The 56,166-nt window shown below is 72.3% G+C and carries 49 protein-coding genes (2 of these 49 running past the window's edge); 17 read left to right on the forward strand and 32 right to left on the reverse strand.

All coding sequences use genetic code 11. The features are described 5' to 3' along the window. Positions 1-174 carry the 5' portion of a DUF5941 domain-containing protein gene (locus ACFWYM_RS05445; RefSeq protein ID WP_384830825.1) on the reverse strand. 1,632 nt of this gene lie to the left of the window's left edge, so the window shows 174 of its 1,806 coding nt (coding positions 1-174); it begins with the start codon at positions 172-174; its stop codon lies off the left edge, out of view. Positions 175-443: 269 nt separating this feature from the next. Here ACFWYM_RS05445 and galE point away from each other — a divergent pair, with 269 nt between their 5' ends. Together galE and ACFWYM_RS05455 are read left to right on the forward strand one after the other, a co-directional pair. Then, positions 444-1,430 (forward strand): UDP-glucose 4-epimerase GalE, encoded by a 987-nt coding sequence (gene galE / locus ACFWYM_RS05450; RefSeq protein ID WP_384830308.1) that lies wholly within the window; start codon positions 444-446, stop codon positions 1,428-1,430. Positions 1,431-1,598: 168 nt separating this feature from the next. Continuing rightward, on the forward strand, positions 1,599-2,540 hold the full coding sequence (locus ACFWYM_RS05455) for a cation diffusion facilitator family transporter (RefSeq protein WP_384830310.1): 942 nt from the start codon (positions 1,599-1,601) through the stop codon (positions 2,538-2,540). Positions 2,541-2,584: 44 nt separating this feature from the next. Here the strand turns inward: ACFWYM_RS05455 and ACFWYM_RS05460 are convergent, their stop codons facing one another. Next, positions 2,585-2,719 carry a hypothetical protein gene (locus tag ACFWYM_RS05460; protein ID WP_384830313.1) on the reverse strand — a complete coding sequence of 45 codons (135 nt, stop codon included), beginning with the start codon at positions 2,717-2,719 and terminating at the stop codon, positions 2,585-2,587. Between the two features lie 295 nt (positions 2,720-3,014). On the opposite strand from ACFWYM_RS05460, the gene ACFWYM_RS05465 reads away from it, so the two are divergent. Both ACFWYM_RS05465 and idi read left to right on the forward strand, forming a co-directional pair. Next, positions 3,015-4,280 carry a GNAT family N-acetyltransferase gene (locus ACFWYM_RS05465; protein ID WP_384830315.1) on the forward strand — a complete coding sequence of 422 codons (1,266 nt, stop codon included), beginning with the start codon at positions 3,015-3,017 and terminating at the stop codon, positions 4,278-4,280. Positions 4,281-4,401: 121 nt separating this feature from the next. Continuing rightward, positions 4,402-4,995 carry an isopentenyl-diphosphate Delta-isomerase gene (gene idi, locus ACFWYM_RS05470; protein ID WP_384830318.1) on the forward strand — a complete coding sequence of 198 codons (594 nt, stop codon included), beginning with the start codon at positions 4,402-4,404 and terminating at the stop codon, positions 4,993-4,995. 42 nt (positions 4,996-5,037) lie between these two features. On the opposite strand, the gene ACFWYM_RS05475 is transcribed toward idi, so the two are convergent. Continuing rightward, on the reverse strand, positions 5,038-5,514 hold the full coding sequence (locus tag ACFWYM_RS05475; RefSeq protein WP_384830828.1) for an ATP-binding protein: 477 nt from the start codon (positions 5,512-5,514) through the stop codon (positions 5,038-5,040). A gap of 129 nt (positions 5,515-5,643) precedes the next feature. Continuing rightward, a complete protein-coding gene (locus ACFWYM_RS05480) occupies positions 5,644-6,399 on the reverse strand; it encodes an HdeD family acid-resistance protein (RefSeq protein ID WP_384830320.1) in 756 nt (251 codons plus the stop codon). An 85-nt stretch (positions 6,400-6,484) separates the two neighbouring features. On the opposite strand from ACFWYM_RS05480, the gene ACFWYM_RS05485 reads away from it, so the two are divergent. Next, positions 6,485-7,243: an enoyl-CoA hydratase/isomerase family protein gene (locus ACFWYM_RS05485; protein WP_384830323.1), complete on the forward strand. Its 759-nt coding sequence runs from the start codon at positions 6,485-6,487 to the stop codon at positions 7,241-7,243. 9 nt (positions 7,244-7,252) lie between these two features. Here the strand turns inward: ACFWYM_RS05485 and ACFWYM_RS05490 are convergent, their stop codons facing one another. Continuing rightward, positions 7,253-7,900 carry a DJ-1/PfpI family protein gene (locus ACFWYM_RS05490; RefSeq protein WP_384830326.1) on the reverse strand — a complete coding sequence of 216 codons (648 nt, stop codon included), beginning with the start codon at positions 7,898-7,900 and terminating at the stop codon, positions 7,253-7,255. Between the two features lie 75 nt (positions 7,901-7,975). After that, positions 7,976-9,019, reverse strand: a complete 1,044-nt coding sequence (locus ACFWYM_RS05495; RefSeq protein WP_384830329.1) for a GlxA family transcriptional regulator — start codon at positions 9,017-9,019, stop codon at positions 7,976-7,978. Positions 9,020-9,604: 585 nt separating this feature from the next. Between ACFWYM_RS05495 and ACFWYM_RS05500 the strand changes: the two genes are divergently transcribed. From ACFWYM_RS05500 to ACFWYM_RS05510, 3 genes are all read left to right on the forward strand, one after another. Then, the gene (locus tag ACFWYM_RS05500) at positions 9,605-10,507 is read left to right on the forward strand and encodes a hypothetical protein (protein ID WP_384830332.1); all 903 of its coding nucleotides are present in this window, start codon (positions 9,605-9,607) and stop codon (positions 10,505-10,507) included. A 115-nt stretch (positions 10,508-10,622) separates the two neighbouring features. Beyond that, a complete protein-coding gene (locus ACFWYM_RS05505; protein WP_384830334.1) occupies positions 10,623-10,766 on the forward strand; it encodes an LPFR motif small protein in 144 nt (47 codons plus the stop codon). 66 nt (positions 10,767-10,832) lie between these two features. After that, a complete protein-coding gene (locus ACFWYM_RS05510; RefSeq protein WP_384830337.1) occupies positions 10,833-13,277 on the forward strand; it encodes a Tex family protein in 2,445 nt (814 codons plus the stop codon). Positions 13,278-13,357: 80 nt separating this feature from the next. On the opposite strand, the gene ACFWYM_RS05515 is transcribed toward ACFWYM_RS05510, so the two are convergent. The 6 genes from ACFWYM_RS05515 to ACFWYM_RS05540 all read right to left on the reverse strand — a co-directional run bounded on the left by ACFWYM_RS05515 (position 13,358) and on the right by ACFWYM_RS05540 (position 21,092). Next, the gene (locus ACFWYM_RS05515; protein WP_384830341.1) at positions 13,358-14,686 is read right to left on the reverse strand and encodes a glycosyltransferase family 2 protein; all 1,329 of its coding nucleotides are present in this window, start codon (positions 14,684-14,686) and stop codon (positions 13,358-13,360) included. 334 nt (positions 14,687-15,020) lie between these two features. After that, positions 15,021-16,160, reverse strand: a complete 1,140-nt coding sequence (gene wecB, locus ACFWYM_RS05520) for a non-hydrolyzing UDP-N-acetylglucosamine 2-epimerase (protein WP_384830344.1) — start codon at positions 16,158-16,160, stop codon at positions 15,021-15,023. Between the two features lie 229 nt (positions 16,161-16,389). After that, on the reverse strand, positions 16,390-17,082 hold the full coding sequence (locus tag ACFWYM_RS05525; RefSeq protein ID WP_384830347.1) for a response regulator transcription factor: 693 nt from the start codon (positions 17,080-17,082) through the stop codon (positions 16,390-16,392). Next, the gene (locus ACFWYM_RS05530) at positions 17,079-18,272 is read right to left on the reverse strand and encodes an ATP-binding protein (RefSeq protein ID WP_384830350.1); all 1,194 of its coding nucleotides are present in this window, start codon (positions 18,270-18,272) and stop codon (positions 17,079-17,081) included. The genes ACFWYM_RS05525 and ACFWYM_RS05530 overlap by 4 nt, the downstream gene beginning before the upstream one ends. Before the next feature lie 94 nt (positions 18,273-18,366). Next, positions 18,367-20,013, reverse strand: a complete 1,647-nt coding sequence (locus ACFWYM_RS05535) for an ABC-F family ATP-binding cassette domain-containing protein (RefSeq protein WP_384830353.1) — start codon at positions 20,011-20,013, stop codon at positions 18,367-18,369. A 56-nt stretch (positions 20,014-20,069) separates the two neighbouring features. After that, entirely contained in the window at positions 20,070-21,092 is a 1,023-nt protein-coding gene (locus ACFWYM_RS05540; protein ID WP_384830356.1) for an oxidoreductase, read from the reverse strand. 66 nt (positions 21,093-21,158) lie between these two features. On the opposite strand from ACFWYM_RS05540, the gene ACFWYM_RS05545 reads away from it, so the two are divergent. Then, the gene (locus ACFWYM_RS05545) at positions 21,159-22,112 is read left to right on the forward strand and encodes an NAD(P)/FAD-dependent oxidoreductase (RefSeq protein ID WP_384830359.1); all 954 of its coding nucleotides are present in this window, start codon (positions 21,159-21,161) and stop codon (positions 22,110-22,112) included. A 12-nt stretch (positions 22,113-22,124) separates the two neighbouring features. On the opposite strand, the gene ACFWYM_RS05550 is transcribed toward ACFWYM_RS05545, so the two are convergent. The 3 genes from ACFWYM_RS05550 to ACFWYM_RS05560 form a co-directional block, all read right to left on the reverse strand. Next, a complete protein-coding gene (locus ACFWYM_RS05550; RefSeq protein ID WP_384830362.1) occupies positions 22,125-23,852 on the reverse strand; it encodes a BCCT family transporter in 1,728 nt (575 codons plus the stop codon). Between the two features lie 94 nt (positions 23,853-23,946). Then, positions 23,947-25,278, reverse strand: coding sequence for a M14 family metallocarboxypeptidase (locus tag ACFWYM_RS05555; protein ID WP_384830365.1), 1,332 nt, complete (start codon positions 25,276-25,278; stop codon positions 23,947-23,949). Next, positions 25,275-27,263 carry a Xaa-Pro dipeptidyl-peptidase gene (locus ACFWYM_RS05560; protein ID WP_384830367.1) on the reverse strand — a complete coding sequence of 663 codons (1,989 nt, stop codon included), beginning with the start codon at positions 27,261-27,263 and terminating at the stop codon, positions 25,275-25,277. The genes ACFWYM_RS05555 and ACFWYM_RS05560 overlap by 4 nt, the downstream gene beginning before the upstream one ends. Positions 27,264-27,472: 209 nt before the next feature. Between ACFWYM_RS05560 and ACFWYM_RS05565 the strand changes: the two genes are divergently transcribed. Beyond that, positions 27,473-28,981, forward strand: a complete 1,509-nt coding sequence (locus ACFWYM_RS05565; protein ID WP_384830370.1) for a M1 family metallopeptidase — start codon at positions 27,473-27,475, stop codon at positions 28,979-28,981. 214 nt (positions 28,982-29,195) lie between these two features. Then, positions 29,196-31,460: an ATP-binding protein gene (locus tag ACFWYM_RS05570; protein ID WP_384830373.1), complete on the forward strand. Its 2,265-nt coding sequence runs from the start codon at positions 29,196-29,198 to the stop codon at positions 31,458-31,460. Between the two features lie 46 nt (positions 31,461-31,506). On the opposite strand, the gene ACFWYM_RS05575 is transcribed toward ACFWYM_RS05570, so the two are convergent. The 3 genes from ACFWYM_RS05575 to ACFWYM_RS05585 all read right to left on the reverse strand — a co-directional run bounded on the left by ACFWYM_RS05575 (position 31,507) and on the right by ACFWYM_RS05585 (position 34,365). After that, the gene (locus tag ACFWYM_RS05575) at positions 31,507-32,655 is read right to left on the reverse strand and encodes a PP2C family protein-serine/threonine phosphatase (RefSeq protein WP_384830375.1); all 1,149 of its coding nucleotides are present in this window, start codon (positions 32,653-32,655) and stop codon (positions 31,507-31,509) included. Positions 32,656-32,949: 294 nt separating this feature from the next. Continuing rightward, the gene (locus ACFWYM_RS05580) at positions 32,950-33,828 is read right to left on the reverse strand and encodes an oxygenase MpaB family protein (RefSeq protein ID WP_384830379.1); all 879 of its coding nucleotides are present in this window, start codon (positions 33,826-33,828) and stop codon (positions 32,950-32,952) included. 153 nt (positions 33,829-33,981) lie between these two features. Beyond that, on the reverse strand, positions 33,982-34,365 hold the full coding sequence (locus tag ACFWYM_RS05585; RefSeq protein ID WP_384830382.1) for a hypothetical protein: 384 nt from the start codon (positions 34,363-34,365) through the stop codon (positions 33,982-33,984). A gap of 380 nt (positions 34,366-34,745) precedes the next feature. Here ACFWYM_RS05585 and ACFWYM_RS05590 point away from each other — a divergent pair, with 380 nt between their 5' ends. Further along, positions 34,746-36,125: an MFS transporter gene (locus tag ACFWYM_RS05590; RefSeq protein ID WP_384830385.1), complete on the forward strand. Its 1,380-nt coding sequence runs from the start codon at positions 34,746-34,748 to the stop codon at positions 36,123-36,125. A 287-nt stretch (positions 36,126-36,412) separates the two neighbouring features. Here ACFWYM_RS05590 and ACFWYM_RS05595 read toward each other — a convergent pair whose 3' ends face one another. The 3 genes from ACFWYM_RS05595 to ACFWYM_RS05605 all read right to left on the reverse strand — a co-directional run bounded on the left by ACFWYM_RS05595 (position 36,413) and on the right by ACFWYM_RS05605 (position 40,415). Continuing rightward, positions 36,413-36,892, reverse strand: a complete 480-nt coding sequence (locus ACFWYM_RS05595; protein WP_384830387.1) for a macro domain-containing protein — start codon at positions 36,890-36,892, stop codon at positions 36,413-36,415. Positions 36,893-36,959: 67 nt separating this feature from the next. Continuing rightward, a complete protein-coding gene (locus ACFWYM_RS05600; RefSeq protein WP_384830390.1) occupies positions 36,960-38,420 on the reverse strand; it encodes an amino acid permease in 1,461 nt (486 codons plus the stop codon). 183 nt (positions 38,421-38,603) lie between these two features. After that, complete coding sequence (locus tag ACFWYM_RS05605; RefSeq protein WP_384830393.1) at positions 38,604-40,415, reverse strand: AMP-dependent synthetase/ligase; 1,812 nt, start codon at positions 40,413-40,415, stop codon at positions 38,604-38,606. Between the two features lie 139 nt (positions 40,416-40,554). Here ACFWYM_RS05605 and ACFWYM_RS05610 point away from each other — a divergent pair, with 139 nt between their 5' ends. Further along, entirely contained in the window at positions 40,555-41,283 is a 729-nt protein-coding gene (locus ACFWYM_RS05610; RefSeq protein WP_384830396.1) for a MerR family transcriptional regulator, read from the forward strand. 63 nt (positions 41,284-41,346) lie between these two features. Continuing rightward, a complete protein-coding gene (locus ACFWYM_RS05615; RefSeq protein WP_384830399.1) occupies positions 41,347-41,811 on the forward strand; it encodes a hypothetical protein in 465 nt (154 codons plus the stop codon). Positions 41,812-41,880: 69 nt separating this feature from the next. On the opposite strand, the gene ACFWYM_RS05620 is transcribed toward ACFWYM_RS05615, so the two are convergent. The 6 genes from ACFWYM_RS05620 to ACFWYM_RS05645 form a co-directional block, all read right to left on the reverse strand. Further along, positions 41,881-42,657: a hypothetical protein gene (locus ACFWYM_RS05620; RefSeq protein ID WP_384830402.1), complete on the reverse strand. Its 777-nt coding sequence runs from the start codon at positions 42,655-42,657 to the stop codon at positions 41,881-41,883. Positions 42,658-42,734: 77 nt separating this feature from the next. Beyond that, entirely contained in the window at positions 42,735-44,921 is a 2,187-nt protein-coding gene (locus ACFWYM_RS05625; RefSeq protein ID WP_384830405.1) for a 3-hydroxyacyl-CoA dehydrogenase NAD-binding domain-containing protein, read from the reverse strand. Positions 44,922-44,960: 39 nt separating this feature from the next. Then, positions 44,961-46,175 (reverse strand): acetyl-CoA C-acetyltransferase, encoded by a 1,215-nt coding sequence (locus ACFWYM_RS05630; RefSeq protein ID WP_384830408.1) that lies wholly within the window; start codon positions 46,173-46,175, stop codon positions 44,961-44,963. 68 nt (positions 46,176-46,243) lie between these two features. Next, positions 46,244-47,386 (reverse strand): acyl-CoA dehydrogenase family protein, encoded by a 1,143-nt coding sequence (locus ACFWYM_RS05635; RefSeq protein WP_384830410.1) that lies wholly within the window; start codon positions 47,384-47,386, stop codon positions 46,244-46,246. A 68-nt stretch (positions 47,387-47,454) separates the two neighbouring features. Beyond that, positions 47,455-48,480: an LLM class F420-dependent oxidoreductase gene (locus ACFWYM_RS05640; protein WP_384830413.1), complete on the reverse strand. Its 1,026-nt coding sequence runs from the start codon at positions 48,478-48,480 to the stop codon at positions 47,455-47,457. Then, positions 48,480-49,694 (reverse strand): CaiB/BaiF CoA transferase family protein, encoded by a 1,215-nt coding sequence (locus ACFWYM_RS05645; RefSeq protein WP_384830416.1) that lies wholly within the window; start codon positions 49,692-49,694, stop codon positions 48,480-48,482. The genes ACFWYM_RS05640 and ACFWYM_RS05645 overlap by 1 nt, the downstream gene beginning before the upstream one ends. A 185-nt stretch (positions 49,695-49,879) precedes the next feature. Between ACFWYM_RS05645 and ACFWYM_RS05650 the strand changes: the two genes are divergently transcribed. Both ACFWYM_RS05650 and ACFWYM_RS05655 read left to right on the forward strand, forming a co-directional pair. Next, positions 49,880-50,329 (forward strand): DUF523 domain-containing protein, encoded by a 450-nt coding sequence (locus ACFWYM_RS05650; RefSeq protein WP_384830419.1) that lies wholly within the window; start codon positions 49,880-49,882, stop codon positions 50,327-50,329. Positions 50,330-50,463: 134 nt separating this feature from the next. Beyond that, complete coding sequence (locus ACFWYM_RS05655; RefSeq protein ID WP_384830422.1) at positions 50,464-51,678, forward strand: saccharopine dehydrogenase family protein; 1,215 nt, start codon at positions 50,464-50,466, stop codon at positions 51,676-51,678. 108 nt (positions 51,679-51,786) lie between these two features. Here the strand turns inward: ACFWYM_RS05655 and ACFWYM_RS05660 are convergent, their stop codons facing one another. Further along, positions 51,787-52,302, reverse strand: coding sequence for a GNAT family N-acetyltransferase (locus ACFWYM_RS05660; RefSeq protein WP_384830425.1), 516 nt, complete (start codon positions 52,300-52,302; stop codon positions 51,787-51,789). Next, positions 52,295-53,002 (reverse strand): endonuclease V, encoded by a 708-nt coding sequence (locus ACFWYM_RS05665; protein WP_384830428.1) that lies wholly within the window; start codon positions 53,000-53,002, stop codon positions 52,295-52,297. The genes ACFWYM_RS05660 and ACFWYM_RS05665 overlap by 8 nt, the downstream gene beginning before the upstream one ends. 65 nt (positions 53,003-53,067) lie before the next feature. Between ACFWYM_RS05665 and ACFWYM_RS05670 the strand changes: the two genes are divergently transcribed. Beyond that, complete coding sequence (locus ACFWYM_RS05670) at positions 53,068-53,517, forward strand: GNAT family N-acetyltransferase (RefSeq protein ID WP_384830431.1); 450 nt, start codon at positions 53,068-53,070, stop codon at positions 53,515-53,517. A gap of 16 nt (positions 53,518-53,533) precedes the next feature. On the opposite strand, the gene ACFWYM_RS05675 is transcribed toward ACFWYM_RS05670, so the two are convergent. The 3 genes in view from ACFWYM_RS05675 to ACFWYM_RS05685 are tightly spaced (at most 17 nt apart) and all read right to left on the reverse strand, a layout consistent with a single transcriptional unit that may run on beyond the window. Next, entirely contained in the window at positions 53,534-54,349 is an 816-nt protein-coding gene (locus ACFWYM_RS05675; RefSeq protein WP_384830435.1) for an ABC transporter permease, read from the reverse strand. A gap of 17 nt (positions 54,350-54,366) precedes the next feature. Then, positions 54,367-55,254, reverse strand: coding sequence for an ABC transporter permease (locus ACFWYM_RS05680; protein ID WP_384830437.1), 888 nt, complete (start codon positions 55,252-55,254; stop codon positions 54,367-54,369). Between the two features lie 3 nt (positions 55,255-55,257). After that, positions 55,258-56,166: the 3' portion of an ABC transporter substrate-binding protein gene (locus tag ACFWYM_RS05685; protein WP_384830440.1), read on the reverse strand. Its footprint extends 303 nt past the window's final position; 909 of the gene's 1,212 nt are visible here — the last part of the coding sequence; its start codon lies off the right edge, out of view; its stop codon occupies positions 55,258-55,260.

The raw sequence follows: 56,166 nt of genomic DNA on the forward strand, positions 1-56,166 counted from the left end.
GCCCACGAAGCGGGTGTCGACGACCGCGACGCGCTCACCGGCCGGGACGGCGGCGAGCTGGGCCTCGGTGTCCGCCGCGTCCGAGGCGCCACGCACGTCGAAGCCGAGGGACCGCAGATCGCCTTCGAGTGACGAGCCAGGGACCGGCTGACCGGTGAGAATGGCGGTCGACAGACGAACTCACTCCTTGGATCACGGCGCGGCTCGCGCCGGGCACGACCGCGTACGGGGGCACCCCTGGCCGGACACGGCCTGGCGGCATGTCGGCAGAGGCTATCGGATGAATGGAAGCGGGCGTTCATCGCCCGTTCACGGCCCGATCAGCGCGGTCTGCGTGTGCCGCGACCGCCGAGATCATCATTGTCGATCGGGGCCCGACCTCACAAACCGCGGGCGGAACCGCCCCATAGAGGCGCCATAGAGGCCCCATAGGGTGGGCTTCCATGACATGGCTGATCACAGGCGGAGCGGGTTATATCGGGGCACATGTGGCGCGGGTGATGGCCGGTGCGGGAGAGAACGTGGTCGTGCTCGACGACATCTCGTCGGGGGTGCCGCAGCGACTGCCCGACGACATCCCCCTCGTACGGGGCTCCTCGCTCGACGGGGAGCTGCTGCGGCGGGTGCTCGCCGAGCACGAGGTGACGGGGGTGGTGCACCTCGCGGCGCGCAAGCAGGTCGGCGAGTCCGTGGCGGAGCCGCTGCGCTACTACCGGGAGAACGTGGGCGGCCTGACCACGCTCCTGGAGGCGGTGGCCGAGGCGGGGGTGCGGCGGTTCGTCTTCTCGTCGTCGGCGGCGGTGTACGGCAATCCGCCGGAGGCCGACCTGGTCACGGAGGTCACGCCGTGCGCGCCCGTCTCCCCGTACGGCGAGACGAAGCTGGCCGGGGAGTGGCTGGTGCGCGCCGCGGGGCGGGCGCACGGCATCTCGACGGTGTGCCTGCGGTACTTCAACGTGGCGGGGGCGGCGAGCCCGGAGCTCGCGGACACCGGGGTCTTCAACGTGATCCCGATGGTCTTCGACCGGCTCACCCGGGGCGAGGCCCCGCGGATCTTCGGCGCCGACCACCCGACGCCGGACGGCACCTGCGTGCGCGACTACATCCACGTCGCCGATCTCGCCGAGGCGCACCTGGCCGCGGCCCGGCGCCTCGCGGAGGACGGCATCGACGGCGACCTGACCGTCAACATCGGCCGGGGTGAGGGCGTTTCTGTACGCGAACTCGTCACCCTCATCGGTGAGGTGACCGGTGACGCCCGTACTCCTCTGGTCGGGCCCGCCCGCGCCGGGGACGCCCCGCGCGCCGTCGCGGACGCCGGCCTGGCCGCCAAGGAGCTCGGCTGGACGGCCCGGCGCGGGGTGCGCGAGATGGTCGAGTCGGCGTGGGACGGGTGGCTGCTGCACCACCCGGAGGCGGCGCGCGGCTGAACGCGCCCCGGGCCTCCTCCGGGTCGCTCCACTCCCCTGACCTGCAGGGTGTTTCCGCAGGTCAGGGGAGATGACAACGGTGTTCAGTGCCGCGTTGCCAGATACCCCCCACCAGTAGTTCACTGATCCCTCGACCGGCACGGAACAGCGATCGGGAGGAGCTTTCCCATGGGGGCTGGGCACGACCACGGGCATACGCACGGAGGGCCGCCGCCCACCGGGACCGCGGCCGCGGCGTACGTGGGGAGACTGCGCGTCGCGCTGTGCATCACGCTCGCCGTGATGGTCGCGCAGATCATCGGCGGCTTCATGGCCGACTCCCTCGCGCTGCTCGCCGACTCGGCCCACATGGCGACGGACGCGCTCGGCCTCGGCATGGCCCTGCTCGCAATCCGGTTCGCGAACCGCCCGGCCACCGGCAACCACACCTTCGGCTACGCCCGCGCCGAGATCCTGGCGGCGCTCGCCAACTGTCTGCTCCTGTTCGGCGTCGGCGGCTATGTCCTGTACGAGGCCGTCCAGCGCTTCTTCCACCCGGCCGAGACGGACGGCGCGCTGGCGATCGGCTTCGCGCTCTTCGGGCTGTTCGCGAACATGGTGTCGCTGTCGCTGCTGATGCGCGGCCAGAAGGAGAGCCTCAATGTGCGGGGCGCCTTCCTCGAGGTCCTCGCGGACACCCTCGGCTCACTGACGGTCCTGGTGTCGGCGACGCTCATCCTCACGACGGGCTGGCAGGCGGCCGACCCGATCGCCTCGCTCGTGATCGGCTTCATGATCGTCCCGCGCACCGTGAAGCTGCTGCGGGAGACGCTCAACGTCCTTCTGGAGGCGGCCCCCAAGGGCGTCGACGTGGCGGAGGTCCGCACCCACATACTCGATCTGCCGGGCGTCGAGGACGTCCACGACCTGCACGCCTGGACGATCACCTCGGGGCTGCCGGTGCTCTCCGCCCACGTGGTGGTGAGCTCGGAGACGCTGAACGCGATCGGCAACGAGAAGATGCTGCACGAACTCCAGGGCTGCCTCGGCGACCACTTCGACGTCGAGCACTGCACGTTCCAGCTCGAGCCGAGCGGCCATGCGGAGCATGAGGCGAAGGTCTGTCACTGACCGGCGGGGCGGCCCGGATGAGCCGGATGAGGGGGCGGTCCGGATCAGTCGGACGGCCACCAGGTCTTGCGGATGTCCGCGCGGACCTCCGGGCGCTCCGCCCGCTCCTGGTCCTTCTCCTCGTCCGCACGTCGCGAGGTGCGCTTGCCCACGGGCTTCTGGGCCTTGAGCTGACGCATGGGAACTCCCTTGGTCCGAGGCCACTGGCTTCACAGGGTGCTCCCGCCGCCCGCCCCGGCGCGGGGGCCCGACAGGAGGCTGACAGGAACCCGGGCCGTCACCCCGCGTGGTACCTTGGCCAGAGATCTTGAGATGTTGAGGAGGTGGGTTGATGACTGTCGCGATATGCGCTGCTCCGTGCAGCGGCGACGCACGCATCCCCACTCTCCGGGCTCGCGGCTGACCCTCTTCCTTTCCTTGCGTACGTTCTCGTACGCCGTCAGGCCGGGCCCCTCGTCTCAAGGGTTTCCCACGTTGACTGAGCACAACGACGACATCACCCACGCCTTCTTCTCCCTGCACCACGGGCTGCCGCGGCAGGGTCCGGGCTCCGACGCCACCACCCGGCGCCTCCTCGGGCTCGCCGGACCGCTGCCGAGCCGGCCGCGCGTGCTGGACCTGGGCTGCGGCCCGGGCCGCTCCGCCCTGCTCCTCGCCGCCGAGGCGGGGGCCGAGGTGACCGCGGTCGATCTGCACGAGCCGTTCCTCGACGAGCTGCGGGCGGCGGCACGGGCCCGCGGGCTCGACGGCTCGATCCACGCGGTCAAGGCGGACATGGCCGAACTCCCCTATCAGGATGGTTCGTTCGACCTGATCTGGGCCGAGAGCTCGGCCTACAGCATCGGCTTCGACACCGCCCTGCGCGCATGGCGGCGGCTGCTCGCGCCCGGCGGCACGCTCGTGCTCACCGAGTGCGAGTGGACCGGCGCGAACCCGTCCCCGGAGGCCCGCGCCTTCTGGGACCGGCATTACCGGCTGCGTACGGGGGACGAGAACCTCCGCGCCGCCACGGCCGCCGGGTACAGCGTGCTCGGCGTCCACCAGCAGCCGGAGTCCGACTGGGACGCGTACTACGGCCCGCTGCGGGCCCGCGCCGAGGCGGCCGACCCCGGTGCCCCCGGCATGGCCGAGGCGCTCGCCGCCACCCGCGAGGAGCTGGCCATGCGGCAGGACCACGGCGGTGAGTACGGCTACCGCGGGTACGTGCTGCGCCCGGCCGAGCCGGGCGGCCGCCGCACCCGGCCCGAGACCGGCGCGGACATCGCCGCCGTGCACGCGGTGAACGCCGCCGCGTTCCCCACCGAGGCCGAGGCCGACCTGGTGGACGCGCTGCGCCGGGACACCGAGGCGTGGCTGCCCGGCCTCTCGTACGTCGCGGAGGCGGCGGACGGCACGGTCGTGGCGCACGCGCTGATCACCCGGTGCCGGGTGGACGGTGCTCCGGCGCTCGCCCTCGCACCCTGTGCCGTGCTCCCGGACCACCAGCGCTCGGGGGCCGGTTCGGCCGTCGTGCGCGCCGCGCTGGCCGCGGCCCGCGCGCGGGGCGAGCAGCTGGTCCTGGTGCTCGGACACCCCGAGTACTACCCGAGGTTCGGCTTCGTGCCCGCCTCCCGGTACGGGATCAGGGCGCCCTTCGACGTACCGGACGAGGCCATGATGGCGCTCGTGTGGGACGGCGCCGACGGTTCCCCGGCCGTGCCGCAGGGCACGATCAGGTATCCGGCGGCATTCGGCGTCTGACGGTGCGCCGCATGTCCCCCGCGTCCCTCTCGGGGCGCGGGGGACATGCGGCCCCGCAGTGCCCGGAGCGCCGGATACGTACGGCAGACTTGAGGCTCGAAGACCGAAGCGAAGGATGGGTATGCCGATCACACCTGCCACCGCGGCGAACAGCTCGTCGAACGGCACCGGAGAAGCGATCTTGCTCGAACTGGTCGACGAGGACGGCAAGACGATCGGCACAGCGGAGAAACTCGCCGCGCACCAGGCACCAGGGCAGTTGCACCGGGCCTTCTCCGTGTTCCTCTTCGACGAGCAGGGGCGGCTGCTGCTCCAGCAGCGGGCCCTCGGCAAGTACCACTCCCCGGGGGTCTGGTCCAACACCTGCTGCGGCCACCCCTACCCGGGAGAGGCCCCGTTCGCCGCGGCCGCCCGCCGGACGTACGAGGAGCTGGGCGTCTCGCCCTCGCTGCTCGCCGAGGCGGGCACGGTGCGCTACAACCACCCGGACCCGGACTCCGGCCTGGTGGAGCAGGAGTTCAACCACCTCTTCGTGGGGATGGTGCAGTCCCAGCTGAAGCCGGATCCGGAGGAGGTCGGGTCGACGGTCTTCGTGACGGCGCGCGAGCTCGCGGAACGGCACGAACAGGACCCGTTCTCCGCGTGGTTCATGACGGTCCTGGACGCGGCGCGGCCCGCCATCAAGGAGCTGACCGGCACTTCGGCGGGCTGGTAGCCGCCACCGGAGACCGTACGGGGGTCGTCAACTCCCGTACGGTCAGAGCCCGTTGGGCTTGAGGGGCAGGGCCGCCCAGATGACCTTGCCCCCGCTCGCGGTGTGCTCGACGTCGCAGGCGCCGCCCGCCTCCCGGGTGACCTCGCGCACAAGGAGGAGTCCGCGGCCGCCCGTCTGTCCGTGGTCGGCCACCAGGGCGGTCGGGCGGTACGGGTGGTTGTCCTCGACGGAGACGCGCACCCACTCGGCGCCGACCGCCACCTCCACGGCGAGCATCGGCGAGAGCAGGGCCGCGTGCCGCACCGCGTTGGTGACGAGCTCCGAGACGATCAGCAGCAGCCCCTGGACGAGCTCGTCCGCCGCGGGCACGCCCTGCCGGGCCAGCAAGTCCCGTACCGCGTGCCGCGCTTGGGGCACCGACGCGTCGACGGCGGGGGCGGTGAACCGCCACACCCCCTCGTACGGCACCTCTCCGCCGGCCCGAGGGAGTGGGCCGGGACCCCTCCCGTCGTTCTCCATCGTCCGGTCGCCGCCCTTGCGCTCGATTGTCACCACACGACGAGTGTTGAGAACGCGCTGGTCCGTACCGGAGAACTGACCAGAAGTCAGCGACTATCGACGGCTTTTGATCGCCGGAGTATGACGGCGTCAGTTGTGCGACTGCTCCTGCCCTTCTTGTTCCGCCTTCACGGTTTCTTCGGTTTGTACGGCCGTGTCCCCCGCGACGAGGCTGACGATGCGGCGCCCGCCGAGGCCGGCCGCGAACAGGCCGAGCCCGTCGAAGAGCAGCGCGAGCGAGAAGAAGCAGCCGATCACGTACTGACTGCTGCTCGGCCACTCGGCGAGCACCAGGACGCCCAGGAGCAGCCCGAAGGCGCCCTGCAGCAGCGTCACGGCGAACTGCGGGCCGCGCACCACGAGGCTGCCGATGAGTCGGAACACGCCGCCGGTCAGGAACAGCAGCGCGGCGAACATGGTCAGCGCCTCGGCCGCCACATGGGGCCGCGCGACGACCACGACGCCCGCCGCGATGTTCAGCGCGGCCACGACCACGCCGAGCCAGAAGAAGTTGGTGCCGCGGGCCTGGACCGCGTGCAGCAGGCCGACGGTGCCGCCGATGAGCAGCAGCCAGCCGAACAGGAGCATCGAGGTCAGGGTCACGATGGCGGTGTAGAACAGGCCGACGATCCCGGCGAGGACCAGGATCGAGCCGAGGAGGGCGAGCCAGCCGAAGCTGCGCTTGAGCTTGGCGCCCTTGGGGCTCGTTCTCGGGTCCGGGTCCGCCTTCCGGTCCGGTCCCGTTCCCACGTCCGAGTTCAGGTCCTTCTTCGGGTCCGTTTTCGGGTCCGATTTCGGGTCCGGTCGGTCGTCGGTTTGCTTGGGGTGCTTGTGCAAGAGGGCCATCAGCGTCTCCGTCCGTCCGCGTGCGCGTCGCAGAGCCGCCCCCTTCTTGATCGTACGTTCGAGACGGGCGGATAGCATCCGGCGCATGGAACCGCAGCTGAGGCATGCCGTCACGGGCGGTGTGGCCACCGTCGTCATCGACCACCCGGCCAAGCGCAACGCGATGACCGCGGACATGTGGCGCTCGCTGCCGCCGCTGCTCGACGGGCTCGCCGCGGACCCCGAGGTGCGGGCGCTCGTGCTGACCGGCGAGGGCGGCACGTTCTGTGCGGGCGCCGACATCTCCTCGCTGCGGGGCTCGGCGGGCGAGGCGCAGGAGCTCGCGGTGCGGGCCGAGGACGCGCTCGCCGCCTTTCCCAAGCCGACGCTGGCCGCGGTGCGGGGGTTCTGTGTGGGCGGGGGCAGTCAGCTGGCGGGGGCGTGCGATCTGCGGTTCGCCGCCGAGGACGCCTCGTTCGGGGTCACTCCGGCGAAGCTCGGGATCGTCTACCCCGCGTCGTCCACGCGCCGCCTCGTGTCCCTCGTCGGGCCCGCGACCGCCAAGTACCTGCTGTTCTCAGGTGAGTTGGTCGGGGCCGAGCGGGCGCTGCGCTCGGGGTTCGTGGACGAGGTGCTGCCGGGGGACCAACTCGACAAGCGGGTGGCGGAGTTCACCCGGATCCTGGTCTCGCGCTCCCAGCTGACGCAGGCGGCGGCGAAGGAGTTCGCCGCGGGGCGTCAGGACCGGGACGCGTACTGGGTGGAGCAGGCGCGGGGCAGCGGCGACACCGCGGAGGGTGTCGCCGCCTTCCTGGAGCGCAGGCAGCCGCGCTTCACCTGGACGGTGCCCGCCTCGTCCGGCTGAGCCGTTGGCCTACTCCTGGCCCTCGTCCTCGCCGAAGCGGCTCTGCTCGCGGAACTTCTCGACGAGGTGCGCGGGCGCCTTCTCGGGAGAGCCGGCGTCGTAGGGCGGCTGCGGGTCGTACTCGGTGAGGAGCTGGACGGTCTGCGCGGTCTCGTCGCCCGCGATCCTGCCGAGCAGGGTCAGGCCCATGTCGATGCCGGAGGAGACTCCCGCCGCCGTCACGTACTTGCCGTCGAACACGACCCGCTCCCCCGTCGACTGCGCCCCGAACTCCTCCAGCACGTCGAGGGCCAGCCAATGGGAGGTGGCGCGACGGCCCTTGAGGAGTCCGGCGGCGGCGAGGAGCAGCGAGCCGGTGCACACCGAGGTCGTCCAGGTGCTGGTGGCGTCGGCGGTGCGCAGCCAGCCCAGGAGCACCTCGTTCTTCATCTGGGGCGTCTGCCCCGGGCCGCCGGGGACGATCACGATGTCGGGGTTCGGCACCTCGTCGAGGGTCTTGTCGGCGACGAGGGCGAGGGTGTCGGTGTCCGCGCGCACGGGGCCCTTCTGTTCCGCGACGAAGACGAGGTCGGCGCCGGGGAGGCGGCCGAGGGTCTCGTACGGGCCGACGGCGTCCAGGGCCGTGAAGTGCGGGAACAGGACGATGGCGATCTGCATGGGGCGGGTTCCTCTCCATGGATGGATGGCTGGCTGGATGGATGGCTGGATGGACGACCGGCCGGCCGGCTGGCTTCAGGCGCTGGTGGGGCCGGACGTGGCGCTGGGCTGGAAGCGGCGGCGGTACTCCGCCGGGGCGGCGCCCAGGGTCTTGAGGAAGGCCCGGCGCATCGCCTCGGGGGTGCCGTAGCCGCAGGCGCGGGAGATCTCCTCGACGCCGTCGTGGCTGTCCTCCAGGAGGCGCCGGGCGTGCTCGACGCGGACGCGCTCGACGTATTTGCCGGGCGTCATGCCGGTCTCGGCCTGGAAGGCGCGGGCGAAGTGGCGGGGCGAGAGCCGGGCGCGGGCGGCGAGGGTCTCCACGGAGAGGTCGTCGCCGGGGTGCTCGGTGATCCACTGCTGGACCTCGCGCAGGGGTTCGCGCCGGGCGGTCTGCGCGGACAGCTGGGCGCTGAACTGCGCCTGGTTTCCCGGGCGTCGGAGGAACACGACGAGGTACCGGGCGACGCTGAGGGCCACGTCCCTGCCGTGGTCCTCCTCGACGAGGGCCAGGGCGAGGTCGATGCCCGCGGTGACGCCCGCGGAGGTGGCGACCTTCCCGTCGCGTACGTAGATGGGGTCCGGTTCGACGGTGACGGCCGGGTGCCGGCGGGCGAGGGTCTCGCAGTGCGCCCAGTGGGTCGTCACCCGCCGCCCGTCCAGGAGCCCCGCCTCGGCGAGCAGGATCGCGCCGGTGCACACCGAGACGATGCGCTGCACGTGCGGGGCGTTGACGCGCAGCCACTCGATCAGGTGCGGATCGGGCTCCCGGCTCCCCGGGCCGCCGGGCACCAGGAGGGTGTGCGGCACGGGGGCGTCGGCGAGCGCGTGGTCCGGGACGAGGGTGAGCCCGCTGGAGGTGCGCAGGGGTGCGCCGTCGAGGGAGGCGGTACGGATGCGGTACGTGGCGTCCGGGTCGTCGAAGTGGGCGGCGGCACCGGCGAACACCTCGACCGGGCCGGTCACGTCGAGGCTCTGCACGTCGTCGAAGAGGAGGACCAGGACGGTGCGGCCGCGTCCTGCTCCGCGCCGACGCGCCCCCGCCCGGTCCCGCCGCCGGTCCTCGCTGCTTCGCTCCATGCCTGCGATTCTTCGCCGGGTCGGGCATGTCTGCAATGACGAGTACCCCTCCTTTCCTGCCATCGCGACCGCCGGGCGCGAGGGCGACCACCCCCAACTCACTCCCCTGGGAACCCAGTTGCTGCGAGCATCGGAGGCATCAGTGACGCACCCCAGCAACGGGGGACACGACCTGATGAGAGTGCTGTTGCCTGCCGATCCATGCGTGGTCGGGCCCTACCGGCCGCTCTCCCGCCTCGGCGCCGGCGGGATGGGCCAGGTGTTCCTCGGCCGCTCCCCCGGCGGCCGGACGGTGGCCGTGAAACTCGTACGGCCGGAGCTCGCGGAGGACGCCCGGTTCCGCAGCCGGTGCGCACGGGAGGCGCCCCCGCCGCCTCCGCCTCCGCCTCCGCCTCCGTAAGAGGCGACGGCAATTACTACGCGAGGTCATGGCCCGCAATCCTCGGGGGGACTGCGCGGAGGACTGGCGGGGCACGCGCTTTGAGAGTGCCTATCTGTGCACCGAGGAACTGTGACATCGGGCCTGTTCCGGCCCGCCTCCCACCGCCCCTTCTCCTCATACCGACTAGTCGGTAACGTGCAGCCATGACCACCTCCACGTCCTCGCCCCAGGCCGAAGCACTGCCCCCGCGCGCGGGGCGGCGCTGTCACAACGTGCTCAACTCCCTGCACGCCACCCACTACTTCTGCCCCGAGGTGGGCGAGGAGCTGGGGGCCCTCGGGGTGAGCGACCCCCGGGCCGTCAACTTCGCCATCCGTGCCGCCGCTCTAGGTGCCGTCGGTCCGGGCACCGTGGCCGCCACGTTCTTCAACTACAAGTACGAGCTCATCGCCCGCCACGTACCCGCGGTGTGGCAGGTCGCGGCGCCGCAGGACGTGCTCGCCGCCCGGCTGCGGGGTGTCGACCGGACGCTGCGCCGGATCCTCGGTGACGAGGTCGTCGCCTCGCCGGAGATGGCGGAGGCCGCCCACCTCGCGCTGCGGGCGACCGAGGCATGCTCGCGGTCCGGGCGCCCCCTGTACGCGGCCCACGCCGACCTGCCCGTACCGGAAGAGCCGCACCTCGCCTACTGGCACGCCGCGACCCTGCTGCGCGAGCACCGGGGCGACGGGCACCTGGTCGCCCTCATGGACGCGGGGCTCGACGGCATCGAGGCGCTGGTGACGCACACCGCGACCGGCAAGGGCATGACTCCGAAGTGGGTGTTCGGCACGCGGGGCTGGGCCCAGGAGGACTGGGACGCCGCCGAGGAGCGGCTCCGCGCGCGTGGAGTGCTGGACGAAGAGGGCGAGTTGACCGAGGCGGGTGTCGCGCTGCGCCAGCGCATCGAGCTGGCCACGGACCGTCTGGACCTGGCCCCGTACGAGCACTTGGGCGCGGCGGGCGTCGAGCGCCTCACCGAGCTCGGGACGGCTTTCGTGGGGGCGGCCCTTCAGGCGGGTGCCTTCCCTGCGGATCTGCTGGGCAAGAAGAGCGCCTCCAAGTAGAGCAACTGCGTGTGACGCCCGTGGTGGGCAGGGCTCCTGCATGGGGTGGCCACCACGCGGTACCCGTCCGTCTCCCGGCCGGGCCCGACCGGCCGGGAGACGGAGGGAGAATCCCGTGTTCCGTGCCATCGCGGACGTACTGCGGCAGATCGGCGGCGCACTCGCCACCGTCGTGACGCTGCCCTTCCGGGCCCTGGCCCGGATCTTCGGCGGAGCCTCCCGCTCCGGTGGGCGCGCGGGGCGGGCTCGCCGGGTCTGATCCCCCGCTGTCGGTGCCACCTGCCACAATTGCCCGGCAACCTCTGTGAGAAGGCGGTACCGGAACGTGTCGACGACAACGTCAAGTCCTGCGTCCATCGAAGGCAGGATCGCCGAGGAACTCGGCGTACGCGAGCGGCAGGTGAAGGCCGCGGTCGACCTGCTCGACGGCGGCTCGACGGTGCCCTTCATCGCGCGCTACCGCAAGGAAGCGACCGAGATGCTCGACGACGCGCAGCTGCGCACGCTCGAGGAGCGGCTGCGCTACCTGCGCGAGCTGGAGGAGCGCCGCACGTCCGTCCTGGACTCCGTGAGGGAGCAGGGCAAGCTCACCGAAGAGCTGGAGGCGCAGATCCGCGCGGCCGAGACGAAGGCGCGGCTCGAGGACATCTACCTGCCGTTCAAGCCGAAGCGGCGCACCAAGGCGCAGATCGCCCGCGAGGCCGGGCTCGAGCCGCTGGCCGACGGGCTGCTGGGCGACCCGTCGGTGGAGCCGCTCGCGGCGGCCGCCGCGTTCGTGGACGCCGACAAGGGCGTCGCCGACCCGCAGGCCGCCCTGGACGGCGCCCGCGCGATCCTCGCGGAGCGGTTCTCCGAGGACGCCGACCTGATCGGTGAGCTGCGCGAGCGCATGTGGGGGCGCGGGCGGCTCGCCGCGAAGGTCCGCGAGGGCAAGGAGGAGGCGGGCGCCAAGTTCGCCGACTACTTCGACTTCGCCGAGCCCTTCACCGAGCTTCCCTCGCACCGCATCCTGGCGATGCTGCGCGGCGAGAAGGAGGACGTCCTCGACCTCGTCATGGAGCCCGAGGACACCGACCCCACCCCTGGGGTTCCGTCCTCGTACGAAGGCACCGTCGCCCACCGCTTCGGAGTCTCCGACCAGGGGCGCCCCGCCGACAAGTGGCTTCAGGAGACGGTCCGTTGGGCCTGGCGCACGCGCATCCTCGTGCACCTGGGCATCGACCTGCGGCTCCGGCTGCGGACGGCCGCGGAGGACGAGGCGGTGCGCGTCTTCGCGTCGAACCTGCGCGACCTGCTGCTCGCCGCCCCCGCGGGCACCCGCGCGACCCTCGGGCTCGACCCCGGTTTCCGTACGGGCGTGAAGGTCGCCGTCGTGGACGCGACCGGCAAGGTCGTGGCGACGGACACGATCCACCCGCACGTCCCGGCCAACAAGTGGGACGCCGCCCTCGCCACCCTGGCCCGGCTCGCCGAGCAGCACCAGGTCGACCTGATCGCGATCGGGAACGGCACGGCGTCGCGCGAGACGGACAAGCTCGCCGGTGAACTCATCAGCAAGCACCCGGAGTTGAAGCTCACCAAGGTGATGGTCTCCGAGGCGGGCGCCTCGGTGTACTCGGCCTCGGCCTTCGCCTCCCAGGAGCTGCCGGACCTGGACGTGTCCATCCGCGGCGCCGTCTCCATCGCGCGCCGTCTCCAGGACCCGCTGGCCGAGCTCGTGAAGATCGACCCGAAGTCCATCGGCGTCGGCCAGTACCAGCACGACCTCAGCGAGGTGAAGCTCTCCCGCTCGCTGGACGCGGTGGTCGAGGACTGTGTGAACGGCGTCGGGGTGGACGTGAACACGGCCTCCGCGCCGCTGCTCGCGCGCGTCTCCGGCATCGGCTCCGGGCTCGCGGAGAACATCGTCGCGCACCGGGACGCGAACGGCCCGTTCACCAACCGCAAGGGCCTCAAGGACGTGGCGCGGCTCGGCCCGAAGGCGTACGAGCAGTGCGCGGGCTTCCTGCGGATCCGCGGCGGCGACGACCCGCTGGACGCCTCCAGCGTGCACCCGGAGGCGTACCCCGTGGTGCGCCGCATGGCGACGACGGCGGGCGGCCAGGTCGGCTCGCTCATCGGGGACACGGCGACGCTGCGCTCCCTGAAGCCCGCCGAGTTCGTGGACGACGTCTTCGGTCTGCCGACCGTGACGGACATCCTCAAGGAGCTGGAGAAGCCGGGGCGCGACCCGCGTCCGGCGTTCAAGACGGCCACCTTCAAGGAGGGCGTCGAGAAGATCGGCGACCTGGCACCGGGGATGGTCCTGGAGGGCGTCGTGACGAACGTCGCGGCCTTCGGGGCGTTCGTGGACGTCGGCGTGCACCAGGACGGCCTCGTGCACGTCTCCGCGATGTCCAAGACCTTCGTCAAGGACCCGCGGGACGTGGTGAAGCCGGGCGACATCGTCAAGGTGAAGGTCCAGGACGTGGACATCCCGCGCAAGCGGATCTCGCTGACGCTGCGCCTGGACGACGACGCGAGCACCTCGGGCGGCGGCGCCAAGCGGGAGCGTGGTGGTGGCCAGGGTGGCCGGCCGCCGCAGCAGCGGGGCGGCGGTTCCGCCGGTGGCGGTGGCGGTCAGGGCAAGGGGCGTGGCAGCGGTGGTGGTTCCGGTGAGCGGCGCGGCGGCGACCGTCGCGGTGGACGCTCCGGGGCCCCCGCCCCGGCGAACAGCGCGATGGCAGACGCGTTGCGCAAGGCGGGCCTCGTGGACCCCAAGAAGCGGTGACCGCACCGTAGTTGGTGGCTGAGGGCTGAAGGCTGAAGGCTGTTGAGGGGGGTACGTGACCGGCGTACCCCCTTCGGCCGTCATGCCTCCAGGGCGGTCGGCCCCTCCGTGACCGCCTCCGCGTTGCGCCGCGTCTTCGCCCAGCCCGTGCGCCCGCGCAGGATGCGGACGAAGGCGCGGGGCGCCACCGCGAACAGGTGGTACGCGTACAGCCACAGGGCGAAGCCCCACAGCAGGCCGGTCAGCCGGGAGGCGTCCGGGGCGTGGTCGCGGCGGTAGAGCGGGCCCCAGGCCACGAACGGGCCGATGCACAGCGCCGCGAGGATCAGCGCGAGCGGCCAGGCGCCGAGCGTGCCGAGGCCGCCGAGCAGCAGCATGGCCACGCACAGGGCGAGCGTGAGCAGGTGCGCGAGGGGCTGACCGAAGGTGTAGAGGGTCTCCAGGACGCCGCGCCCGCTGTAGTGGCGCGAGGAGATGATGCGCGGGGCGTAGCGCACGCACTGCAGGTTGCCCTGGGCCCAGCGGGTGCGCTGGGTGAGGAGGCGGCGGGCGTGCGGCAGGCCCTCCTGGGAGACCCAGGTGTCGGCGACGTGGGTGACGCGGTAGCCCGCGAGGATCATGTGCAGGCCGAGTTCGTAGTCCTCCAGGAGGGCGCCGCGCTGCCAGGGGCGGCGCTCGGCGTCGGCGATCCGGTCGAGTGCGGAGAGCCGGGTGAACTGGCCGTTGCCGCCGAGGCCGACCGAGCCGGTGCGTCCGCGCAGCAGCTGCATGCCCGCGTTCGAGACGGCGAACTCCATGTCCTGGACGCGCACCAGAAGCCGGGCGAAGGCGTTGCGGACCCGGCCGTGGTCGGGCAGCGGACGCGGGTCGTCGACGTTGCGCATGCGGACGCCGATCTGCACGCCGCCGATCTCCGGGTCCCCGAACGCGGCCTGCCCCGAGACGAGTTCGAGGGCGCGCGGGTCGAGCCGTCCGTCCGCGTCGACGACGCAGACCACGACGCGCTCCCGGTCGGCGTCCCCGGGCAGGAACTCGTTGAGCTGCTCGTAGGCGGCGTTCAGGGCCGCGCCCTTGCCGACGCGCGCGTCCGGGCGCACCCGGCGGACCAGGTGGATGCGGCGGTCGTCCTCGGCGAGCTCCGCGACGATCTCGCCGGTGCGGTCGTCGCTGTCGTCGTCGATCACCCAGACATGGGCGGCCGGGAAGCGCTCGCGCAGCTGCCCGACGGTGGCCCACACGACGGCCTCCTCGTCACGGCAGGGCACGAAGAAGTGCCAGTCGAAGGCGGCGGGTTCACCGGCTTCGACGGCCGTGCGGCGCACGTAGGCGTGGCGGGCGCCCGCCCAGTAGAGGAAGAAGCAGGCGAGGAGGGCGAAGGGGAAGAGGAGGATCAGCGGGCTGTCGAGCATGGGGGCCTCGGGGACGGGAGAGAGCGGTCGGGCGGGAGGGTTCGGTATGCGCCTGGGCCGGACGGCGGGGACGGCGGGGCCGCCTCAGTGCGGGACAGGGAGGGGCGATCAGGCGCTTCGGCGGGACGGGCACGGGCCCTGGGACCCTTCGGCGTGCGACGGGAAGGGACGCCTGAGCCGCCCGGGGCGAGCCGTGCCACGGCAGTCGGACGCATCAGCACTCGGACTCATCGGCACTCGGCCCGAAAGGCGCTCGGCCGGAAAGGCGCTCGGCCGGAAAGGCGCTCGGCCGGGAAGGCGCTCGGGCCGCACGGCGCAAACCGGGCGAGAGCCGTCAGGCCGCCTCTGCGTGAGCCGGCTCCGCCGCCCGCTCGGCGACCATGTGCGTGAGCAGCGCCGCGATGCGCGCCGAGGCGAGGCCGTCACCGAAGGGGCTGGGCAGGGACTCCAGGCGGGCGCGCTCGGCGGGGCCCTGGCGCAGGCGGTGGCGGACGGCCTCGCCGAGCTGCGGGCCCGGGGAGACGAGGGTCGCGAACTCGGCCATGGCTTCGGGGCGTTCGGTGGAGTTGCGCACGACGACCAGGGGACGGCCGAGCACCGTGACCTCTTCCTGGACGCCGCCGGAGTCCGACACGAGCAGCGCCGCGTGCCGGGCGAGGGCGAGGAAGTCGCGGTGGCCGAGGGGGCGCGTGATCGTGAGGGGGGCGAGCAGGCCCGCCATGCCGGCGTGCTCGATGCGGGCGCGGGTGCGCGGGTGCAGGGGCAGCACGACCGGCAACGTCCGGGCCAGGGCGGCGAGTTCGGTGAGGATGGCGTGCAGGGCGGCCGGGTCGTCGGTGTTCTCGGGGCGGTGCACGGTGGCCAGGACGTAGCCGTCCTCGACCAGGCCGAGCCGGTCCAGGTGCGCGAACCGCTCGGCGGGCTCCGGGAGTTGGCGGTGCACGGCCTCGACGACGGTGTTGCCGGTCAGCTCGACGCGGGAGAGCGGGACGCCCTCGGTGAGGAGGTTGGCGCGGTTCTCGGGGGTGGCCGCGCACAGGACGTCGGCGAGCCGGTCGATGAGGACGCGGTTGTGCTCCTCGGGCATGGCGCGGTCGTGGCTGCGCAGGCCCGCCTCGACGTGCACGAGCGGGATGCCGTGGGCGTTGGCCGCGAGGGCTCCGGCGAGGGCCGCGTTGGTGTCGCCCTGGACGACGACGGCGCTCGGCGGCACATCGGTGAAGAGCGAGTCGAGCTGCTCCAGGGAGCGGGCCAGCTGCACGGCGCGGGGCTCGCCGCCGACGCCGGTGAGGTAGGTGGGCTCGGGCAGGCCCATCTCGGCGATGAAGCGGCCGGAGAGGTCGTCGTCGTAGTGCTGTCCGGTGTGCACGACGTGGGCGGCGGGGCCGAGGAGGCGGATCAGCTCGGTGAGCTTGATGAGCTCGGGGCGGGTGCCGAGGACGACGGCGATGCTGCGGGGAGGCAGGACGGACACTCACTACTCCTGGGGGCCTTGGGCGGGTATGTCCAGGAGCGTGCCGGGGGTGCGTTGCCGGGTCGGAGGTCCTTCGGTTGCCCGACGGTTGCGGTCGTCCGTCCCGTACGGGATCGGGACCTTCGGCCCTGCGGGGGCGGGGCTTTCGTCCCGGGCGATCCCGGGCGGGGTGGGCCCTGTGTCAGGGGCCTTGGTCCCCTCGGCATCAGGCGCCTTGGTCCCCGCGGTATCAGGCGTCCTGGTCCCCGCGGTAGCGGTAGCCGAGGCCGCGGACCGCCTCGATCGGGTCGGAGGCGAGGCTGCCGGTGGCCTGCTGGAGCTTGCGGCGGACCCGCAGGACGGCGAACTTCACCCGCTCCTTGCCGATGCCCTGCGGGTCGTCCCACACCTGGTCCAGGAGCTGGTCGGTGGTGACGACGCGGCCCCGGTTGCGGACGAGGACCTGGAGCAGCCGGTACTCGATGTCGCTGAGCCGCACCTCTTCGCCGCGCCAGATCGCGGAGCGCCGCTCGGGCACCAGGCGCAGCGACTCGTCCAGGGCGGCGCCCGCCCAGCGGGCCGGTGCGGCGCGGCGCAGCAGGGCCTCGATGCGGGCGAGGAGCTCGTCGTTGCCGAAGGGCTTGGGGAGGTAGTCGTCGGCGCCCGCGCGCAGCCCGCGCACCCGGTCGCTCTCGGCGCCGCGCGCGGTGAGCAGGAGGACCGGCAGGTCGGTCATGTCGCGGGTGCGCTCCAGGACCTGCCAGCCGTCGAGCTCGGGCAGGCCGATGTCGAGGACGAGGAGGTCGGGGGCGTCGGCGAAGAGGCGGCGCAGTCCCTCGCGGCCGTCCGCCGCGTGCGTCACCTCGTAACCGGCGCGGGTGAGGAGGACGCGCAGGGCGAGGGCCACGTCGGGGTCGTCCTCGACGAGCAGGATCCGGGTCATCGGTGCCCCTCGGCGGGCGGCTCCGCGGATGCCTCTGCGACGGGCTCTGCGACGGGCTCTGCGACTGGTTCTGCGGAGGAGGGGCCCGCGATCGGCAGGGTCAGGGTGAAGACCGTGCCGCCGCCGGACGCGTCGGCGACGGTGAGGTCCCCGCCGTGGCGGCGCACGATCTCGCGGCTGAGCATCAGGCCGAGGCCGGTGCCGGGGTAGCCGCCACGCTCGGCGTTGGGGGCCCGCACGAAGCCGGAGAAGATCTCCTCGCGGAAGGTCTCGGGGACGCCGATGCCGGTGTCCGCGACGTCGATGCGCCAATGCTGGCCGGCCACGGCGGCGTCGATCTCGACGCGGCCGCCGGGCGGGGTGTACTTGGCGGCGTTGTCGAGGAGGTTGGCGAAGGCGTGCTGCAGTCGGTGCTCGTCGCCGTACAGGGGCGGGCCCTCGGCGCAGCGCAGCACGACGAAGACATCGGCGGCGGCGGTGGTGGACTCCTGGTCGAGGACGGCGTGGGTGAGCATGCGGGGGATGTCCACCGTGCCGAATTCCAGGGGGAGTTCGGAGATCCGCATGCGGGTGGCGTTCATGAGGGTGGTCATGACCCGCTCCATGCGTTCGGCGTTGCGGCGGATCGCGGCGAGGAAGTCGCGCTGGTCGGTGGTGAGGGGTCCGGAGACCGGGTCGGCGAGGAGGTCGCAGAAGCTGAGGATGGAGGTGAGCGGCGTGCGCAGGCTGTGGGACGCGGAGGCGAGGAACTCGTTGCGCTGGCGTGCCAGCTCCTCCAGGACGGTGTTGTCGCGGCGCAGCGCGTGTTCGCGGCGCCGCTCCTCGGTGATGTCCTCGGCGGTCCACAGCGAGCCGAAGGGCGAGCCGTCCGGCCGATACAGCGGCTCGACGTCGCGCCGGATGACACGGCCGTCGGTCAGCGGGATCTCGGCGGCGCGGTGGATCAGGCGGGCGGCGATGGCGTGGGTGCTGTCGGTGATCCAGTCGGGGCGTTCGGCGAAGGTCTCGACCACGGCGTCGACGACCGGGCCGAGCGGGGCGCCGGGGGCGTGGTCGACGCGCCCTTCGAGGCCGAACATCTCGACGAAGCGACGGTTGACGTTGACCACGACGTCGTCGCCGCCCTGAATGATGGCGGCCCGGGGCAGGGCTTCCAGGACGGCTTGAAGTCGGTCGCGCGCACGCTGCATTCGCCCACGGTACGTCGGGTTTGCCCCGATATCAGCGCGCCCCGGACCGGGAGCTCAGTGCCCGGGCCGAGAGCTCAGCGCCCGGACCGGGAGCTCAGCGCTCCGTCACCTTCCCCGCCGTGACCTCCCAGCGGCGCGTCACACTCACCGCGTCCAGCATCCGCCGGTCGTGCGTGACCAGGAGCAGCGTGCCCGTGTACGCGTCCAGGGCGGACTCCAGCTGTTCGATCGCGGGCAGGTCGAGGTGGTTCGTGGGCTCGTCCAGGACGAGGAGGTTGACGCCCCGGCCCTGGAGCAGGGCGAGGGCCGCCCGGGTGCGCTCGCCGGGCGACAGGGTCACGGCGGAGCGCAGCACGTGGTCCGCCTTCAGGCCGAACTTGGCGAGCAGCGTGCGCACCTCGGCGGGCTCGGTGTCCGGCACCGCCGCGCAGAAGGCGTCGAGCAGCGTCTCCTCGCCGTGGAAGAGGGCGCGCGCCTGGTCGACCTCGCCGACGACGACGCCCGAGCCGAGCGTCGCGTGCCCGGCGTCCAGCGGGACGCGTTCCAGGAGGGCGCCGAGCAGGGTCGACTTCCCGGCGCCGTTCGCCCCGGTGATGGCGACGCGGTCGGCCCAGTCGAGCTGGAGGGTGACCGGGCCCAGGGTGAAGGCGCCGCGCCGGACCTCGGCGTCGCGCAGGGCGGCCACGACGGCGCCGGAGCGGGGCGCCGCCGCGATCTCCATGCGCAGCTCCCACTCCTTGCGGGGCTCCTCGACCACGTCGAGCCGCTCGATCATGCGCTGGGTCTGGCGGGCCTTCGCGGCCTGCTTCTCGCTGGAGTCGCTGCGGAAGTTCCGGCCGACCTTGTCGTTGTCCCCTCCGGAGCCGGCCTTGCGGCGGGCGTTCTTGACGCCCTTGTCCATCCAGGCCCGCTGCATCTGGGCGCGCCCTTCGAGAGCGGCCTTCTTGTCGGCGTACTCCTCGTAGTCGTCGCGGGCGTGCCGCCGGGCGACCTCGCGCTCCTCCAGGTAGGCCGCGTAGCCGCCGCCGTAGAGGTTGATCTGCTGCTGGGCGAGGTCGAGTTCGAGGATCTTGGTGGCGGTGCGGGTGAGGAACTCGCGGTCGTGGCTGACGACGACGGTGCCCGCGCGCAGCCCGCGCACGAAGTCCTCCAGGCGCTCCAGGCCCGCCAGGTCGAGGTCGTTGGTCGGCTCGTCCAGGAGGAAGACGTCGTAGCGGGACAGGAGCAGCGAGGCGAGCGAGGCACGGGCGGCCTGGCCGCCGGAGAGCGCCGTCATGGGCTGGTCCAGGCCGACGCCGAGGCCCAGCGAACCGGCCGTCTCCTCGGCCCGCTCGTCCAGGTCGGCGCCGCCGAGGCCGAGCCAGCGCTCCAGGCTCTCGGCGTACGCGTCGTCGGCGCCGGGCGCCCCGTCGACGAGGCCCTGGGTGGCCTCGTCCATGGCGTGCTGGGCCGCGGCGACGCCGGTGCGGCGCGCCAGGAACTCCCGTACGGTCTCGCCCTCCCTGCGCTCCGGCTCCTGCGGCAGATGCCCCACGGCGGCGCCGGGCGGCGACAGCCGCAGCTCGCCGCTCTCGGGCCGGTCGAGCCCGGCGAGCAGGCGCAGCAGGGTCGACTTGCCCGCTCCGTTGGCGCCCACGAGGCCGATGACGTCGCCGGGCGCGACGACGAGTTCGAGCCCGGAGAAGAGGGTGCGGGGGCCGTGGCCTGCGGCGAGGTTCTTGGCGACGAGGGTGGCGGTCACAGGGGGCGATCCTATGCGAGCCGCCGCCACCGGCCCGACCGGGCGCCCCCGAAGGCTTACGGGGCCACCAGCACGCTCCCCGTCGTCCGCGCCACCACGAACGACCGCCCCTTCACCGCCTTCGGGTCGAACACGATGCGGTGCTCCCCCGGCTCCAGGACGCCGTCGAAGATCTCGTGGACGTGGGTGCGGTAGAGGCGGTCGAGGCGGTACGCGGTGAGGGTGACCCGGCAGGTGGAGGTGATCTCGACGTGGGCGGCGCGGGGGGTCGCGGTCAGGCGGGTGAGGCGGCGCTGCTCCAACGGGCGGCGGTCCAGGGCGTATTCGATCTGGGCGACCAGGAGCGGGATGACCGGCGCGTGCCCGTCGACGTACGCGACGGAGACACCCGCCGCCTCGAAGGCGGCGCGCACCCCCGCGCGCTCGGCGTCCGGCACCGCCCGCCCGAAGGCCACCGCCCCGTATGTGCGCAGCTCCTCCGGCGGCACCCCGGCCGCGTCATGGGTGATCTCGGCGCCGATGCCGATGGTGCGCAGGGCGGCCGCGAGCTTGGCGAGGACGGCGACGCGGGCGCCGATGAGCAGGACGCGGCGGCGGGCGGTGGGCTCCTCCTCGGTCAGGAGCTGGCCGAGGGCGGAACGGTACGCCTCGCCCCGGAAGCGGAACGGCCCTATGCCGTGGTAGCCGTTGAGCTCCAGATCGGCGCGCTCGCCGGTCTGCCAGGCGAAGTCGCGCCACACGAAGTCGTCGCTGCCGTCGGCGGCCCGCTCGATGACCGCCGTGACGGCACCGCAGTCCAGGCCCTCGCACTCGGGGCAGCCGTATATGACGTACCGGCCGTCGGCGAGCGGGGCCTCGGCCTCCAGCAGGAGTCTGCGCACATGGGCGGTGAAGATGGCGGGCGGGATGTCGGAGGCGAGCGGGGAGACCGCGTCGAGGTCGGAGAGCTGGAACAGCAGCGGGCGGCCGTTGACGATGAAGTCGACGAAGTCCCGGTGCACTTGGTACTCACCGTTGGCGAGGACTCCACCGGCGCGCATCGCCGGTGCCAGGCCGAAGGTCGCGTACTCGGCAGACATGCTGTGAGTATCCCCACCTCTGACGTGATGTGAGCACGGCATTCAGGATTCGGCTACGTTCCGGGCATGGACGCGACCGAAGTGATCGTGGTGGGCAGCGGTGTCATCGGCCTGACGACGGCGGTCGTCCTCGCCGAGGCGGGGCGCCGCGTGCGCGTGTGGACGCGGGCGCCCGCCGAGCGCACGACCTCGGCCGTTGCGGGCGCGCTGTGGTGGCCGTACCGCATCGAGCCGGAGGCGCGGGCCGGAGAATGGTCACTTCAATCCCTGTCCGTGTACGCCGAGTTGGCGTCCCGGGACGCCGCGAGCGGCGTACGCATGGTCGAGGGCGTACACGCCGGCACCCGGCTGGACGGGCTCGGCCCGTGGGCGGCGCGGGTGCCCGGGCTGCGCACGGCGACGCCGGAGGAGTGCGCAGGACCGGGGCTGTGGGCGCGGCTGCCGCTGCTCGACATGCCGGTCCATCTCGGCTGGCTGCGGCGGCGGTTGGCGGCGGCGGGCGGGGTGGTCGAGGAGCGCGGGATCGCCCGCCTCGACGAGGCCCTCGCGGCGGCGCCCGTGGTCGTCAACTGTTCGGGGCTGGGCGCCCGGACCCTCGTACCGGACGAGCAAGTGCACCCGGTGCGCGGGCAGTTGGTCGTCGTGGCGAACCCGGGGCTCACGACGTGGTTCACGGCCGCCGATGCCACCTCGGACGCCACGACCTACTTCTTCCCGCACGGGGAGCGGCTGCTGCTCGGCGGGACCGCGGAGGACGGCGACTGGTCGACGGAGCCGGACCCGGCGGTGGCCGACGCGATCGTGAAGCGGTGCGCGGCGGTGCGCCCGGAGATCGCGGGGGCGCGGATCCTGGAGCACCGGGTGGGGCTGCGGCCTGCGCGGCCCGCCGTCCGGCTGGAGCGTGAACAGACGGGCGGGGACGGCGTGTTGGTGCACAACTACGGGCATGGCGGCGGCGGTGTGACCGTCGCGTGGGGATGTGCCCAGGAGGCGGCGCGGCTGGCCGGCGCCGCCTCCTGAAGGCCCGGGCGGTCAGGCCCGTGGACCGGTGGACTTCACCGTCTCCCCTTCGTCCTCCGTGTCGTCCGTGACGGGGCCGATCTGGATCTCGAACTCGCCGTCGTACTGCTCGTGTCCGGCGATCACGGCCTTCTCCACGGCGTCGGTGCCGTGCTCGCCGCGCACGATGAGCGGGTCGCTGCGCAGGTCCCGCATCAGCGCCACGCACATGCCGATCATCACGAGTGTGAAGGGCGCGGCGACGAGGATCGTGAGGTTCTGCAGGCCCTTCAGGGCGTTGTCCTCACCGTCGCCGATGAGCAGCATGATCGCGCCGACGGCGCCGGTCACGACGCCCCAGAAGACGACCACGAGCTTGCCGGGTTCGAGGGCGCCCTTCTGGGACAGAGTGCCCATCACGATGGAGGCCGCGTCGGCGCCCGAGACGAAGAAGATGCCGACGAGGATCATCACGAGCAGGCTGGTCGCCGTCGCGATCGGGTACTCGTGCAGGAGCCCGAAGAGCTGGGCCTCGGGGGTGGAGTCGTTGGCGAGACCGCCGTGCTCCTTGACCTTCATCGCCGTGCCGCCGAAGACCGCGAACCAGATGAGGCTCACCGTGCTCGGCACCAGGATGACGCCGCCCACGAACTGCCGGATGGTGCGCCCCCGGCTGATGCGGGCGATGAACATGCCGACGAAGGGCGTCCAGGAGATCCACCAGGCCCAGTAGAAGACCGTCCAGCTGCCCAGCCAGTCCGAGACGCCCTTGCCGCTGGACGCCTCGGTGCGGCCGATGAGCTGCGGCAGATCGCCCAGGTAGGCGCCGATCGACGTGGGGAACAGGTCGAGGACGATGACGGTCGGTCCCGCGATGAAGACGAAGACCACGAGCAGCAGCGCGAGCACCATGTTGATGTTGGAGAGCCACTGCACGCCCTTCTCCACACCGGAGATGGCGGAGGCCACGAACGCCACGGTGAGGACGGCGATGATGGCGACGAGCAGGCTGGTGGGGACGTCGTCGGCCCAGTTGAGCACCTCGAAGCCGCTGCCGATCTGCAGGGCACCGAGGCCGAGCGAGGCGGCGGAGCCGAAGAGCGTCGCGAAGATCGCGATGATGTCGATGACCCTGCCCCAGGCGCCGTGGGCGTGCTTCTCGCCGATGAGCGGCTCGAAGACGGCGCTGATGGTCTGGCGGCGGCCGCGCCGGAACGTGCTGTAGGCGATGGCGAGGCCCACGACCGCGTAGATCGCCCAGGGGTGGAGCGTCCAGTGGAAGAGGGTGGTGGCCATGGCCGTTTCCATCTTCGCCGCCGAGTCCGACGGGTCGGTGCCCGGCGGCGGCGAGGAGAAGTGGGCGAGCGGCTCGCTCACGCCGTAGAACATCAGGCCGATGCCCATGCCGGCGCTGAACATCATCGCGACCCAGGAGACGGTGCGGAACTCCGGCTCCTCCCCCTCCTTGCCGAGGGTGATCTTGCCGTAGCGGCTCATGGCGAGCCAGAGCGCGAAGACGACGAAGCCGGTGGCGGCCAGCATGAAGGCCCAACCGCCGTTGTGGATCAGGCCGTTGAGCATCTTGGTGGAGACGCTCTCCAGCGAGTCCGTGGCGGCGGCGCCCCAGACCACGAAGGCGAGGGTGAGCACGGCGGTCACGCCGAACACGATCCGGTCGGTCTGTGGTCGCCCCTCGCCGGAGAGGTCCGCGCCTTCGGGCGGACCTCCTCCGGTGACCGACTTCTGTGGTTCTTGCGTCACAAAGTGCACCTTTCACGGAGTTGAATCGGCGGTGAATCCATCGACTCTTTGTTCTCCGTTACCCCCTACCACATGTGACGCTCCTCTCACCCCCTCAACAGCCGGTGTCGGGGCGCCCGCTGACGAGGTGATAGGGCGCGCGCTCGTCGAGCAGCAGCGGGACGAGGGCCCGCGCGGACTGCCGCAGCGGTACGTAGGCGCCCTTTCCGCGGTGCCGCACCGTCACGCCGTGCAGGGCGAGTTCGTCCTTGACGTCGGCGTACTGGGCGGCGTCGAGCCGGTAGCCGCAGGGCGGGTCCTGGAGGATCTCGGCGGGCTCGGCGGGGTCGTTGTCGGCGCCGCCGAGGTAGACGGGCCCGCGGTCGCGGAACCCGGCGAGCCGGGCCGCCGTCGTGGCCCGCTCCAGGCGGTCGCGGCGGGCGTCGGCGTAGCCGACCAGGCCGCCCAGCGCGGCGAGTTGGGAGTCGACGCGGCGCCGGTTGTTGAGGGCCGGGTCGTTCTTCTCGGCTTCGGTCTTCGGGTCGACGCGGCTCTCGATGAGCAGCCCGGCGGCGTGCTTGATGCCGGAGACGTTGCGCAGGATGCGCTCCTGGCCGTCGCCCGCGGTCTGCTTGATCGGGTCGCCGGTGACGGGGTCGGTCCAGATGCCGTACGTGCCGGTGGTGTACCCGGAGTCGCCGGCGGCGGGGCGGACGTACCCCTGGGAGAGGGTCTGCGCCTCGCGGTGGACGGCCGCGTCGGTGTTGAGGTTGCGGGGCCAGAGGTCGAACAGGTCCTTGTCGTAGTACTGGGGCGTGGCGCCGTACTCGTGCAGGTCGTAGATGACGTCGGGCCGCCGGTCGCGGATCACGGCGGCGACGGCGCGGGCCTCGGCGGTCTTGAGGGCGATGTGGTCGCGGTTGATGTCGACGCCGTCGGAGTTCCCGCGGGTGTCGGCGGCGCGGCCGTCCGGGTTGGCGGTGGGGACGACGAGGAGGGTGGTGCGGCTGAGGAAGCGCCGCGTCTTCTTGTCCGTCGCGTACGCGAGGTCGCGCACCGTCGTCAGGCACGCCTCCCGGCCGGACGGCTCGTCGCCGTGCTGGCTGCAGATCAGCAACACCGTGTTGGCGGTGGGCCGTTCACCGATGCGGACCAGCTGGACGGGGCGGTCCTGCTTCGTGGTGCCGATGCGGGCGACGGAGACGCGGTCGCTCGCCTTGTCGACGGTGGCGAGCAGCCGCTGTTCCTCGGGTTGGCTGGTCCAGCGGGCGCCGTGGGACTCCTCGAATCCGGTACGGGGCGGGGTCGCCGCCGCCTGGGCGGGCACCGTCAGGAGGGGCGCGGCGAGGGCGACGGCGACGCAGCCCAGGGTGAGGGCGCGGGTGCGGGCGCGGGCGCGCGGGGAACGCAGGGTGCGCAGCGGTCTCTTGGCTCTCAGGGGTCTCATGCGGTGCTGCCTCCCGGGACATGGCGGAACGGACGCGGCGGGGCCACGCCGTCGAGACGGGACTCGCGGGGGGTGGTGCTCTGCGGGGTGCTCTTGGCGGTGCTCTTGGTGGTGCGGAACGCGTCGGCGCCGCCCACGAGCGGGACCTGCGCGGAGGTGCGGGACAGGTCGAGGGCGAGGGTCGGGGTGTCGGCCGGGGGTTCGATGAGGTTCTGGTCGGTGCCCGCGACGATCAGGGCGAGCCGGTGGCCCTTGGGGACGACGTGGTCACTGGCGGCCAGGTCGAGGGTGATCGTATAGGGCTTGCCGGGGGTGAGGAGGCGGCCCTTGCGGGGGTCGGCGTAGGTGCCGAGGTCGGCCCAGCCGCGGCTGAAGACGGTGTAGTCGACGGCTGCCTTCTTGGCCTCGGTGCGCTTGAAGCAGGAACTGTCGCCGCTGGTGGAGGCGCCCCAGCAGGTGCGGTCCGCGAGGGTGGTGATGCCCTCGTGGTCATCGGCGTAGTCCCGGATGGTGTCGGGACCGAGGTCGACCAGGACCGCCGAGAGGTGGGCGGTGCGGGTGGTCGGGGTGGCCGTGACGGTCACCTTCGAGGAGCCGGACAGGCGCAGGTCGCGGGCGAGGGGGCGGGTGGTGAACCCGGCCTTGTCGGGCGTCGACCTGTCGATGGCCGCGGCCCAGTCGGTCTCGCTGCGCTGCGGGTCGTCGGTGAAGCGCTCGGTGCCCTTGCCGCGCTCGGTGCCGAGCGTGCCGACGCCGGGTGCCGTGCCCTTGCCGGGGCGCAGCTCGACGCTCTCGGTGGCGCGCGGCGGCCAGACGCGGTCGGTGGACCACCGGTCGGGGGCGCGCTCGATGTCGGCCATGGGCTCGCGGTCGATGCCGTTGTCGTAGCCGAGGAGTTCGTGGTCGAACCAGCGGTGCAGGGTGTCCACCCAGGCGGTGCGGCGGAAGTCGAAGGGGTCGACGTGACCGGTCTGGGAGAGCCAGAGCTTGCGCTGGACGCCGTTCTCGGCGAGGGCGTCCCACCACTGGCCGAAGTGCTTGGTGCGGACGTTCAGGTCCTGCATGCCGTGCACGGCGAAGACGCTTGCGCGCACCTTGCCGGCGTCCGGCACGTGGTCGCGCTCGGTCCACAGCGGGGTCCAGTCGCCGCTGCGGGGCGCTCCCTCGACGAGTCTCTTCTGCACGGCGCCGCAGCGGGCGCGGGCCTCGGGGCTCTCCACGGCGTTGGACAGGCCGTCGGGGCCGCCGTCGTAGAGCGGGGCGCCCTGGGCGAAGTAGTAGTCGTACCAGGAGGAGATGGCGCCGATCGGGACGATGGTCTTCAGTCCCTCGACGCCGGTCGCGGCCACGCCGTTGGCGACGGTGCCGTCGTAGCTCTTGCCGATCATTCCGGTGCTGCCGTCGGTCCAGCCCGTCGCCGTGGCGCGCGCCGTGCCGGTGCGGCTGGTGTAGCCCTCGGCCCGCCCGTTGAGCCAGTCCACGACGGCCTTGGCGGACTGGACGTCGGAGCGGCCGCCGACGTCGACACAGCCGTCGGAGCGGTTGGTTCCGGCCAGGTCGACGCCGACGAACGCGTAGCCGCGGGGCACGAAGTAGTTGTCGTAGAACAGCGGCATCTGGACGACATGGCCGTCCGCGTCGTAGGTCTTCTTCTGGCTCTCGTTGCCGCGCCCGCAGCAGGAGTAGTACGGGCTGGCGTCCATGATCACGGGTATCTTCCGCCCCTGCTGGGCGGGTTCGCGGGGCCGGACGATGTCGACGGCGACGCGGTCGGTCCGCCCGTCGCCGTCCCCGTCGAGCCGGGTGTCGACCCAGACGGACTCGCGTATCGCCTTCTCGTACGAGTAGACGGGCTCGCTCTCGCGCGGGGGGCGCGGGGCGCCGAGTGCGGCGCCCGGGGATATGAGCGTCGCCATCAGGGCGGCGAGTGCCGCCGTCACCAGGGATCTCCAGATGAAGCGCGTGCGTCGCGCACGTATCGGCATGCGCGGAAGCTACACCGGTCAACTCCCGTGCGACAGAGGGCGAGAAGGGGCGAGAACGGACGCCGGACGGCCCTTGGGACGAATGGCCGCATGTCGGCTGAATGGCAATCGTGTGTCATCCGGGGCCATGGACATGACGCGCGCACAGGGGGCTGAATAGGCTCCCAGCAGTCCCAACAGATCTTGTGACCCTAAGACTTGGAGCTTCCGTGTACCGCAGACTCATCGCCCCGGGCGCGTTCGCGGCCGCGCTGCTGCTGGCGATCCCGGCATCGGCCGCAGACTTCACCCCTGGGGCTCCGGGCGCCGGCGACCCCTACTACCCGGCCAGCGGCAACGGCGGATACGACGTCTCGCACTACGACCTGCGCCTGAAGTACCAGCCCGCCACCGACCTCCTGGAGGGCACGGCGACGATCTCCGCCAAGGCCACCCAGAACCTGTCGCGCTTCAACCTCGACTTCGGCCTGAAGGTCAGCGAGGTCCGCGTCAACGGCAAGAAGGCCGCGTTCGCGAAGACCGGCGAGCAGGAGCTGGAGATCACTCCGGCGGCCGGGCTGCCCAAGGGCACGCCGATCACGGTCGTCGTGCGCTACGCGGGCAAGCCCTCCGAGGTGAAGATCAACGGCTACACCGCGTGGGCGCGCACCCCGGACGGCGGCGTGGCCGCGCAGGAGCCGGAGTCCGCCGCGTGGTGGTTCCCCTCCAACGACCACCCGCGCGACAAGGCCACCTACGACGTCTCGGTCGCGGTGCCCGACGGCCACCAGGCGATCTCCAACGGCGTGCTGCAGTCGCAGAGTTCGAAGCTCGGCTGGACCCGCTACAGCTACCGTTCCAACAAGCCGCAGGCCAGCTATCTGACGACGCTGGCCGTCGGCAAGTTCGACATCACGACGGACAAGACGGCCGACGGGCTGCCGGTCCTCAACGCCTACAGCAAGGACCTCGGCGACAACGACGGGGCGGCGCGCGCCAGCATCGAGCGCACCACCGAGGTCGCGGAGTGGCTGGAGACGGTCTTCGGGAAGTACCCCTTCAACGCGCTCGGCGGCTACGTCCCGAACGTGACGAGCGGCTTCGCCCTGGAGACCCAGACCCGCCCCTTCTACAGCCCGAAGCAGTTCGCGAACGGCGCCAACGTCTCCGTCGTCGTCCATGAGCTGGCCCACCAGTGGTACGGCGACAGCGTCTCCGTCGACAACTGGAAGGACATCTGGGTCAACGAGGGCTTCGCCCGCTACAGCCAGTGGCTCTGGTCGGAGAAGGAGGGCGAGGGCACGGCGCAGGAGCTCGCGGACTACGTGTACGCGCAGCACCCCGCCGACGACGCCTTCTGGACCGTCAAGCCGGGCGACCCGGGCCCGGACAACCAGTTCGACATCGCCGTCTACGACCGGGGCGCGCTCGCCATCCAGGCCCTGCGCAACGCGGTCGGCGAGGACGCGTTCTTCCAGATCCTCAAGGGCTGGCCGAAGGAGCACGCGTACGGGAACGCGAAGGTCGGTGACTTCGTGAAGTACGCGGAGAAGGTGTCGGGCAAGCCGCTGGCCGAGCTCTTCGACACCTGGCTGTACCAGCCGTCGAAGCCCGCGGCGCCCGCCGCGAAGAAGGCGGGCGTGCTGCGTGCCCCGGCGAAGGGTGCCGCGGCGAAGGCGCCCGCTCGGCCGAAGTCGTGGAAGCAGATCGCCGCGACGAACGAGGTGCACGCGCACTGAGTCCGCTCAGCCCTCGGTGTGCGGGCCCCGCGTCCGGCGTGTGTGCGCCGGGTGCGGGGCCCTTCTGAGTCAGAACCCCTTCCGACCGGATCATGGGCACCGATGCCCACTTCTGACCGATTCCTGGATGCCGCTCCCCCCGCTCCGTCGGGCTCGTCACACTGAGCGCGCGTGGGTGACCACGCGCGGAGTGACCAGTCCGCGGGGAGAAAGCATGTCTGCACCATCCGGTCTGAGCAGGGGAAACCTCCCCGCCGAGACCACCAGCTTTGTGGGGCGTGGCCCCGAACTCACCGTCGTGGGCGGGGCGTTGCGGGACGCACGGGTCGTCACCATCACCGGTCCGGGAGGTGTCGGCAAGACCCGGCTCGCGCTGCGGGCGGCGGCCGCCGCCCGTGAGCGCTGGCCCGACGGCGTCTGGCTCGCCGACCTGTCGGCGCTGCACAGCCCCGAGCTGCTCGCCCTCACCGTGTCGGAGTCCCTGCGCATCGTGGACCAGACGGTGCGGCCCATGGCGGTGGTGCTCGCCGAGTGGCTCGCGGACAAGGAGCTGCTGCTCGTCCTGGACACCTGCGAGCACCTGGTGGAGGCGTGCGCGTCGCTGGCCACCGAACTGGCCGCCGTGGCACCGAAGGTGACCGTCCTGTGCACCTCGCGCCAGCCGCTGCCGGTGCGCGGGGCACAGGTGCTGGAACTGCGCCCGCTCGCGGTGCCGGGAGACGGAGACCGGGACACGGGCCGAGACGGGGACCCGCACGGGGCCCGGGACGGAGACGGGGACACGTCGATGGACACCGACGGGCCGTGCGAGTCGCTGGAACTGTTCACGGAGCGGGCCGCGGCCGCGGTGCCGGGCCTGCGCTTCGCGGGGGCGGATGTGGCGGCCGCCGAGGAGGTGTGCCGCCGCCTCGACGGCATCCCGCTGGCCCTGGAACTGGCGGCGGCGCGACTGCGCCAGCTCTCGGTGACGCGCCTCGCGGCGGAGCTGCGCCTGCGCTTCGAGACCCTGGACGAGCCGGCTGAGGAGGACGCGGCAGGCACGGAAGGCACGATGGCGGACGTGGAAGGAGCGGCGGGCACGGCGGGCGCGGCGGGCGCGGACAGCACGGAGGCCGGGCTCGACCGGCACCGGACGCTGCGCACCGCCATCGGCTGGAGCCATGAACTCTGCACTCCCCTGGAGCGGTTGCTGTGGGCGCGGCTCGCGGTCTTCCCCGGCAGCTTCGACCCGGCCTTCGTGCGCGAGGTGTGCGCGGGCGGCCCGCTCGGCGCCGACCAGGTGGGCCCGGTGCTCGCCGGGCTCGTCGACAAGTCGGTGGTCACGCGCGTGGGCGACCGCTACCGGATGCTCGACACCATCCGGGAGTACGGGGGTCAGTGGCTGGCCGGGCTCGGGGAGGAGCCGGGGGTGCGGCGCCGCCACGCGGAGGCGTTCCTGCGGCTCGCGCGGGAGGCGGACGCCGAGTGGATCGGCCCCCGCCAGCGGCAGTGGTACGGGCGTCTGGCCGCCGAACACGCCAATCTGCGGGCCGCGTTGGACTTCCACCTGGCCCGGGGCGACGCGGCCGCGGCGGTGGGGATGGCGGGCGCGCTGTGGTGCTTCTGGTTCTGCTGCGGGGTGCAGCGGGAGGGCTGCGACTACTTGGACCGGGCCCTGGCCCTCGACCCGTCGCCCGGCTACCTGCGGGGTGAGACGGGGCCGGTGCGGGACCGGGTGCGGGCGGTGTGGGTGCGCGGGTACCTCGCCAACGTCCAGGGGGACTCGGCCTTTCCGGAGGAGGCGGCCCGGCAGTGCGCCGCGATGGCGAGGCCCGGCGACCGCACGGGTGCCGCGCTGGCCGCCGCGCAGCTGACGGCGGCCCGGCTGACCCTGTACGGGGACCAGCGGGCCACGGTGGCGGCGCTGGAGGGCTGGTCCGCGGAGCCGCCCGAGGACTACGCGTTCCCGTTCTGGGTGATGGGCCGCCTCACCCTCGGCTACGCCCTCGCCCAGCTGGGCGAGTTCGACACGGTGAGCGAGCTGATGAGCCGGGTGCGGCAGCAGTGCGGGGCGCGGGGCGACCTGTGGGCGTCGTCGATCGCGCAGTACCTGTGCGCGATCGCGGAGGCGGGCAACGGCCGCTTCGGCCAGGCCCAGGCCCACGCCGAACGGGCTCTGGCGGGCCCGCAGGTTCTCGGCGACACCCTGATGAGCGCGGTGATCCTGGACGTCCTCGCCCCCGCGACCCTGGCCCTCGGCCGGGCGGAACGGGCGGCCTGCTTCCAGGGCGTCGCGGACAGCCTGTGGCAACGCGTGGGCGGCAGCCCGCACTCCAAGTCCCCGCACTTCCAACAGGCCCGCCAGGCATGCGAGGAGGGCGCACGGCAGGCTCTCGGCGATCCCGCGTACGAGCGGGCGTTCCGGGACGGGGCGGCGCTGGGGATGAGCCGGGGGCTGGCGTATGCGCGGGGAGCCGAACTCCCGTCACCGGAAGGCTGACGCCGACAACGACCGGCCCCGGCTCCCTCTACGGGCGCGGGGCCGGCTAGCTCCCGCCCCCGGACACCTGATCACAGCCCGTCTCGGGCAGCGGGCACGGAACGTCGACGGGCGCCGTGCGCGGCTCGCAGATCAGCAGGGCCAGGTCGTCGGTGAGGGGGCCCGCCGTATGGGCCGCGACGAGGGTGTGGAGGGCGTCGAGGCAGTCGTGCAGAAGCGGTCCGCCGAGCGCCTTCTTGACCCGGGCGTCGAGCGGGAACATCACGCCCTCGGCGTCGCGCGCCTCGCTGAGCCCATCGGTGTAGAGCAGCAGCCGCTCGCCGTCCGCGAGGCGGTAGCGCTGCTGGCGCGGGACGGGGTGGAGGCCCAACGGCGGTACGGGCTCCGCCGGTTCGAGGGCTTCGAGCCGCGCCCCGAGGCGCAGCGGCGCGGGATGCCCGCAGTTGACCAGGCGCACCTCGCCGGGGGCGAACTCGGCGAGGACGACGGTGACGAAGTCCTCGGCACCGAGACGGCTGCCGATCGCGGCGTCCACGCGGCCGGCCAGGTCCGGCAGCCGTGGCGTACCGGGGGCCAGGGCCCGGAAGGCGGCGACGGTGGCCGCCGCGAGCCGGACCGCCACGGCCCCGTGACCGCGCGCGTCCCCGACGATCACACGGAGCCCGTACGGCGAGTCGACGATGTCGAAGAGATCACCGCCGAGCACGGCGTCCGGGGAGGCGGAGAGATAGCGGGTGGCGATGCGGTGGCGGCCGATGTGGAGGTCGAGGGGGGCCGGGGGGACGGGCGGAGGCGTGCTGGTGGGGTGGGCGGTGGGTGCGGGTGGGGGTGAGGGTGGGGTGTTGACTTCGGCGGTGGCTGCGGCTGCGGCTGCTTCGGTGGCGGCGACCTTGGCGGCGGCGGCTGCAGCTGTGCCGGTGGCGTCAGTGGCGTCGGTGGAGGTGGCCTCAGCGGCGGCTGCGGCTCCGCTGGTGGCGTCGGTGGCTGACAGGGCTGCGCCGGTGACGTCGGTGGCAGCGACCTTGGCGGCGGCTGCGCGGTGCCGCGCCAGGCACCCGACGACCGCGGCGGCCACCGCCGGCACGACCGCAGCCGCGACCCGGCCGAACCCCGACGCGACCACACCCGCCACAACACCCACACCGACAACAACAACGCCGGTGGCGAGCAGGGCACGCTTTCCCGCAGCAGGCACCCGACCCGCCTCCCCCACCGTTGCTCGTACGGCCTTCACCCCCTGGCCCGCGGCGAGACGCCACGGGCCGAACGGCCACTGTCCCGCACGGCCGGGTGCGACAGTCGTCGAAGCGTGAAGGTGACGGAAGCTGACCGCAGCTGTCCGGAAGCTTCACTTCCGAAGCGCGGAGCCCGGACCCGAAAGCCGGGACCGGAGAGGCGGGACCGGCGGGGCGGGCCGGGCGAGGCGGGACCGGCGGGGCGGGACCTGCGGGGCGGCCGGGAGGCGGGACCGGCGAGCCAGGAGCCGGGCTCAGCGGTGTGCGCGGTGTTCTGCCCTGGCCGCCCGCGCGAGCGGCAAGTACCGCACCCGTTCAGGCAAGACCGGCACCACCACGCGCACCACCCGGCCGAACCGGCGCAGCGCCCGCTCCTCTCGAGCCGTCCACTCCAGGCCGATCGCCTCCCGCGCGTCGGGCGGCAACAGCCCGATCGTGAGGAAACGGCGGAGACGGGCGAGCGGGGGCAGCAGGAGAGGCCACAGCGCCCGGAGGGTCCACCGCACCGGGCGGGGGCCGAAGTCCGGCGCGGGAATGGCCGGAGTCGGGCTCGTCAGCTCGCGGACCACCGCGTTCGACTGCACCTCGTGCGCGAGCATCTCGCGGTAGTACGGCCAGAACTCCTCGACCGTGCCCGGCATGTCCCGGTCCCGCAGCCCGAGGATCCGGCCGACCTGGAGCCACTCCGCGTACAACTGCCGCTCCTCGCCCGGCGTGAAGGGCCGCCGGCCGACGTAGCGCTGCGCGTGCCGGTAGACGGGGAAGCCGGTGGCGTGCACCCAGGCGTAGGCGGCGGGGTCGAGCGCCCGGAAGGGGCGGCCGCGGGTGTCGGTGCCCCGGATGGAGCGGTGCAGGACCCGGAGCCTGCGCCCCTCCTCGGCGGCGCACTCACCCCCGTACACCCAGAGGGCCAGCGAACGCAGCGAGCGTTCGCCGCGTCCCCAGGGGTCGGTGCGGAAGACCGAGTACGCGTCCACCCCGGCGCCGACCGCCGGATGCGCCACCTGAAGGGTCATCGCGGCGGGCAGGGCCAGCAGCATGCGGACGTCTCCCGCGATGCTCCAGAGGATGCCGCCGGGAGGGGGTGGGGCGGGGTTCGACGGGGCGTCGTGCGACGTGGCGTGAGAGGTCATGGCGCCGTGGGGGTCGGGAGAGGTGGCCGTGGTCCTGATTCCAGTATGCGGCGGCCCGGGCCCGCCCGGTGGCGACGCGGACGAGGACGAGGAGGATGGCGAGGGTGACGGGGACAGGGGGATGGGGATGGGGATGGGGAGGGTGGTGCAGGCTCAGGGAACGGGTGGTGGCGCCACCGCCGGGAGCGGGTCATCGACGGAGCGGGACGCCAGCTCCGAGGCCACCTCCGCCACCTGGCACCGCAGTTCGGCCTCGGCGGAGGCGCGCTCGGCCTCGACGCGGGCCTGTCCGGCGGTGATCACGGCGCCCCGCTCGCGCCGCTCCTCGACGCGGGCGGCCTCGGGCAGCGCGGTGCTCTGTTCCCGGCTCGGCCCCGTGGCCTCGTACGCCTCGTACGCCTCGGGCACCTCGGCCCCCTCCGCACGGCGCAGCACCCTGCGGAGCAGGAGGTAGCAGAGGGCGAGCAGCGGCAAGGCGTAGGCCCAGTCGTGCACCCTGGGGTTCACCGGGCCCAGGTCGGCCGGAACTAAATGCATGGGGACTCATTACCCGCTCATCGGCGCGAAGCAACGCACACATGTCACTGCCGTGCGGGGATCCGTGCGGGGATTCCGTTCCGGGCTTCCGTTCCGGGTTTCCGTTCCGGGTTTCCGTGCGGGGATGGGGAGTGTTTCCGTGCGGGGATGGGGAGTTGGGCCTCCGCCAGAAATGCGTGGACGGGCTCGGCGGCCCTCGCTAGGGTGCTGATCGTGAACAGCCCCGAGTCCGACAGACGCTAGCCACCGGCCGTCCGGTGGCTCTCGCGGTGTCGCCGCCCGCGCTCGCGGGTGTGCTGTTCCCTTTCTGCGCGTTCCGCCCCGGACCGCCGCCTCACGGGTTCTCTCACTTTCTCCCGATGTGGTTGCGGAGTTCTGCTGTGCCATTCGCTCTCTACATGCTCGGACTCGCCGTGTTCGCCCAGGGCACCTCCGAGTTCATGCTGTCCGGGCTCATCCCGGACATCGCCGCCGACCTGGACGTGTCCGTCGCGGCGGCCGGTTCGCTGACCTCGGCGTTCGCCGTGGGCATGGTCGTCGGTGCGCCCCTGATGGCGGCCCTGAGTCTGCGCTGGCCGCGCCGCCGCGCGCTGCTCGCGTTCCTCCTCACCTTCCTGTGCGTGCACGTCCTCGGCGCCCTCACCACGAGCTATCCGGTCCTCGTGGGCACGCGGGTGGTGGGGGCGCTCGCCAACGCCGGGTTCCTGGCCGTCGCCCTGGCGGCCGCCACCTCGATGGTCGCCCAGGACGCCAAGGGGCGCGCCACGTCGGTGCTGCTCGGAGGCGTCACGCTCGCCTGTGTCGCGGGGGTGCCCGCGGGTGCGCTGCTCGGCGCGGTGTGGGGGTGGCGGTCGGCGTTCTGGGCCGTGGCCGTCGTCTCGGTTCCGGCGGTCGTCGCGATCGTGCGGTCGGTGCCGGACGGGGCTGCCGCGCCCGGGTCCGGGACGGGGCCCGGATCCAGGTCCGGGTCCGGTTCCGCCACGAGGTCCGGGACGGGATCCGGGACGGGATCCGGGACGGGATCCGGGACGGGATCCGGGACGGGATCCGGGACGGGATCCGGGACGGGATCCGGGACGGGATCCGGTGGTGCCGGGCGGGGCGCGGCCGCCCCTGCCCTCCGGGCCGAGCTCGGCGTGCTGCGGCGCCCCCGGCTCCTGGTGACCCTGCTGCTGGGGGCGCTGGTCAACGGCGCGACCTTCTGCACGTTCACGTATCTGGCGACGCTGGCCACGGACGTCAGTGGGTTCGGCGACGCGTGGGTGCCGGGGGTGCTCGCGCTGTTCGGCGCGGGGTCGTTCCTCGGGGTCACGATGGCGGGGCGGCTTGCGGACACCAGGCCGGTCGCGGTCCTGACGGTGGGCGGTACGGCGCTCCTGGCCGGGTGGGTGCTGTTCGCGCTCACGGCGGGGAACCCCGTGGCCGCGGCGGTGCTCGTCCTGGTCCAGGGCACGCTGTCGTTCGCGGTCGGCACGACGCTCATCACGCGCGCGCTGTACGCGGGCTCGGACGCCCCCACCCTCGCCGGCGGCTTCGCCACGGCCGCCCTGAACGTGGGCGCCGCCCTCGGCCCCACCCTCGGCGGCCTGACCCTCGACACACCCCTCGGCCACCGCGCACCGCTGTGGGTCAGCGCGCTGCTCGTGGGACTCGCGGTCGTGGTCGGCGGGGCTGCCCGGGTGGTCGGGCGCCGTGCGGCAGCGAAGAGCGCGGCGGGCTCGGCCGGGGTCGTGGGGCAGGGGGTGACGCGGGTGTCCTGATGGGGCGGTGCGTCGGGCGGCTCGCTCGTGGGTCCCAGCAGGGGCGCGGGTCCCAGCAGGCACGCGGGTCCCAGCAGGCACGCGGGCGGGCCGCTCGCCCGTGAACGCGCGGCGAGGGGGCGAGGGGTGAGGGGTGAGCGACTCGCTCAGGACCCGCGGGTGCGGCTCGCCCGCGGGTCCGCGAGACGGCGGCCGGCTCCCTCCAGTGAGTCCGCGGTGCGCCTCCTGCGGGTCCGGTCCCGCCGAGAGGCCGAGCGTCTCCCCTCCTCCCCCGAGCCCCCAAGGGGTCACCCCCCGAAGTCGTACACCGTCACCGCGATCCCCCGCCCGACGAGACGCTCGGATATCAGCGGCTCGACCCGGGACCACTTGCCGCCCGCGAGGCCGCAGCCGATGCGCGGCATGTGCACGGACGCGCCGAGCTCGGCCGCCTTGTCCGCGAGCGCGGCGAGGGCGGTGTCGATCGCCTCGTACCGCACGGGGACGCCCTTGCTGCCGGTCTTCATGCCGCGCTGGCCGACCATGTTGGCCACCCGGATGTGGCGGCCCACCTCGACGAACTGGACCGCGCCCAGGCCGAAGTCGTTCTTCGCGCGCTCCCGGTGCCAGCGGCGGTAGGCGGCCTCCGGCTCGGGCCAGCGGCGGGAGAGGGCGAGCACGAAGCCCTTGCCCCAGCCGCCCAGGTCGTTGCAGACATGGGCGATCACCTTGACGCCCTTGCCCAACGGCGCGGTGGCGTCACCCCGGACATACGTGATCTCCGACATGACGCCACCGTAAGGGCAGGCACTGACAGCGGGACCGGCCCGCCGTCACACAGGGCTACTCCTGTGGCTACTCCTGCGTCAGGCTCTGCGCCTCGCGGTCGACCCGCTTGCGGACGCCGAACCAGCCCACGACCAGGGCCGCGCCCACGATCGGGATCAGGAACAGGGTCTTGCGGCCGATCTCCGCGTCCTTCCACATGAGGCCGAGCACGGCGAGCAGGAACGCGATCGTCACGTACTCCGTGACCCCGCTGCCGGGCAGGCGGAACTTCGGGCGGCTGATCCGGCCCGCCTTGGCGGCACGCACGAAGGCGAGGTGGCAGACCATGATCGTGATCCAGGTGCCGATGATGCCGAGCGAGGCCACGTTCAGGACGATCTCGAACGCCTTCTCCGGGACGATGCTGTTCAGGCCCACGCCGAGCACACCGATCGAGGCGGTGAGCAGGATGCCGCCGTACGGGACCTGGTTGCGGTTCATCCTCGCCGTGAACTTGGGCGCCGAGCCCGCCATCGCCATCGAGCGCAGGATGCGGCCGGTGGAGTACAGGCCGGAGTTGAGGGAGGACATGGCGGCCGTGAGGACCACGAAGTTCATGACGTCGCCCGCGGCCGGGACGCCGATCTTGGAGAGGACCGTCACGAAGGGGCTCTGGTCGGCCGAGTACATGGCGCCGGGGAGCAGCAGGGCGAGCAGGACGACCGAGCCGACGTAGAAGAGGCCGACGCGCCACATGATCGAGTTCACCGCGCGCGGGACGATCTTCTGCGGGTCCTTGGTCTCGCCGGCCGCGACGCCGACCAGCTCCAGGGACGCGTACGCGAAGACGACGCCCTGCATCACGATCACGACCGGCATCATGCCGTTCGGCAGGAAGCCGCCGTGGTCCGTGATCATGTTCAGGCCCGGCGTCTCGCCACCCACCTTGTGCTGGGTGCTCAGCAGGAAGATGCCGATGATCATGAAGGCCGTGAGCGCCGCGACCTTGATGATCGCGAACCAGAACTCCATCTCACCGAAGTACTTCACCGAGATGAGGTTCACGGAGAGGACCACCGCGAGGGCGATCAGCGCGAGCACCCACTGGGGTATGTCGGTGAAGAAGCTCCAGTAGTGGGTGTAGAGGGCGATCGCCGTGATGTCGGCGATGCAGGTCGTCGACCAGTTGAGGAAGTACATCCAGCCGGCGAAGTAGGCGCCCTTCTCGCCGAGGAACTCGCGCGCGTACGAGACGAACGAGCCGGACGACGGACGGTAGAGCACCATCTCGCCGAGGGCGCGTACGACGAAGAAGGCGAAGATGCCGCACACGAGGTACGCGAGGGCGAGTGCGGGGCCCGCCGAGTTGAGGCGGCCGCCCGCCCCGAGGAAGAGGCCCGTGCCGATCGCGCCACCGATCGCGATCATGTTGACGTGACGGGCCTTGAGGTCCTTGCTGTATCCGGCGTCGCCCGCGTCCGCGGGGGCCTGGGAGGCGTCGTTGCGGGACGCGTCCACGGCGGCCGTGTCTACGGCTTCCTTGCTCACGTGGTGGATCTACTCTCTGGTCGCCCGGAAGAGCTCCGGGGTCCGGATGTGCTCCGGTCCGCGACACCCCTGACGTGGCGCGGACCGATTGGACACCTTCCCCCAGAGATCACCCACTACGCGGTGGCGCACGTCACATAGCGGTACTTCTCACATGGTGATCAGGGCATGTACAGCTGCTGGTCAAGGGGTGTACAGATCGTCGATCGCCTGCTGGTAGCGGTCCCTGATGACCCGTCGGCGCAGCTTCAGGGAGGGCGTGAGCTCGCCGGTCTCGGGGCCCCACTCCTCGCCGAGCAGGCGGTAGCGCTTGACCTGCTCGGTGCGGTTGAGGCGGGAGTTGGCGGCCTCGACGGCGCGGTCGACCTCCGCGCGCACGGCCTCGCTCGTGGTCAGGTCGCCGGTGATGCCGTGCGCGGCGGCCCACGCGGGGGCCATCTCGGCGTCGAGGACGAGGAGGGCCACCAGGTAGGAGCGGCCGTCGCCGTGGACGAGGGCCTGGCCGATGAGGGGGTGCTCCTTGAGGGCGTTCTCGACGAGGGCGGGCGAGACGTTCTTGCCCGTCGAGGTCACGATCATTTCCTTCTTGCGGTCGGTGAGCCAGAGGTAGCCGTCCTCGTCGAGCCGCCCGATGTCGCCGGTCGCGAACCAGCCGTCGGCGTCGACCATGCCCTCCACGGTGCCGTCGGCGCGCAGGTAGCCGTCGCTGACCGTCGCGCCGCGCACCAGGATCTCGCCGTCCTCGGCGACGCGGACCTCGACGCCGTCCAGGGGGCGGCCCACCGAACCGAGCCGGAAGCCGGAGGGGTTGTTCGTCGTGACGACGCCCGTCGTCTCGCTCAGCCCCCACGCGTCCATGATCGTGATGCCGAAGCCCGCCCAGAACCGCACGATGTCCAGGGGAATGGGCGCCGACGCGCTCGACGTCGACACGAGCCGGTCGAGCCCGGCAAGGGAGAGGAGCGGGTCGAGGACCTGCTCCTTGGCCTCCTGGTACGCGGACTCGACCGCGGCGGGCGGCTCCTCGCCCCGTTCGCGGTACTCCACGCGCGCGCGTGCCGCTGCGTTCGCCGCCTCGATCGCGGTGCGCTGCTCCTCGGGGAGGCCCGCGAGCACGGCCCGTACGGAGGTGGCGAGCTTCTCCCACACGCGCGGGACGCCGAAGAACTGTGCCGGGTGCAGCTCGCGCGCGGTCGCCGCGACCGCCGCCGGGTCCGGGCACAGGTAGACGTGCGCGGCGCGGAACACCGAGAGGTAGAGGCCCAGCATGCGCTCGGCTATGTGCGCGAACGGCAGGTAGCAGATGTGCTCGACGTGGTCGGGCAGCTCGACGACGGAGTCCAGGGCCACGGAGTTCAGGAGGACGTTGCGGTGGGTGATGCGCACGCCCTTGGGGTCGCCGGTGGTGCCCGAGGTGTAGACGACGGTGAGCGCGTCCTCGGGGCGGGCCTCGCGCCAGCCCTTCTCGAATCCGTCCGGGTCGTACAGACGGGCGCCGGTGGCGTGCAGCGAGCCGTACGTGCGGTGCGGGCCCGCCTCGGCGGCCTCGGCCACGACGAGGCGCTCCAGCGGCACCGTCCCGTCCGCCAACAGCGGCTCCCAGCGCGCCAGTTCACGGGCGCCCTCGACGATCGCGAAGCGGGCGCGGCTGTGCCGGGCGATGTGCGCGACCTGTTCGGGCGCCGCGGTGCTGTACACGGTGACGGGCACGGCGCCGAGGTGGACCAGGGCGAGGTCGCTCAGCCAGTGCTCGGCTCGGTTGGACATCATCATCAGGACGTGCTCGCCGCGCGTGACGCCGAGCGCCGTGTACCCGGCGGCGAGGACGGCGACCTTGCGGCGGACGTCGCGCCAGGTGAGGGTCGTCCACGCGGCGGCGCCCTCGTCCTTCCAGGAGAGGGCGGGCCGGTCTCCGTGGTCCTCGGCGTTGCGGAGCAGCAGGGCGGGCAGGGTGAGGTCGGCGGGGTCTCCGGGAAGTCGCAGGATCGTGCTCATGACCGTCTCCTGGTGCCATCGACGATGGGGGTGACAGGTGCGTGACGGAGCGTGTGGTCCCGGAGGGTTTCACAACTCAGCTGTGCCAGCAATACTGTTACACCGCATTGGTGCACAACCGGGGAGGCGATGCGCCGCCATGACGACGGACACCGAGGAGCCGACGCTCACTGTCGACGAGCTGGCCGCGCGCGCGGGCGTCACGGTCCGCACGATCCGCTTCTACGGCACGAAGGGCCTGCTGCCCCCTCCGGCGATCGGCCCGCGCCGCGTCGGCCACTACGGCCAGGAGCACCTCTCCCGGCTCGCCCTCATAGAGGAGCTCCAGCACCAGGGCATGACACTGGCGGCGATCGAGCGCTACCTGGAACAGCTGCCGCCCGACCTGAGCGCCCACGACCTCGCCATCCACCGTGCCGTGGTGGCCTCGTGGGCCCCGGACTCGGCCGAGGACATGGCGCTGCCCGGCCTCGAGCGCAGGGCGGGGCGCGCGCTGTCGGAGGAGGACCTGGACCGGCTCGCGGCGATGGGGGTGCTCGCGCGGACGGAGGCCCCGGAGACGTTCCGCGTCGACCCGGGCCTGCTCCGGCTCGGCGTACAGCTCCTGGACGTGCCGATCGCGCACGAGACGATCCTCGCGGCCCGCACGGTCCTCATGGAGCACACCCGCTCGGCGGCCCACGAGCTGTCGCGGCTCTTCCGCGACGAGGTGTGGGGGCCCTACCGCGAGCGCGAGTCGGACCCGGAGCACGTGGCGGCGATGCGCTCGCTCTCGGCCCATATGCAGCCGATGGTGGTGCAGGCCCTGGTGACCGCGTTCCAGCGGTCGCTGAAGGAGGAGCTGCGGGTGTGGCTCAAGGAGTCCTGAACGTCCGTCCCGCTTCTGCTTTTCCGCCTGCTTCGCCACGGCCTGCGGCCGTATCGTCAGCACATGGGGTGGGCGGCCGAGAAGGCCCGGCACACTGAGCGGCTCGGGCGCCGGATCAGGGCGTTCGGGTTCGCGGTGTGCTGCGTCGTCCTGTTGGTGTTCCTCGGCAACGCGGCGTCCAAGGCCGATCTCCACTGGGGCGGTTCGTGCTCCGCGCCCTCGGACCCCGGCTCCATCCCGAGCGTGACCTCGTCACCGGCACAGCTGCCGGGGACGACGTACTCGGCCCCCGTCTCCGCGAGCCCGACCGCCAGCGGTTCGGCGGCCGCCCCCGGCGCACAGCCGCAACAGCCCGGCGCCGCGCAGCCCACCGCCTTCCTGCCCGCGACACCGGCGTCCGGCCCCGACAACACCGCGGAGATCATCAAGGCTGTGGCGTACCTCGTCGGTGCGGTCGGCGGCGCGGCGGCCGCGATCGTCGGGCAGATCGTGATGCTGCGGGGCATCCGGGGGCAGTCGCGGGACTGAGGGCGCGCCCGCTCCCGGAAGCCCCCGCCCCCGGGAGCGCCCGCCCCCGACGCCTCAACCACCGGGCGTTCAGGACACCTTGACCGTCGCCGCCGACGCGGTCGGCGTCTCGCCGTCCGCGGCCTGCCGCAGGCGCTGTGCGTACACCTCGGAGAGGTCCGCCAGGACCGGCCGGACTCCGCTCGTCGCGCTCGCCTTGTCGCGGTGCTGGAGCGTGCCGATGTACTTGTCCTGGAGGATCACCGTCTCCTGGGTGCCCTTCTGTGCCAGGGTCCTGTAGGTGAACGTGACGCTGTCCGCCCCGTATCCGGAGTCCAGCAGCTCTCGCAGCTCGCGCTCGTCGTTCTTCACGTACGCGTCCCAAGCCGCGAAGGCGCGCCGCGCGGCCCGGGCGTCGCGGTACACGATCACGTCGTAACTCGCGCCCTGAGCCTTGTCGTTGGTGCTGTACCCGGCGCCGCCATAGGCCACGGCGTTCTTGCACTTGCTGCCGGGGTCCTTGCACAGGGTCGGCGCCTTGGCGCGGCTGTGCGGCTCCGTGGTGACCGTGCGCAGCGCGGCCGGCATGGCCGTCGCGGGCGGCAGGACCGCCTGGGCGCTCTGGGCCCCGGCGAGCGAACCGCCGCCCTTCTTGCGGTGGTTGGCGGCGGAGCCACCGGTCGCCCCGCCGATGGTGCGGGAGTGCGAGGAGGACGACTTCCGCTTCTTGCTCTTCTTGTTCTTCTTGCTCGCGCAACCCGTGAGGGCGAGCGACAGCGCGAGGACTCCGATGCCGAGTCCTCGCGCCGCGCGCGCCGTCCCCCGATGTGTGAACCGCACTGCGGCCCCTTCGTTTGTCGTGATCATGGCTTGCGCAGGATACGACGGTGAAAGGGCGCGCCCGCACGGACGGCCGGGGTTACCGGGTGTTCGTCACAGGCTCCTCACGCGTCGCTGAACTTCTCCCCGCGCTCGGCCTTTTCGACCAGGAGCGCGGGCGGGGCGAACCGCTCTCCGTAGGTCGCCGCCAACTCGCGCGCGCGGGCCACGAATCCGGGCAGGCCGCCTTCGTAGCCGTTCATGTACTGCACGACGCCGCCGGTCCAGCCGGGGAAGCCGATGCCGAAGATGGAGCCGATGTTGGCGTCGGCGACCGAGGTGAGGACGCCTTCTTCGAAGAGGCGGACCGTGTCGAGCGCCTCGGAGAACAGCATCCGCTCCTGCATGTCGCGGAAGGGGATCTCGTGTCCGGGCTTGGCGAAGTGCTCACGCAGGCCGGGCCAGAGACCGGCGCGCTTGCCGTTCTCGTCGTAGTCGTAGAAGCCCGCTCCCCCGCTGCGTCCGGTCCGCTCGAAGTCGTCGATCATGCGGTCGATGACGCCCTCGGCCGGGTGCGAGGGCCAGGTTCCGCCCGCCTCCTCGATGGCGCGCTTCGACTCGTTGCGGATCTTGCGGGGCAGGGTCAGGGTCAGCTCGTCCATCAGGGAGAGGACCTTCGCGGGGTAGCCCGCCTGGCCCGCCGCCTGCTCGACCGAGGCGGGCTCGATGCCCTCGCCGACCATCGCGACGCCCTCGTTGATGAAGTGGCCGATGACGCGCGAGGTGAAGAAGCCGCGCGAGTCGTTCACGACGATCGGGGTCTTGTTGATCTGGCGCACCAGGTCGAAGGCGCGGGCCAGGGCCTCGTCGCCGGTCTGCTCGCCCTTGATGATCTCGACGAGCGGCATCTTGTCGACGGGCGAGAAGAAGTGCAGGCCGATGAAGTCGACGGGCCGGGCGACTCCCTCGGCCAGCGAAGTGATCGGCAGCGTCGAGGTGTTGGAGCACAGCAGCGCGTCCGGCTCGATGATGTCCTGGATCTCCTGGAACACCTTGTGCTTGAGCGCGGGGTCCTCGAAGACCGCCTCGATCACCGCGTCACAGCCCGCGACGCCCTGCGGGTCCGCGGTGGGCGTGATGCGGGCGAGCAGCGCGTCCGCCTTCTCCTGGCTGGTGCGGCCCCGCTGGACGGCCTTCTCGCAGAGCTTGACCGAGTAGCCCTTGCCCTTGTCGGCGGCCTCCTGGGAGACGTCCTTGAGGACGACGTCGATGCCCGCGCGGGCGCACGAGTAGGCGATGCCCGCGCCCATCATCCCGGCGCCGAGGACGGCGACCTTGCGGACCTGGCGCGGCTCGATGCCCTTGGGGCGGTTGGCGCCGGAGTTGACGGCCTGGAGGTCGAAGAAGAACGCCTGGATCATGTTCTTCGAGATCTGCCCGGCGGCCAGCTCCACGAAGTAGCGGGCCTCGATGGTCTGGGCGGTCTCGAAGTCGACCTGGGAGCCCTCGACGGCCGCCGCGAGGATGTTGCGCGGGGCCGGGTACGGGGCGCCGTTCAGCTGCTTCTTGAGGTTGGCCGGGAAGGCGGGCAGGTTCGCGGCGAACTTCGGGTTCGACGGGGTGCCGCCGGGGATCTTGTAGCCGGGCTTGTCCCAGGGCTGCGCCGACTCGGGGTGGGCGTCGATGAAGGCGCGGGCCTTGGCCAGCAGTTCGTCGCGGTCGGCGGCCACTTCGTGGATGAGGCCGTTCTGCAGGGCGCGCTGCGGGTTGTACTGGGTGCCCTGGAGCAGCACCTTCAGGAGGGCGTCGGCGATGCCCATGAGGCGCACGGTGCGGGTGACGCCGCCGCCCGCGGGGAGCAGGCCGAGGGTGACCTCGGGCAGGCCGATCTTGGTCTTGGAGCCGTCGAGGGCGACGCGGTGGTGGCAGGCGAGCGCGATCTCGTAACCACCGCCCAGGGCCGCGCCGTTGATGGCGGCGACGACGGGCTTGCCGAGGGTCTCGATGCGGCGCAGGTCGCGCTTGATGCCCTGGCCTGCCTCGAAGGCGAGCTGCGCGGTCTCGGGGGTGACGGCGATGAGGTCGCGCAGGTCGCCGCCCGCGAAGAAGGTCTTCTTGGCGGAGGTGAAGATGACGCCGCGTACGGAGTCGGGGTTCGCCGCGACGGCGGCCTCCAGGCGGTCGGCGATCGCCGTGAGTGACTCCTTGAACGCCTGGTTCATGGTGTTCGCGGACTGGTTGGGGTCGTCCAGGACGAGGGTGACGACGCCGGTCTCGTCCTGTTCCCAGCGGATGGTGGTGCTCTCGGTCATGAGTCAGTGCTCCGTAAAGGGGTGTGCCGGGATGGACGGTCAGAGACGCTCGACGATGGTGGCGATGCCCATGCCACCGCCGACGCACAGCGTGGCGAGGCCGAACCGCTTGTCCTGGCGCTCCAGTTCGTCGACGAGGGTGCCGAGGATCATCGCGCCGGTCGCGCCGAGCGGGTGGCCCATGGCGATGGCGCCGCCGTTCACGTTGACCTTGTCCAGGGACAGGCCCATGTCCTTGACGAAGCGCAGCACGACGGCCGCGAACGCCTCGTTGATCTCGACGAGGTCGATGTCGTCGATGGTCAGGCCCGCCTTGGCGAGGGCCTTGCGCGCGGCGGGCGCGGGACCGGTGAGCATGATGGTGGGCTCGGAGCCGGACACGGCCACGGAGACGACCCGCGCGCGCGGGGTGAGGCCGTAGCGCTCGCCGACCTCCTTGTTGCCGATGGCGACGAGGGCGGAGCCGTCCACGATGCCGGAGGAGTTGCCCGCGTGGTGGACGTGGTCGATCTTCTCGACCCAGTGGTACTTCTGCAGCGCGACCGCGTCGAAGCCGCCGAGGTCGCCGATGTCCTTGAAGGACGGCTTCAGCTTGGCGAGCGAGTCGGCGGTGGTGCCGGGGCGCATGAACTCGTCGTGGTCGAGCACGACGAGGCCGTTGCGGTCCTTCACCGGCACGACGGACTTCTTGAAGCGGCCGTCCTTCCACGCCTCGGCCGCGCGCTCCTGGGACAGCGCCGCGTACTCGTCGACGTCGCGCCGCGAGTAGCCCTCGATGGTGGCGATGAGGTCGGCGCCGATGCCCTGCGGCACGAAGCCGGTGTCGAAGTTGGTCATCGGGTCGGCGAACCAGGCGCCGCCGTCGGAGGCCATGGGCACGCGCGACATCGACTCGACGCCACCGGCGAGGACGAGGTCCTCCCAGCCCGAACGGACCTTCATCGCGGCCAGGTTGACCGCTTCGAGCCCGGAGGCACAGAAGCGGTTCTCCTGGACGCCCGCGACGGTGTCGGGCAGTCCGGCGGCGATGGCGGCGATCCGCGCGATGTCGGAGCCCTGGTCGCCGACGGGGCCGACGACGCCGAGCACGATGTCGTCGATGGCCGCCGGGTCGAGGGTCGGGAAGCGGGCCTGGATCTCGTGGATCAGGCCGACCACGAGGTCGATCGGCTTGGTGCCGTGCAGGGCGCCGTTGGCCTTGCCGCGTCCGCGCGGGGTGCGGATCGCGTCGTATACGTACGCTTCGGTGGTCACGCGAGAGCCTTTCAGGGTGTTCTGAGGGTGGGCCGGAGGGTGGCCGAGGGGTGGCCGGAGGCCGTGGGTCAGCCGAGGAGGGAACGGCCGATGATCTCCTTCATGATCTCGGTCGTGCCGCCGTAGATGGTCTGGATGCGGCCGTCGGTGAAGGCTTTCGCGACGCGGTACTCGGTCATGTAGCCGTAGCCGCCGTGCAGTTGGAGGCAGCGGTCCGCGACCCGCTTCTGCAGCTCCGTGGCCCACCACTTGGCCATGGAGGCGTGCACCGCGTCGAGTTCCCCCTTCGAGTGGTCCTCGATGCAGCGGTCGAGGAACGTTCGGGTGACGGCGCACTCGGTGGCCATCTCCGCGATCTCGAAGCGGATGTGCTGGAGCTTGGCGAGCGGCCGCCCGAACGCCTCGCGCTCCTTCACGTACTGGGTGGTGATGTCCAGGAGGTGCTCGGCGGCGGCGATCCCGGCGACGGCTATGCCCATGCGCTCCTGGGCGAGGTTCGTCATCAGGTGGATGAAGGCGCCGTCGAGCTCGCCGAGGAGGTTCTCCTTGGGGACGCGGACGTCGTTGAAGAACAGCTCGGCGGTGTCCTGGGACTTCTGCCCGATCTTGTCGAGGTTGCGGCCGCGCTCGAAGCCCTCCATGCCGCGCTCGACGACCAGGAGGGACAGTCCGTGGGCGCCGCCCTCGGCGGTGGTCTTGGCGACGACGATGACGAGGTCGGCGAGGATCCCGTTCGAGATGAACGTCTTGGAGCCGTTGAGCAGCCAGTGGTCGCCCTTGTCCGCGGCGGAGGTGCGGATGCCCTGGAGGTCGGAGCCCGCGCCCGGCTCGGTCATGGCGATGGCGGTGATGATCTCGCCGGAGCAGAAGCCGGGCAGCCAGCGCCGCTTCTGCTCGTCGGTGGCGAGCGAGGTCAGATAGGGCCCGATGATGTCGTTGTGCAGGCCGACGGCGAGTCCGGCGGCGCCCGCGCGCGTGAACTCCTCGGCGAGCACGGCGCTGTAGCGGAAGTCGGCGTTGCCGCCGCCTCCGTACTCCTCGGGCACGGCGAGGCCGAGGAGGCCCTGCTTGCCGGCTGCGAGCCACGCGTCCCGGGAGACGATGCCGTCCTTCTCCCACTGCTCGTAGTGCGGCAGGACCTCCTTGGCGAGGAAGGTGCGGACGGTCTCGCGGAACGCGTCGTGCTCGGCGGAGAAGAGCTGCCGTTTCATCGGTACGTGGCCTCCTGGGACCTGGGGTGCGCGGGACGGTGCGGACGCTGCCTGGAGCCGGCTGCGGCCTAGAGCCAGCTCTTGACGGTGGCGATGAGCCGGGCGGGGTCGGGGCCGACCGGGATGACGTTGAGCATCGTGACGCCCGCCGCGCGGAACGCCTCGACGCGCTCGCGGACGTAACTCTCGGGCCCGCACAGCGACATGAGTTCGCAGAACTCGTCCGGGACGGCGGCCTCGGCCTCCTTCTTCTTCCCGGAGAGGTAGAGCTCCTGGATGCGGCGGGCCTCCTTCTCGTAGCCGTAGGCCACCGCCAGGTCGTTGTAGAAGTTCTTCCCCTTGGCGCCCATGCCGCCTACGTAGAGGGCGATCTGGGGGCGGGCGAGGTCGCGTGCGGCGGCCGCGTCGTCGCCGATGGCGAGCAGCCCGCCCGCGACGGTCTGCAGCGGCCCGCGCGCGGGGTCACGCTTCGCCGCACCTTCGGCGAGGGCCGCGCCCCACACCTGTCCGGCCTTCTCGGGGATGAAGAGCGTGGGCAGCCAGCCGTCGGCGATCTCCGCGGTCATCCGGACGTTGGCGGGGCCCAAGGAGGCCACGTACAGGGGGACTTCGGGGCGCACCGGCCTGGTGAGGATCTTCAGGGGCTTGCCGAGTCCGAGTCCCTGGTCCGCGGGGAGCGGCATGTCGGTGATGCCGTGGTGGTCGATGACCTCGCGGCGCAGGATGCGCCGGGTCAGCTCGATGGCCTCGCGGGTGCGGCCCAGGGGCTTGTCGTACGCCGTTCCGTGCCAGCCCTCGACGACCTGGGGCCCGGAGGCGCCGAGCCCCATGATGGCCCGCCCGCCGGAGATCGCGTCGAGCCCGGCGGCCGTCTGGGCGATGAGGGCGGGGGTGCGCGAGTAGACGTTGAGGATCCCGGCGCCGATCTTCATGCGCTCGGTGCGGGCCGCCAGGTATCCCATGATCGTGGGCGAGTCGAAGCCGTACGCCTCGGCGACCCAGACGGCGTCCAGGCCCGCGGGCTCCAGGGCGGCGACCGCGTCGGCGGCGGCGCGCGGGTCGCCCGCGTAGGCGAGCGGGGTGGAGAGCTCCATCAGCTGCCGTCCTCCTTGACGTGACTGTCGGCTTCCTTGGTGTGGCCGTCGGCTTCCTTGACGTGACCGTCGGCTTCCTTGGCGAGGCCCGGCACACCCCAGTCGCGGGCCACCTCTTCGGTGTCGGCGCCGGGCTGGGCGGGTCCGGTGCGCACGGCCGTGGGCGTCGCGGAGAACCGGGGCGCGGGCGTGGGCTGGGTGATGCCGCCGTGGTCGGTGAAGGTGGCGCGGGCGGCGAGGTGCGGGTGCTCGGGGGCCTCGCGCAGCGACAGGACGGGGGCGACGCAGGCGTCGGAGCCCTCGAAGATCTCCGTCCACTCCGCGCGCGTACGGGACTTGAAGCGGGCGGCGACGGCCTCGCGGAGGTCGCCCCAGGCGGCCAGGTCCTTGCGGGCGGGCGCGGTGTCCGTGAGGTCGAGGAGCGCGATGAACTCGTCGTAGAACTGCTGCTCCAGGGCGCCGACCGCCATGTACTGGCCGTCGGCCGTCTCGTACGTGCCGTAGAACGGGCAGCCGCCGTCGAGGAGGTTGGCGCCGCGCCGGTCCTGCCAGCCGCCGGCCGCGAGCATGCCGTGGATCATCGCGGACAGATGCGCGGCGCCGTCGACGATCGCGGCGTCCACGACCTGGCCGCGGCCGCTCTCGCGCGCGTGGTGCAGCGCCGCGAGGATGCCGACGACCAGATAGAGCGAGCCGCCCGCGTAGTCCCCGACGAGGTTGGCGGGGATCGCGGGCGGCTCACCGGGGTTGCCGATCATGCCGAGGGTGCCGGTGACGGCGATGTAGGCGATGTCGTGCCCGGCGCTCTGGGCGAGCGGCCCCTCCTGCCCCCAGCCGGTCATCCGGCCGTAGACGAGGCGGGGGTTGCGGGCGGCGCACTCCTCGGGGCCGACGCCGAGGCGCTCGGCGACCCCGGGGCGGTAGCCCTCGATGAGGACGTCGGCGCGCTCCACCAGGTCGAGGACGCGGGTGGGCCCGTCGGGCGCCTTCAGGTCGACGATCACGGAGCGTTTGTTTCGGTTGGTGACGTCGTACTGCGGGTTGATGGCGAGCCCGCCGCCACCGGGGCGGTCGACGCGCACCACGTCCGCGCCGAGGTCGGCGAGGAGCATCGCGGCGAACGGGCCGGGCCCGATCCCCGCGAGCTCCACCACGCGCACCCCGGCGAGCGGACCGTGACCGCCACCTTGAACGCCCTTGCCTGGCACTGCCATTGAGCCCCCAGCGCTGCGACCGTCTCCGGCATCTGTGACACAACTGATGTAACACCAGTGATGCTAAGAACGCGTTCCACTCCGCACAAGCCCCTGGCGAGCAAGCGCTTAGACAATTCTCGCCGCCTTCCCTCCGCAGTCCCGCCACGTTCCCGCCGCACGGGTCCCGCGGCTAGCCTCAAGGCATGGATTCCGTACTGGTCAGCGCATGTCTGCGCGGGGTGCCGTGCCGGTTCGACGGACGCGACAAGGTCTCGCCGGGTCTGGCGGAGGCGGTCACGGACCGCGCGGTGGTGTCGTTCTGCCCGGAGGCGGCCGGGGGCCTGCCCACGCCGCGGCGCCCCGCCGAACTGGTCGGCGGGGACGGGCACGACGTCCTGGACGGCCGCGCGCGGGTCGTCGACGACACGGGGTGCGATGTCACGGCCGAGTTCGTGGCGGGCGCGGAGCGCGCCCTCGCGGCGGCGCGCAACGGGGGCTGCGGGGAAGCCCTGTTGATGCCGCGCAGCCCGTCGTGCGGGCGCGGGGCGGTGTACGACGGGTCGTTCGGCGGGGTGCTGGTCGCCGGGGACGGGGTGACGGCGGCGCTTCTTGAGCGCAGCGGGATCAGGGTGCGGCCGGCACCGGGGGTGTGAGCGGGCGCCGTGGTCAACCCGCGCTCGATCCGGAACCAGCCGGCCTTGCCCATGGGTACCTCCTGATGTCCGGCCTCGTCTCTCACGCTAGCCTCGGCCACCGACAACGGCGCGGCGTACCACGGAGAGGTGCCATGAGCAGTCAGAACGGCAGCGACAAGGGCGAAACGGGCGCGAAGGAGCGCACGTACGACGTGGTCCTCTTCGGAGCGACCGGGTTCGTCGGGCAGCTCACCGCGGAGTATCTCGCCGCGCATGCCCCCGAGGGGTTGACCTGGGCGATCGCGGGGCGGGACACGGCGAAGCTGGAGCGGCTCCGGGAGGGGCTCGCCCGCATCTCGCCCGCCTGCGCGGACCTCCCGCTCGTCCGCGCGGACGTCGGGGACGAGGACTCCCTGCGTGAACTGGCCGCCCACGCGCGCGTGGTGGCCACGACGGTCGGCCCGTATCTGACGTACGGGGAGAAGCTGGTGGCCGCGTGCGCGGACGCGGGCACCGACTACCTGGACCTCACCGGCGAGACCGAGTTCGTCGACCTCATGTATGTGCGCTACGACACCCGCGCGCGGGAGACCGGGGCGCGGCTCGTGCACGCCTGCGGTTTCGACTCGGTGCCGCACGACCTGGGCGCGTACTTCACGGTCCAGCAGCTTCCTGAGGACGTGCCGCTGCGCGTGGACGGCTTCGTGCGCACCAACGGCCGCTTCTCCGGCGGTACGTTCGCGTCCGCGCTCACCCAGGCGTCGCGCGGGCGGCAGATGGTGGCGGCCGCGCGCGACCGGCGCCGCCATGAGCCGCGCGTGGTGGGCCGCAAGGTGTCCGCGCCCGCGGGCACCCCGCGGTTCGCGGCCGAGGTCGGCACCTGGGCGCTGCCGCTGCCGACCATCGACCCCCAGGTGGTGGCGCGCTCCGCGCGCGCCCTGGAGCGCTACGGCCCCGACTTCCGCTACCGGCACTACGCCTCCGTGAAGTCGCTGCCGGTCGCCCTCGGCGCCCCCGCCGCGCTCGGCACCGTGCTCGCGGCGGCCCAAGTGCCGCCGGTGCGGCGCTGGTTGTCCGGGCAGCTCAAGCCGGGTGAGGGGCCGAGCGCGGAGCGCCGGGCGCGCACCTGGTTCTCGGTCCGGTTCGTCGGCGAGGGCGGCGGCCAGCGGGTGTTCACGGAGGTGTCGGGCGGCGACCCCGGCTACGACGAGACGGCGAAGATCCTCGCCGAGGCCGCGCTCTCCCTGGCCCTCGACAAGCTGCCGCCGACCGCGGGCCAGGTGACCCCTGCGGTGGCGATGGGCGACGCGCTCCTGGAGCGGCTCAGGGCGGCGGGGATGCAGTTCAGGGTGGCTTCGGTCCGCTGAATCCTGACGTCGCCGCTCGGCGCCGCCCCGGCCGTCGCACCGGCGCTGGGCGGCGCCGTGCTCGAGACCGCCCCTTGAACATGTGCACGGCCCTTGGTCGGTCCTTGCCTAGATGGTGATCCAGTAGCGCCGCACCGGGCCGTGTTCGGTGTCTTCGATGCCTTCGAAGACACCACGGTGGTGCTCGATCGTCTTCACCGAGGCGAGGTTGTCGACGTCGCAGACGAGCAGCACCCGGTCCAGGCGGAGCGCCCGTGCCTGGTCGAGCATCCGGCCCAGGGCCCAGGTGGCAAGCCCCTGTCGGCGGGAGGACGGCCGGATCCCGTAGCCGATGTGGCCGAACTGCCGGACGTAGTCGCCGGGCCCGTGGCGCAGCGCGATCCCGCCGTGCACCCGGCCGCCGTCGACGATCCACCGATACGTACACCCCTGGCCGCTCGCCACCGCCTCGGGATCCGCCGCACCGGCCAGTCTCGCCACCCAGGCCGCGAACCCGTCCGCCGAGTCGACTTCGTCGCACGGCCCGAGGCCGAATCCGTCCTCGTGGAGGCCGGGACCCCAGTCGGCACGCGCATCGAGCCAGGCGGCGTGCAAGTGGGCAGCGGGAGCGATCAGTTCAGGCATCGGCCCGCCCGGTCGCCTCCCGCAACGCCGCCCGGCACAGCGCGTCCGCCCTCCGCGTCGACTCCGGGAGCCGGTAGCGCGGGGTCAGACGGAGCGTGTGGGCCACCGCGTTGTCCAGGGTGACGCGGTGGCCGACCGACACGAACACCGGCTTCACGCCCTCGCGGGTGCGCACCGCCCGGCCGACCTCCTCGCCCGCGTCCGCCAAGGGCGCCGCACTCCCCCGCGCGGCGCCCAACTCCCCGTACGCGAAGGTGAAGGGGTTCTTGGCGACCCCGATCGTGGGCAGTCCCGTGAGCACGCCGAGGTGGCTCGCGAGGCCGAAGCGGCGGGGGTGGGCGAGGCCGTAGCCGTCGCACACGACCAGCCCGGGGTCCGCCGTGAGGGAGCCGAGCGCGGCCAGCACCGTGGGGATCTCACGGAACGCCAACAGGCCCGGTACGTAAGGGAACGCGACCCGGCCCACCGCGGTCGCCTCCTCGACGACGTCGAGGCTCGCCCCGTCCAGGACCACGACCGCGGCGGCCACCACGTCGCGCTCGTCGTCATAGGCCACGTCGACCCCGGTGACCGTCCCGGTGCCGGGCAGCGGCCCCGTCTCGTCGCGGATCACGTCCCCGCGCAGCTCGTCCTGGACCACGCGCGCGCGTGCCTCGTCGGTGGGCCAGCCCTCGGGGACCGCCGTGATCGTCGTCGCCATGCCGCCCACCCTAGACAGGGGCTTGCCTGGACAGATACGGGGATCATGCCTTTATGATGTAAGGCATGAAGCCTGCATGTGACCATTACGGTGGTGTCGCCGACTCCAGCGGCTCCTACGAGCTGCGCCCCGGCGTCCCCTCCGTCGAGACCTTCCGCCACCTGCGCGCCGTCGCCGGGCTCTCCGACCGCTCCGCCGAGGCCGTGGCGCTCGCGCTGCCGGGGACCTGGTACGGCGTGGTCGTGCACCACGACGGCGAGCCCATCGGGATGGGGCGGGTCATCGGCGACGGGGGCACGGCCTTCCAGATCGTCGACATCTGCGTGCACCCGGATCATCAGGGACAGGGCCTCGGCAAGCGCGTCATGGCCGCGCTCACCGAGGAGTTGGAGCGGCGGGCGCCGAAGACCGCGTACGTGTCGCTGATCGCGGACGGCCCGGCGAAGTTCCTCTACGAGAAGTTCGGGTTCACCGAGACGGCGCCCGCGTCGGTCGGGATGGCCCGCTCCCTCTAGCGCGCCGGGCACGTGCTCACAGCCGTCCCCCGCTCGCCGTGTCCGAGGACAGCCGGTGGGCGGCGTACACCGGCAGGACCGAGAGGAGGACGAGGACCACGGCCACCACGTTGACCACGGGTGCCTGCTGAGGGCGGGACATGTTGGAGAAGATCCAGACGGGCAGCGTCTGGACGCCGGGGCCCGCCGTGAACGTCGTCACCACGATCTCGTCGAAGGACAGCGCGAAGGACAGCAGCCCGCCGGCCGCGAGCGCCGACCGCATGAGCGGGAACGTGATGTCGCGGAACGTGCGGAAGGTGTCGGCGCCGAGGTCCATGGCCGCCTCCTCGTAGGAGCCGCTCAGCCGGCGCAGGCGCGCCGCGACGTTGTTGAAGACCACGACGACGCAGAACGTGGCGTGGCCGACGACGACGGTGAACAGGCCGAGGCCGATACCGAGGGGCTCGAGCACCGTGCGGAACGCGGTGTTCAGGGCGACGCCGGTGACGATGCCGGGCAGCGCGATGGGCAGCACCACCGCGAACGACACCGCCTCGCGCCCGAAGAAGCGGTACCGCGCCACCGCGAAGGCGATGAGCGTGCCGAGCACGAGGGCGATCGCCGTCGCACCGAGGCCCGCCTTCACCGAGGTCCACAGCGCGTCCCGGGCCCCGCTGCTGCGCCAGGCGTCGCGCCACCAGCGGAAGGTGAGCCCGGACGGCGTCCAGCCTGAACTGCGGTCGCGGTTCAGGGAGTTGACGAGGACCACGAGCAGCGGCAGGTAGATCGCGGTGAAGCCGAGCCCGGCGGCCACGCGCAGGGCGATGCGAGCGGTTCTGGAGAGGTGCATACGTCGCCGGGCCTCCGTCACAGGCTGCCGAGCGCGCCGGTACGGCGCACCGCCAGCAGATAGAGCACGATGATCACCACCGGCACCGCGCCGAGCGCCGCCGCCATCGGCAGGTCCAGGGTGATGTTGGAGTAGACGAGATTTCCTATGAGTTGGGATTTCCCACCGACTATTTGCACCGCTATGTAGTCGCCGAGACTGAGCGAGAACGTGAAGACGGACCCGGCCGCGAGGGACGGCAGCGCGAGCGGCAGCAGCACGGTCCGGAACGTCCGCCAGGTGCGTGCGCCCAGGTCCGCCGAGGCGTCGAGGAAGCTGTCCGGGATGCGTTCGAGGCCCGCGTGCAGCGGCAAGATCATGTACGGCAGCCAGAGGTACGTCAGGACGATGACGGTCGCGGTGAGGCCGTAGCCGGGGCCGCTGAGGCCGAACGGGCCCAACGCCCAGTCCAGCGGCCCCCCTTCGGCGAGCATGACCCGCCAGGCGTACGCCTTGACGAGGTAACTCGCCCACAGGGGCGTGAGGACGGCGACGACGAGCAGCGGCCGCCACCGGGGGCGGGCGACGCGGGCCGTGTAGAACGCGACGGGGAAGGCGATGACGGCGCACAGCACCGTCACGGCGAGCGCGACACCGACGCTGCGCAGCGCCACCCGCCGGTAGACCTCCGTGGTGAACAGCGCCCGGAAGTTCTCCGCCGACCAGGACTTGACGACGTCGGACGTGAACGGGTCGGTGGTCCAGAACCCGGATGCGAACAGCACCGCGAGCGAGCCGAGGTAGGCGACGACGAGCCAGGTCAGCGGGGCGCCGAGGAGCAGGGCGAGGCGCAGCCGGGGGCGCCGGTGCAGCGTCCCTGCGGCCCGTGCGCGCCCGGCACGGACCGCCCCGCCCCTACGGGCCACGCGTCAGCCCTTGATCTCGGTCCACGCCTGGACCCACTTGGCGTAGGGGACGCACTTCACGTCCGTGCGGCCGTCCAGGCACTGCGGGATGGGCGTCGTCCAGAAGTGCACGCGCTTCCAGTAGGCGGCGTCGTCGGCATGGAAGACGGCGCAGTGCTTCTTGTCGGCGGTCTCGGCGCACGCCTTCTCGTTCGAGGGGGCCTCTCCGAAGTACTCGGCGACCTGGGCGTTGACCTTGGGCGAGACGATCCAGTCCAGCCATTTGTAGGCACAGTTGGGGTGCTTGGCCCCGGCGGAGACCATCCAGGTGTCGGACCAGCCGGTGGCGCCCTCCTTGGGCAGGACCGCCTTGACGGGGGCCTTCTCTCCTTGTGCGGTGTTCACGATGACCTGCCAGCTGGTGCCCACCACGGAGTCGCCGCTCTTGAAGGCGGACACTTCCTTGAGGTAGTCGCTCCAGTACTCCCCCACATTGCCGTTCTGCTTCTTCAACAGGCCGACGGCGGCGTCGAATTGCTTCTGGTCGAGCGCGTAGGGGTTCTTGATGCCGAGCGCCGGCTCGGTCTTCATCAGGTAGAGGGCGGCGTCGGCGATGTAGATGGGCGAGTCGTACGCGGTGACCTTGCCCTTGTGCTTGGCGGCGTCGTCGAAGACGGCGGACCAGGAGTCGGGGGCCGGTGAGACCTTGTCGGTGCGGTACATGAGGAGGTTGGCACCGCGCCCGTGCGGGATCCCGTAAGGGACGCCCTTCACGGAGTTGAAGCTCTGCCCCTTCAACCCCGGGAAGATGTCCTTGTAGTGGGGGACGAGCTCGGTGTTGACGGGGGCGGCGTCGCCGGACGCGATGAGGCGCAGGGAGGCGTCTCCGGAGGCCGAGACCGCGTCGTACTGGCCGGTCTTCATGAGGTTGAC

Origin of the sequence: Streptomyces sp. NPDC059009 (assembly GCF_042740175.1) — a bacterium.
Taxonomy (GTDB): Bacteria; Actinomycetota; Actinomycetes; order Streptomycetales; family Streptomycetaceae; genus Streptomyces.

Bases quoted from the DNA above. Each gene is read 5' to 3' on its own strand.
- ACFWYM_RS05455 (WP_384830310.1), top strand. From the start codon at position 1,599: ATGGGGGCTGGGCACGACCACGGGCATACGCACGGAGGGCCGCCGCCC.
- ACFWYM_RS05620 (WP_384830402.1), bottom strand. From the start codon at position 42,657: ATGATCACGACAAACGAAGGGGCCGCAGTGCGGTTCACACATCGGGGG.
- ACFWYM_RS05580 (WP_384830379.1), bottom strand. From the start codon at position 33,828: ATGACCTCTCACGCCACGTCGCACGACGCCCCGTCGAACCCCGCCCCA.
- ACFWYM_RS05635 (WP_384830410.1), bottom strand. From the start codon at position 47,386: ATGAAACGGCAGCTCTTCTCCGCCGAGCACGACGCGTTCCGCGAGACC.
- galE (WP_384830308.1), top strand. From the start codon at position 444: ATGACATGGCTGATCACAGGCGGAGCGGGTTATATCGGGGCACATGTG.
- ACFWYM_RS05660 (WP_384830425.1), bottom strand. From the start codon at position 52,302: ATGCCTGAACTGATCGCTCCCGCTGCCCACTTGCACGCCGCCTGGCTC.
- ACFWYM_RS05625 (WP_384830405.1), bottom strand. From the start codon at position 44,921: ATGACCGAGAGCACCACCATCCGCTGGGAACAGGACGAGACCGGCGTC.
- ACFWYM_RS05655 (WP_384830422.1), top strand. From the start codon at position 50,464: ATGAGCAGTCAGAACGGCAGCGACAAGGGCGAAACGGGCGCGAAGGAG.
- ACFWYM_RS05645 (WP_384830416.1), bottom strand. From the start codon at position 49,694: ATGGCAGTGCCAGGCAAGGGCGTTCAAGGTGGCGGTCACGGTCCGCTC.
- idi (WP_384830318.1), top strand. From the start codon at position 4,402: ATGCCGATCACACCTGCCACCGCGGCGAACAGCTCGTCGAACGGCACC.
- ACFWYM_RS05495 (WP_384830329.1), bottom strand. From the start codon at position 9,019: ATGGAGCGAAGCAGCGAGGACCGGCGGCGGGACCGGGCGGGGGCGCGT.
- ACFWYM_RS05545 (WP_384830359.1), top strand. From the start codon at position 21,159: ATGGACGCGACCGAAGTGATCGTGGTGGGCAGCGGTGTCATCGGCCTG.
- ACFWYM_RS05615 (WP_384830399.1), top strand. From the start codon at position 41,347: ATGGGGTGGGCGGCCGAGAAGGCCCGGCACACTGAGCGGCTCGGGCGC.
- ACFWYM_RS05480 (WP_384830320.1), bottom strand. From the start codon at position 6,399: ATGGCCCTCTTGCACAAGCACCCCAAGCAAACCGACGACCGACCGGAC.
- ACFWYM_RS05530 (WP_384830350.1), bottom strand. From the start codon at position 18,272: ATGCAGCGTGCGCGCGACCGACTTCAAGCCGTCCTGGAAGCCCTGCCC.
- ACFWYM_RS05460 (WP_384830313.1), bottom strand. From the start codon at position 2,719: ATGCGTCAGCTCAAGGCCCAGAAGCCCGTGGGCAAGCGCACCTCGCGA.
- ACFWYM_RS05595 (WP_384830387.1), bottom strand. From the start codon at position 36,892: ATGTCGGAGATCACGTATGTCCGGGGTGACGCCACCGCGCCGTTGGGC.
- ACFWYM_RS05500 (WP_384830332.1), top strand. From the start codon at position 9,605: ATGACCACCTCCACGTCCTCGCCCCAGGCCGAAGCACTGCCCCCGCGC.
- ACFWYM_RS05525 (WP_384830347.1), bottom strand. From the start codon at position 17,082: ATGACCCGGATCCTGCTCGTCGAGGACGACCCCGACGTGGCCCTCGCC.
- ACFWYM_RS05670 (WP_384830431.1), top strand. From the start codon at position 53,068: ATGAAGCCTGCATGTGACCATTACGGTGGTGTCGCCGACTCCAGCGGC.
- ACFWYM_RS05540 (WP_384830356.1), bottom strand. From the start codon at position 21,092: ATGTCTGCCGAGTACGCGACCTTCGGCCTGGCACCGGCGATGCGCGCC.
- ACFWYM_RS05560 (WP_384830367.1), bottom strand. From the start codon at position 27,263: ATGCCGATACGTGCGCGACGCACGCGCTTCATCTGGAGATCCCTGGTG.
- ACFWYM_RS05650 (WP_384830419.1), top strand. From the start codon at position 49,880: ATGGATTCCGTACTGGTCAGCGCATGTCTGCGCGGGGTGCCGTGCCGG.
- ACFWYM_RS05570 (WP_384830373.1), top strand. From the start codon at position 29,196: ATGTCTGCACCATCCGGTCTGAGCAGGGGAAACCTCCCCGCCGAGACC.
- ACFWYM_RS05585 (WP_384830382.1), bottom strand. From the start codon at position 34,365: ATGCATTTAGTTCCGGCCGACCTGGGCCCGGTGAACCCCAGGGTGCAC.
- ACFWYM_RS05675 (WP_384830435.1), bottom strand. From the start codon at position 54,349: ATGCACCTCTCCAGAACCGCTCGCATCGCCCTGCGCGTGGCCGCCGGG.
- ACFWYM_RS05485 (WP_384830323.1), top strand. From the start codon at position 6,485: ATGGAACCGCAGCTGAGGCATGCCGTCACGGGCGGTGTGGCCACCGTC.
- ACFWYM_RS05490 (WP_384830326.1), bottom strand. From the start codon at position 7,900: ATGCAGATCGCCATCGTCCTGTTCCCGCACTTCACGGCCCTGGACGCC.
- ACFWYM_RS05605 (WP_384830393.1), bottom strand. From the start codon at position 40,415: ATGAGCACGATCCTGCGACTTCCCGGAGACCCCGCCGACCTCACCCTG.
- ACFWYM_RS05640 (WP_384830413.1), bottom strand. From the start codon at position 48,480: ATGGAGCTCTCCACCCCGCTCGCCTACGCGGGCGACCCGCGCGCCGCC.
- ACFWYM_RS05665 (WP_384830428.1), bottom strand. From the start codon at position 53,002: ATGGCGACGACGATCACGGCGGTCCCCGAGGGCTGGCCCACCGACGAG.
- ACFWYM_RS05555 (WP_384830365.1), bottom strand. From the start codon at position 25,278: ATGAGACCCCTGAGAGCCAAGAGACCGCTGCGCACCCTGCGTTCCCCG.
- ACFWYM_RS05475 (WP_384830828.1), bottom strand. From the start codon at position 5,514: ATGGAGAACGACGGGAGGGGTCCCGGCCCACTCCCTCGGGCCGGCGGA.
- ACFWYM_RS05515 (WP_384830341.1), bottom strand. From the start codon at position 14,686: ATGCTCGACAGCCCGCTGATCCTCCTCTTCCCCTTCGCCCTCCTCGCC.
- ACFWYM_RS05610 (WP_384830396.1), top strand. From the start codon at position 40,555: ATGACGACGGACACCGAGGAGCCGACGCTCACTGTCGACGAGCTGGCC.